Origin of the sequence: Paraburkholderia lebeckiae (genome assembly GCF_050436225.1) — a bacterium.
GTDB lineage: Bacteria > Pseudomonadota > Gammaproteobacteria > Burkholderiales > Burkholderiaceae > Paraburkholderia > Paraburkholderia tuberum.
The window spans coordinates 1,434,868-1,492,538 of sequence record NZ_JBNDLU010000002.1; the positions used below are offsets into that span (position 1 = coordinate 1,434,868).

General features: G+C 58.8%; 45 protein-coding genes and 4 pseudogenes (2 of these 49 only partly in view). 23 read left to right on the top strand and 26 right to left on the bottom strand.

Annotation, left to right across the window (positions count from 1 at the left end; translation table 11 throughout):
- Positions 1–501, bottom strand: partial view of a DEAD/DEAH box helicase gene (locus OKW45_RS21315; protein ID WP_429470900.1) — the 5' portion only. The gene continues 2,184 nt to the left of window position 1, outside the view; the window shows 501 of its 2,685 coding nt (coding positions 1–501); its start codon is at positions 499–501; its stop codon lies off the left edge, out of view.
- Between the two features lie 995 nt (positions 502–1,496).
- Here OKW45_RS21315 and OKW45_RS21320 point away from each other — a divergent pair.
- A complete protein-coding gene (locus OKW45_RS21320) occupies positions 1,497–1,886 on the top strand; it encodes a hypothetical protein (RefSeq protein ID WP_429470901.1) in 390 nt (129 codons plus the stop codon).
- Positions 1,887–2,282: 396 nt separating this feature from the next.
- Here OKW45_RS21320 and OKW45_RS21325 read toward each other — a convergent pair whose 3' ends face one another.
- Together OKW45_RS21325 and OKW45_RS21330 are read right to left on the bottom strand one after the other, a co-directional pair.
- Positions 2,283–2,675 carry a hypothetical protein gene (locus OKW45_RS21325; protein ID WP_162634008.1) on the bottom strand — a complete coding sequence of 131 codons (393 nt, stop codon included), beginning with the start codon at positions 2,673–2,675 and terminating at the stop codon, positions 2,283–2,285.
- Positions 2,676–3,076: 401 nt separating this feature from the next.
- Positions 3,077–3,383, bottom strand: a pseudogene (locus tag OKW45_RS21330) (DUF4148 domain-containing protein).
- A 100-nt stretch (positions 3,384–3,483) separates the two neighbouring features.
- Between OKW45_RS21330 and OKW45_RS21335 the strand changes: the two are divergent.
- Positions 3,484–4,338 (top strand): class I SAM-dependent methyltransferase, encoded by an 855-nt coding sequence (locus OKW45_RS21335; RefSeq protein ID WP_429470903.1) that lies wholly within the window; start codon positions 3,484–3,486, stop codon positions 4,336–4,338.
- An 827-nt stretch (positions 4,339–5,165) separates the two neighbouring features.
- Here the strand turns inward: OKW45_RS21335 and OKW45_RS21340 are convergent.
- From OKW45_RS21340 to OKW45_RS21360, 5 genes and pseudogenes are all read right to left on the bottom strand, one after another.
- A complete protein-coding gene (locus OKW45_RS21340; RefSeq protein WP_429470904.1) occupies positions 5,166–5,915 on the bottom strand; it encodes a glutathione S-transferase family protein in 750 nt (249 codons plus the stop codon).
- 1,003 nt (positions 5,916–6,918) lie between these two features.
- Positions 6,919–7,128: pseudogene (locus tag OKW45_RS21345) on the bottom strand (alanine racemase C-terminal domain-containing protein); the annotation flags it as partial.
- Between the two features lie 1,016 nt (positions 7,129–8,144).
- Positions 8,145–8,477 (bottom strand): hypothetical protein, encoded by a 333-nt coding sequence (locus OKW45_RS21350; protein ID WP_429470905.1) that lies wholly within the window; start codon positions 8,475–8,477, stop codon positions 8,145–8,147.
- Positions 8,478–8,990: 513 nt separating this feature from the next.
- A complete protein-coding gene (locus OKW45_RS21355; protein WP_429470907.1) occupies positions 8,991–11,495 on the bottom strand; it encodes a spermine/spermidine synthase domain-containing protein in 2,505 nt (834 codons plus the stop codon).
- Positions 11,496–11,591: 96 nt separating this feature from the next.
- A complete protein-coding gene (locus OKW45_RS21360) occupies positions 11,592–12,311 on the bottom strand; it encodes a protein-L-isoaspartate(D-aspartate) O-methyltransferase (protein ID WP_429470909.1) in 720 nt (239 codons plus the stop codon).
- A 1,329-nt stretch (positions 12,312–13,640) separates the two neighbouring features.
- On the opposite strand from OKW45_RS21360, the gene OKW45_RS21365 reads away from it, so the two are divergent.
- Positions 13,641–14,288: a hypothetical protein gene (locus OKW45_RS21365; protein WP_429470911.1), complete on the top strand. Its 648-nt coding sequence runs from the start codon at positions 13,641–13,643 to the stop codon at positions 14,286–14,288.
- 298 nt (positions 14,289–14,586) lie between these two features.
- Here the strand turns inward: OKW45_RS21365 and OKW45_RS21370 are convergent.
- From OKW45_RS21370 to OKW45_RS21390, 5 genes and pseudogenes are all read right to left on the bottom strand, one after another.
- Positions 14,587–14,763: pseudogene (locus OKW45_RS21370) on the bottom strand (sigma factor); the annotation flags it as partial.
- Positions 14,764–14,791: 28 nt separating this feature from the next.
- Positions 14,792–14,932 carry a hypothetical protein gene (locus OKW45_RS21375; RefSeq protein ID WP_429470913.1) on the bottom strand — a complete coding sequence of 47 codons (141 nt, stop codon included), beginning with the start codon at positions 14,930–14,932 and terminating at the stop codon, positions 14,792–14,794.
- Positions 14,933–15,683: 751 nt separating this feature from the next.
- The gene (locus OKW45_RS21380; RefSeq protein WP_018424319.1) at positions 15,684–16,010 is read right to left on the bottom strand and encodes a hypothetical protein; all 327 of its coding nucleotides are present in this window, start codon (positions 16,008–16,010) and stop codon (positions 15,684–15,686) included.
- Between the two features lie 738 nt (positions 16,011–16,748).
- Complete coding sequence (locus OKW45_RS21385; protein WP_429473338.1) at positions 16,749–17,537, bottom strand: hypothetical protein; 789 nt, start codon at positions 17,535–17,537, stop codon at positions 16,749–16,751.
- 10 nt (positions 17,538–17,547) lie between these two features.
- Positions 17,548–18,138, bottom strand: a complete 591-nt coding sequence (locus OKW45_RS21390) for a substrate-binding domain-containing protein (RefSeq protein ID WP_429470914.1) — start codon at positions 18,136–18,138, stop codon at positions 17,548–17,550.
- A gap of 500 nt (positions 18,139–18,638) precedes the next feature.
- On the opposite strand from OKW45_RS21390, the pseudogene OKW45_RS21395 reads away from it, so the two are divergent.
- From OKW45_RS21395 to OKW45_RS21435, 9 genes and pseudogenes are all read left to right on the top strand, one after another.
- Positions 18,639–19,076: pseudogene (locus tag OKW45_RS21395) on the top strand (IS110 family transposase); the annotation flags it as partial.
- A 606-nt stretch (positions 19,077–19,682) separates the two neighbouring features.
- Positions 19,683–20,975 (top strand): MFS transporter, encoded by a 1,293-nt coding sequence (locus tag OKW45_RS21400; protein WP_429470916.1) that lies wholly within the window; start codon positions 19,683–19,685, stop codon positions 20,973–20,975.
- 140 nt (positions 20,976–21,115) lie between these two features.
- Complete coding sequence (locus tag OKW45_RS21405; RefSeq protein ID WP_429470918.1) at positions 21,116–22,138, top strand: zinc-dependent alcohol dehydrogenase family protein; 1,023 nt, start codon at positions 21,116–21,118, stop codon at positions 22,136–22,138.
- 145 nt (positions 22,139–22,283) lie between these two features.
- On the top strand, positions 22,284–22,433 hold the full coding sequence (locus OKW45_RS21410; protein ID WP_244144776.1) for an aldehyde dehydrogenase family protein: 150 nt from the start codon (positions 22,284–22,286) through the stop codon (positions 22,431–22,433).
- Positions 22,434–22,943: 510 nt separating this feature from the next.
- Positions 22,944–24,326: an MmgE/PrpD family protein gene (locus OKW45_RS21415; RefSeq protein ID WP_429470920.1), complete on the top strand. Its 1,383-nt coding sequence runs from the start codon at positions 22,944–22,946 to the stop codon at positions 24,324–24,326.
- Positions 24,327–24,596: 270 nt separating this feature from the next.
- Positions 24,597–25,439 carry a hypothetical protein gene (locus OKW45_RS21420; protein ID WP_429470922.1) on the top strand — a complete coding sequence of 281 codons (843 nt, stop codon included), beginning with the start codon at positions 24,597–24,599 and terminating at the stop codon, positions 25,437–25,439.
- A gap of 89 nt (positions 25,440–25,528) precedes the next feature.
- Entirely contained in the window at positions 25,529–26,188 is a 660-nt protein-coding gene (locus tag OKW45_RS21425) for an aspartate/glutamate racemase family protein (protein WP_429470924.1), read from the top strand.
- A 218-nt stretch (positions 26,189–26,406) separates the two neighbouring features.
- Entirely contained in the window at positions 26,407–27,204 is a 798-nt protein-coding gene (locus tag OKW45_RS21430) for an HpcH/HpaI aldolase family protein (protein WP_429470926.1), read from the top strand.
- A 166-nt stretch (positions 27,205–27,370) separates the two neighbouring features.
- Positions 27,371–28,336 carry a 2-hydroxyacid dehydrogenase gene (locus tag OKW45_RS21435; RefSeq protein WP_429470928.1) on the top strand — a complete coding sequence of 322 codons (966 nt, stop codon included), beginning with the start codon at positions 27,371–27,373 and terminating at the stop codon, positions 28,334–28,336.
- A 118-nt stretch (positions 28,337–28,454) separates the two neighbouring features.
- On the opposite strand, the gene OKW45_RS21440 is transcribed toward OKW45_RS21435, so the two are convergent.
- Positions 28,455–29,384 (bottom strand): LysR substrate-binding domain-containing protein, encoded by a 930-nt coding sequence (locus tag OKW45_RS21440; protein ID WP_429470930.1) that lies wholly within the window; start codon positions 29,382–29,384, stop codon positions 28,455–28,457.
- An 831-nt stretch (positions 29,385–30,215) separates the two neighbouring features.
- Here OKW45_RS21440 and OKW45_RS21445 point away from each other — a divergent pair.
- A complete protein-coding gene (locus OKW45_RS21445) occupies positions 30,216–31,655 on the top strand; it encodes an aldehyde dehydrogenase family protein (protein WP_429470931.1) in 1,440 nt (479 codons plus the stop codon).
- A 258-nt stretch (positions 31,656–31,913) separates the two neighbouring features.
- Here the strand turns inward: OKW45_RS21445 and otnI are convergent, their stop codons facing one another.
- From otnI to OKW45_RS21495, 10 genes are all read right to left on the bottom strand, one after another.
- Positions 31,914–32,702 carry a 2-oxo-tetronate isomerase gene (otnI, locus tag OKW45_RS21450; protein ID WP_429470933.1) on the bottom strand — a complete coding sequence of 263 codons (789 nt, stop codon included), beginning with the start codon at positions 32,700–32,702 and terminating at the stop codon, positions 31,914–31,916.
- A 35-nt stretch (positions 32,703–32,737) separates the two neighbouring features.
- A complete protein-coding gene (otnC, locus tag OKW45_RS21455) occupies positions 32,738–33,379 on the bottom strand; it encodes a 3-oxo-tetronate 4-phosphate decarboxylase (protein ID WP_090812227.1) in 642 nt (213 codons plus the stop codon).
- Entirely contained in the window at positions 33,379–34,671 is a 1,293-nt protein-coding gene (otnK, locus tag OKW45_RS21460) for a 3-oxo-tetronate kinase (RefSeq protein ID WP_429470935.1), read from the bottom strand. Before otnK ends, otnC begins: the two co-directional genes overlap by 1 nt.
- Positions 34,672–35,140: 469 nt before the next feature.
- Positions 35,141–36,022 (bottom strand): NAD(P)-dependent oxidoreductase, encoded by an 882-nt coding sequence (locus OKW45_RS21465; protein ID WP_429470937.1) that lies wholly within the window; start codon positions 36,020–36,022, stop codon positions 35,141–35,143.
- Positions 36,019–36,936 (bottom strand): NAD(P)-dependent oxidoreductase, encoded by a 918-nt coding sequence (locus OKW45_RS21470; RefSeq protein WP_429470939.1) that lies wholly within the window; start codon positions 36,934–36,936, stop codon positions 36,019–36,021. Before OKW45_RS21470 ends, OKW45_RS21465 begins: the two co-directional genes overlap by 4 nt.
- Positions 36,937–37,325: 389 nt before the next feature.
- The gene (locus OKW45_RS21475; protein ID WP_429470941.1) at positions 37,326–38,807 is read right to left on the bottom strand and encodes an aldehyde dehydrogenase; all 1,482 of its coding nucleotides are present in this window, start codon (positions 38,805–38,807) and stop codon (positions 37,326–37,328) included.
- Between the two features lie 652 nt (positions 38,808–39,459).
- Positions 39,460–40,512 (bottom strand): NAD(P)-dependent alcohol dehydrogenase, encoded by a 1,053-nt coding sequence (locus tag OKW45_RS21480; RefSeq protein WP_429470943.1) that lies wholly within the window; start codon positions 40,510–40,512, stop codon positions 39,460–39,462.
- A gap of 416 nt (positions 40,513–40,928) precedes the next feature.
- Positions 40,929–41,705, bottom strand: a complete 777-nt coding sequence (locus OKW45_RS21485) for a glucose 1-dehydrogenase (protein ID WP_429470944.1) — start codon at positions 41,703–41,705, stop codon at positions 40,929–40,931.
- A gap of 218 nt (positions 41,706–41,923) precedes the next feature.
- Positions 41,924–42,754, bottom strand: a complete 831-nt coding sequence (locus OKW45_RS21490) for an SMP-30/gluconolactonase/LRE family protein (RefSeq protein ID WP_429470946.1) — start codon at positions 42,752–42,754, stop codon at positions 41,924–41,926.
- Between the two features lie 317 nt (positions 42,755–43,071).
- Positions 43,072–43,362, bottom strand: a complete 291-nt coding sequence (locus tag OKW45_RS21495; protein ID WP_429470948.1) for a putative quinol monooxygenase — start codon at positions 43,360–43,362, stop codon at positions 43,072–43,074.
- Between the two features lie 353 nt (positions 43,363–43,715).
- On the opposite strand from OKW45_RS21495, the gene OKW45_RS21500 reads away from it, so the two are divergent.
- The 8 genes from OKW45_RS21500 (at position 43,716) to OKW45_RS21535 (ending at position 53,789) form a co-directional block, all read left to right on the top strand.
- Complete coding sequence (locus OKW45_RS21500) at positions 43,716–45,389, top strand: GMC family oxidoreductase (protein WP_429470950.1); 1,674 nt, start codon at positions 43,716–43,718, stop codon at positions 45,387–45,389.
- Positions 45,390–45,481: 92 nt separating this feature from the next.
- Entirely contained in the window at positions 45,482–46,960 is a 1,479-nt protein-coding gene (locus tag OKW45_RS21505) for an NAD-dependent succinate-semialdehyde dehydrogenase (RefSeq protein ID WP_429470952.1), read from the top strand.
- A gap of 77 nt (positions 46,961–47,037) precedes the next feature.
- Positions 47,038–48,006 (top strand): sugar ABC transporter substrate-binding protein, encoded by a 969-nt coding sequence (locus OKW45_RS21510; protein WP_429470954.1) that lies wholly within the window; start codon positions 47,038–47,040, stop codon positions 48,004–48,006.
- A gap of 144 nt (positions 48,007–48,150) precedes the next feature.
- Positions 48,151–49,119 carry a sugar ABC transporter substrate-binding protein gene (locus OKW45_RS21515; protein ID WP_429470956.1) on the top strand — a complete coding sequence of 323 codons (969 nt, stop codon included), beginning with the start codon at positions 48,151–48,153 and terminating at the stop codon, positions 49,117–49,119.
- A gap of 39 nt (positions 49,120–49,158) precedes the next feature.
- On the top strand, positions 49,159–50,697 hold the full coding sequence (locus OKW45_RS21520) for a sugar ABC transporter ATP-binding protein (protein ID WP_429470958.1): 1,539 nt from the start codon (positions 49,159–49,161) through the stop codon (positions 50,695–50,697).
- Positions 50,698–50,708: 11 nt separating this feature from the next.
- Positions 50,709–51,950: an ABC transporter permease subunit gene (locus tag OKW45_RS21525; RefSeq protein WP_429470959.1), complete on the top strand. Its 1,242-nt coding sequence runs from the start codon at positions 50,709–50,711 to the stop codon at positions 51,948–51,950.
- 166 nt (positions 51,951–52,116) lie between these two features.
- Positions 52,117–52,320 carry a hypothetical protein gene (locus tag OKW45_RS21530; protein WP_429470961.1) on the top strand — a complete coding sequence of 68 codons (204 nt, stop codon included), beginning with the start codon at positions 52,117–52,119 and terminating at the stop codon, positions 52,318–52,320.
- A 143-nt stretch (positions 52,321–52,463) separates the two neighbouring features.
- Positions 52,464–53,789, top strand: coding sequence for an MFS transporter (locus tag OKW45_RS21535; RefSeq protein WP_429470963.1), 1,326 nt, complete (start codon positions 52,464–52,466; stop codon positions 53,787–53,789).
- A 133-nt stretch (positions 53,790–53,922) separates the two neighbouring features.
- Here the strand turns inward: OKW45_RS21535 and OKW45_RS21540 are convergent, their stop codons facing one another.
- Together OKW45_RS21540 and OKW45_RS21545 are read right to left on the bottom strand one after the other, a co-directional pair.
- On the bottom strand, positions 53,923–54,801 hold the full coding sequence (locus tag OKW45_RS21540; protein WP_429470964.1) for an amidohydrolase family protein: 879 nt from the start codon (positions 54,799–54,801) through the stop codon (positions 53,923–53,925).
- 252 nt (positions 54,802–55,053) lie between these two features.
- Positions 55,054–55,971, bottom strand: coding sequence for a LysR family transcriptional regulator (locus OKW45_RS21545; RefSeq protein WP_429470966.1), 918 nt, complete (start codon positions 55,969–55,971; stop codon positions 55,054–55,056).
- A 169-nt stretch (positions 55,972–56,140) separates the two neighbouring features.
- Here OKW45_RS21545 and OKW45_RS21550 point away from each other — a divergent pair, with 169 nt between their 5' ends.
- Both OKW45_RS21550 and OKW45_RS21555 read left to right on the top strand, forming a co-directional pair.
- A complete protein-coding gene (locus OKW45_RS21550; RefSeq protein ID WP_429470968.1) occupies positions 56,141–57,526 on the top strand; it encodes an MmgE/PrpD family protein in 1,386 nt (461 codons plus the stop codon).
- Between the two features lie 105 nt (positions 57,527–57,631).
- Positions 57,632–57,671 carry the 5' portion of an SDR family NAD(P)-dependent oxidoreductase gene (locus tag OKW45_RS21555; RefSeq protein ID WP_429470970.1) on the top strand. Its footprint extends 725 nt past the window's final position, so only the first 40 of its 765 coding nucleotides appear in the window; the start codon lies at positions 57,632–57,634; its stop codon lies beyond the right edge, outside the window.

The window sequence follows — 57,671 nt, forward strand, 5'->3', positions numbered from 1 at the left end:
GCGGTTCTCAGCGAGGTTGAAATGCACACGACCGACCAGATTCCAGGCCGGGTGGCGCAACTTGAGGAAATCCTGAAGCGAGACCATTGCGGTCGCCAGTTCCTGGTGCAAGGCTGTATCGATCTCGCCCCACAGCGTGGCTAGCACATCTGGCGTTAGATACTCCCCGCCCGTCATCGGCGGCGCATCGGCAATCAGGGCATCGAAGTCCTTGGCAGCGGGCGTGACGACCGCAATCTCGCCGCCCTCGGGTGTGGCGCACAAGGCGGTGACATAGCGCGCGGCAAAATCTCGCCACCAGGCCCAGGCGGGCGGCAAAATGCGGCCGATTTCCGCCGTTCCCAGATACAGCAGGCCATGTCCTGCGCCATGCGCAAAAGAACTGCCTAGCCGCGGTCGTATTTCATCCGCCAATAGTGGCGCGTCGTCCTCTGGAACCGCAAGCAGGTGACCACCGGGCGTCAGGTGTGGCGCGAGAATGTCGGTAGCAGTCACGGGCATACGTTCTCGTTGAGCTGTTGCAGCAAGCGCTTAGGTTGCGCGTTTACCCAGCGAGTAACTTCGGAATTGACCTGCATGCCTCCCGACCCAGCGCAAGCCACGCGAAGCTGTACTTGCAGCCGGACCGGTGAAATTACCGGCTGGACCGAGCGTAGGGGGTTTTGTGGCTCGCTGCAGCGTCGTGCATCTCTTGTGAATGGTCTTTCCATGTGCTGTAGGTCAATCTGATTGTTTCGCCCCAGCGCACAAAGTACGCCTGCGGCTCTGCCGGGGACCCGCCAACGTTTGACCTTTACGACGGTCCCGGAGAATTTCCGACTTCTGCCGGGAACGAAGATTCACGACGAGAGAGTACCGGAGCCTAAGTCATCAGAGATGGGATGGCAATGGCGCCAAGCCGCGCTGACACCGAGGTTGGCAGTTCGGCCAGCGGACGGTCGAGCTTCGGCGTCGATGTGCGATATGAGGTCCAGGTTCGGAGCGACGGCCCGTTCAGCGGCGTGTCAATCCGCGCGGCCGGTTGTTGCCGCCGGACCGACGACGATAATTCCGACATACCTGACCGCCGCAACGATGAGTCCGTCGTCATGACGTCACTTCAGGGCAGTGGAAATGGATATCCTCCTCCGGTGCGGCGACTGAATTAAAACGTGCGCTTGCCGCATTGCCCGCGATCAGTGTTGACACTCAGCCGCGTTTTCGCCGGTCATCGGTGAAATAATGCGCAAATCACCCACTGGCCTACGTCCCCCCATGCAGTCACGGCACGCTGTGCCCAGCTAATGTCATTGGCGGTCTGAATGCTCACTGCCGGCCTGCCTGATAGCATGAAAGGAAACTGCGGCCACCCGAAGCTCGCCAGGCGCAGTAACACGACGCGGCGGGTTCAACTCTTTGCTGTCGGGCGGACCGCCACGGGCGTGGAAAGTTGGTACGCTTTGCTTACGTGGACAGCGCGGCCCCGGTCACGCGGCAGGGCTGCACGAGGAGAGTTCATGACATTCAAGACTCAGTGGTACCGAGAGAAGTTCGCGAAAAAACGCGACAAAGGCTTCTGCGGCTACCCGGTGGCGACAGTCGCCTTCTATGGGCCGGACGACGCCCGCGCGACGAAACTCTCTGTAGGCATCGTCACCCACGAAGATGCTGACGCCGATCCTGTTGAGCGGTGGTTTTGCGAAACAACCGATGCGAGAATTGATCCAGACGTCATCGAAGCAATCGTTCGATTCATCGAACAGCATGGTGCCAAATCGGTGGCAGCCGTCGATCGCATCATCGGGTGTCCGCATGAGGAAGGGATTGACTATCCGGAAGGCGAAAATTGTCCGCAGTGCCCGTTCTGGGCCAACCGTGATCGTTGGAGCGGTGAAATCATTCAATGATGTTGCAGGTCCAGGCCCTTCCGTCGAGCTGACTCCTGTCTTGCCAGTCTCCTTCCGACAATATTCGTGTATGGAGAAGGTGCGACGGGATAGCGCGCAGATATCCGTCTAGTTGAATCCAGTTCAGGATGTGTATCCGCAACGCAGCACACTTTCGAGACGGGAAATAAGTTGCCCCTGGCAAGGCCAGCCCGTGGCGGACTTTCACGCTACCGTAACCGCGTGCTCCCCTCACTTCGACGACACCGGCGTCATGGCGGCGAATAACAAATGCCCAGCGGAGCCGGCCATCGACCAGGACGATACGATCCGCTCGTCGTGCTCGTGGTGTAGGGTACAAGGGCGAATCTGCAGCTGGCAAGGCTGGTTGTCGAAGCATACCGAGGGCGGTGAGATTCACAGCTGACACACGCGGGCAACACCATGGGTCTTTCTTGCCGAAGGTTTCTCATTGCGGGTGACGATACCGTCTGGCGGCTGTCGAGCGCCAGGTTCGACCGGATGCTCCGAGATCCGGCAAGCGACTGTTTGCCCGCCTTTGCGGGGCAACGAGCGCGAATGGCCGACGTGGTTGTCGAGCTCGTAGACAGAGAGCCGGTTCGCGTCGTTAGAAACGTGTTTTCCATTCTCACTTTCGATGCCGAAGGCCGCATTGACACAGGCAGATTCGAAAAGCAGCAATTTGCCTTGGCGGAAGCGGTCATTGCACCAGTCTTTGCCGTCTTCAATGATCACAGCAACGAAACGGTCGTCGACGCAACCTCCCGATTCGTTGCGCAGGGAGGCCAATGGGTTCCGTCACACGCTTTGGCGCGCGTCATAGATGAGGCTGCGTTGGGCCAACGACCGTGCCGACGCCTCTAGGCGGTCGCTCGGCGCCTGCTCTATGGCATCCAGTCTCAGATTCTCGAGTGCCCCGGATGGGGCGACACCGACCAGATCATACGATCTTCTCGTAAGCCGACACTCGCAAGCGATGATATTCGCACCTACCCAAACGGCGACGGCCGACAACGTGCTGGCCAATCTGACCGAGCGAATGGCCGTTGTACCTTGAAAGCTGCCGTCGAGGCGGCGCCGGGTCGAACAGCAGCAATGGGTCGACCAGAGGCGTTCTCAGCTCCGTGTCAGCGTTTCGCATGTCGGTGATCGGCCACAGGTCAACCGCAAACTCGACTCGGCTGTCCGCCTCAATTGGGCCGAGCCTGCGGGCATTCCGCCTGATACCAACGATCGACCTGACGCTGCGCAGCCTGTAGATTATTCGGATAGTGAGGATCGAACCTTTTTGGGTCGTACCCCGGCCTTCCTCAGCGCCGCCAGTTCACTCCGGTTGCGCTCGGGTGTGATGGGCGCATGGTGTTTGAGAGCGGCGAGATCGTGGCATTCCGTTGCGCTCTGATGCGTCGCGCCTTCCGCAATGCCTCCTGCGGCACTGCCAGCGAGGGAGATCGTCAACGCGGAAACCATCGGCCAGATCTTCGGCGAGTTCTTCATGTCACGTCCACCTTCAGTAAAGCAACGAGGTACGAACAATGACACTGCTGTACGCTCGGCGAAGCCGCAACGTGCTCACCCGCTCGGTAGGAGAACCCGGATGGCCTCGCCCGAAGAGATCACTGCCGACATGCTTGCCTTCTGGAACGGGAACGGCGGCGACATCCGGGTGGCTCGACAGGAGCACACCGACATCACGCTCGCGCCGGTGACCAACGCCTTGCTTGTCTTTGCCGCTCCGCGTGCCGGCGAACGGGTGGTGGATATTGGCTGTGGCTGTGGCGCGCCCACGCTGGAATTTGCGCGCGCCGCGGGTCCCTCCGGACGTGTGGCTGGGTTGGACATTTCCGGGCCAATGCTTGCTGAGGGTAAAAGGCGCGCGAGCGCCGCCGGCATCGCCAATGTCGATTGGCGGCAGGCCGATCCGGCAACGGCCGCGCTGGACGAATACGATTTGCTGATCTCCGCTTTCGGAGTGATGTTCTTCGGCGAGCGGGGGGCGGCGTTCGCCAATATGCGCCGCGCCGCCGCTCCGGGCGCGCGCATGGCGCTCGTGTGCTGGCGCTCGCTGGCTGAAAACCCGTGGATGGAAGTGCCGATGACCGCGGCCGCGTGGCGCCTGCCGCCGAGGCCGCAGCCGGCACCGAACGCTCCCGGAATGTTTGCCTTCGCCGATCGGGACCACGTGACCGAGGTTGTCACGGCGGCCGGTTGGGCGCCACCGCGCTTCGAGAAACTCGACATGGACCTCGATATCGTCGCCGGCCGCGGGCTGGATGAGGCGGTGGTTCAGTCAACCCAAATCGGCGCCGTAAACAGTTGGCTGCGCAACCAGCCAGCAGAGGTTGTCTCCGCCGCCACCGCCTCTGTTCACGGGGCGCTTGCGCCCTATGCGGACGGTGCAAGAGTGCGATTGCCCGCCGCGATGTGGTTAATCAGCAGCGCGCCTGCCTGAACGAGCCCCGCCACCCAATGGCTTTTTCGCCGAGCGTGAGTGCGCCTTTGACCCTTTATAGATAGTCCGGCGCCGCGCCAGTGGCCCGCACCGAAGCAAAAAAATACCCGCCACGCGGGCGGGTTGAATCCATATCAGGAAGAGACATGGAGGAGACGTGCTTAGTATAAACCCTTAGTCGGAAGCGGCGCAAGTAGCCCTTTTTTCCACGCCTCAGGCGCTTTTTCGGAGCGGTTCATCGCGTTTGTCTCCAGCCTACAGGCGATCGAGCTGCTCCGTCGTTCAGCCAGCGCGGCGAGCGGCGCTCCACACAGCTGCTGGTCGTAGCGAGTCAGGATCCGGGCAAAGGCTGCGAATCCGGTGGCGTCGAGGTTCCACTCGTTGGTCGACCGGCACCGAAGCATTCGCAGACCGTGGCGTCGGCTGTTCGGTACGCGGCGAGTTCGAGGTTGCCGTATCCGCGATCGACAAGAGACCCAACGAGAATCATTGCCTGAGAGTGTGTGCGTCGCACGGCCGACCGTGGTCGCGCCGCAGGAGGTCGAACGCGAGATGCGCCTCGAGTGCAAGCCGATCTCCAAGCGGACCGCAGTCGGCCATCTACGGCCGTTGGCTGGCGCCTTGATATGGACGCTCGAACGTCTCGTCCACCTTGGTAAGAGACATCCGGGCGTCGGAGACGATCGTCCCAACGTCGGCCGGAGGAGCCGATCGGGCCGCACTTGCGGCTGACCGCTTCAGGCTGACATGGAGCCGCCCTCCCTCACGAATTCGGCGCTTTCCTCGTTGGTCGTACCGATTCATTCGATCGTCCTCGAAACTGTGCCCTAGCTTGCGGACTGCGACGCCCACTCGCTGAAGCTGGGCCCACCATGAATGGTTTTACGTCTTGCCCATTCCACCTCGGCGGCAGTGGCATACGTCATCCCTGGCTCCCACCAAAGTGCGGCTTCCTGTTGGAGAGATGGCCGCCTTTCCATTCGCGCAACCAACGACGCGAGCTTGGGTCGATTCGGGGCGCGCCAGGACAATCGCAATGGGCGTGTTTCAATGAACTGACAGAAACAGGTGAGGAAGATATCCTGAGCGGAAATCACACCGGGGACGAAGGCGCCGTCAGTGCCGATGAGCTGACTCTCGAACCAATCGAGGAGATGCTGGTTGCGCATAGCGCAGCGCGCGGCATGGCCATTTTCTTCATGGCGGATCCCAGACCATTGCAGTTGCGACACCGTCGTCGTCGACACGCCGAAGGTTTGTAACGTGGCGAGAACGAGCTTATCGTGCCAGCTTTCCATCGCGCGCACGTAGTCGGATGTCAAAGGCTCCATGCCTTCCGGCGCAGGCGCGGCTGGATAGTTGGACATGAGGTAGTCGATGATCACGGTGGAGTCCCAAAGAGTCAGGTTACCGTCGACCAAGGTAGGAACCTGAAGGGTCGGCGCGACCTTCGCACGCTCTTCGACGCTGGGCGTCGTGAATGTCTCCACGCGTTCAAAATCGAGTCCCTTCTCGACAAGCACGATGCGGACGGCACGAGCGAAAGGCGATCCCGTCGTGAAGAACAGCTTGCGCATTTTGATCCCCTTGAATGACGGATCGCGTTGAGAACGATGGACTGATGTTTCGCTCGTCCAAACTTGCAGCACTGGCTGATTGTCTGCTCAGACCCATAAGTCTGAACCTCGCGACAACTGCGCACCAGCGGCAATTGATGCAAGTCGGACGGCAGGCGAACGGTCAAAGACCCTAAACGAGCGACTCGAACCGCGTGCCGGAAACCAACTTCCCTCTGAAAAACCTTGACTGACCACCTCAGGGCGTGTGAAACGGATAGTTCAGACTGCGGCAGAAAAGACCGTCGTCGTGGCAAACCACAGCTACCGTGCCAGCGGATTGATCAACCGCCGCTCCGCGAACGCCCGTGACACTGCGATGAACGCGTCTATGGGGTCACCGATCGAGTCGCTTGCTACGGATCTCGACAGTATGTTTAACAGCGCTTGCTTTCGCTGCTGACGTTGAGGCATGTGCTGGCATTCATCCGCGTGAGCATGATAAACCGGCGCGGGATTTGCCGGCGGGACGTTGCCTTCTTAAAGTTTGTGGCGGTTGCGTCGCAAGTGCCTGACCTCTGGCGCGATTGCATATCGTTAATCCGATCCAGCCGTTCTATTGCCCGACGCTGTACGGTGTCGCTCAAAAGCCGTGTACGCATTGCCACCGATTCTTCGTCACCGATGCCAAAAGACATCTTTCATGGCTCGGTCATGAATTGAAGTGAGGGCCAGATTTGGGAGGCGATTTATGATTCGATCACAGCTGTACAGATGCCCCTATACGCGAACCGAGGGAATGCGACGAACGTACGACGTGACATTCAATCTAACGCAACGTGAATCGGGTGTATTTGCCTACGCGGCCTGGGTGCACCACGGGGGTGTATTGGCAACGGCGCCACTCATCCGCTTATTTCGCGAACCGGTGCACAAGCTGCCGAAGAAGCACGTGCTCGCGTTGACGAGTACATCGAGCATCTCATTGGCGTAGCAGAAATGAATTGACATCAATCCGTCCGGATCAGCTGATGAAACTAGGCACCGTAACCGGCACGCGAAGCGCCAATGCGCACATGAGTTTGTATCCAATCGTGCCTGCAGCGGACGCGACATCGTCAATCTTCACCTGCTCACCCAGAGCTCGAATTTTCGAGCCAATTCCCACAGACGGGCAGGGCGTCAGTTCCACGGTTAGCATATGCATAGAGACGCGGGGCACGAGTTGATTCACGCGTGAGTTGCTCGGATGCCGATGACGCCGATCTCGCGTACGGGTGCCTGAGTACGCTCGTGGTGCGCACGGGTTCATTCGGGGATGTCAGAAACCAACCCCGACACCGACGCCTACGCCCCCGCCGAAGCTGCCGCCTCCCACGCCCACACCGATGCTGGTGCTAGGCGCGTAGTAGCCGGGACCATATCCATACCCCGGATAGCCGTACGGCTGGGCGATGACACACCCCGCGATGCCAGCCCCTAGAGCCAATATGCAGAAAAGCCTGACCATGGTTGTCTCCCGTGCATAAATCGATCAACGCAACATTCGGTCCCTGAGTCGGGCGGATCATCTGCCCCGTGGTCGGAAGGATATTCTTGCGAATGCCGTCTACATAACTAAAGCATAGCGAATGCGCGTGTTTTTCCCTATGCATCCGCAGATGGGCGTGGGCATAGGCGGTGGTCGTTGTTCCGTTGTCGGCCGATGGTGTTGAAAAACTCGGCGTAGACGTGGAGCGCAGCACTTCTCAGTTTGTGGTGCGGCGCGGTTGATCCTAGAGCATCCAGATGACGAGGACTTTCGCTCCTCTTTTCACTTTAGACCGCCATCATCGCTGCGTCGCGCGGAGCGAGCCTCCGGACCATTCGTCCAAAGTTTCTGGGCTGTTGCTGCCAACAGGCATTCGTCCTGCGCACACAGGCTTGATCAATCATGCACTCGCCAAGCGGTTAGCGCAACGCGACAGCCCCAGTCCTGCCTGATAATCTCCAGTCACGTCGCATACGCCCTACCCGTGAAGGGCTTTGTCACGTTAAATCGCTGACGGCGCAAAAGTGCAGTTCACGCGAGACTGCTCAGAAAGCAGACGGAGTTTGGGCCAACCCAGCAAAGCGATGCCACATGGCAAAGCGTTCGCCAAGTTGTTTGCGCTTGAGCGACATATGCTGCGCGCTTCGCTCTATAACGGAAGGCTCGAATGACGGGATTGGTCGAGTCGATGTCGGCGAATTCGGTTCGCCTTTGATCGCCTACCGCCTTTTCATGTATTTCCCCAGCACAAAGCCCGCCAGTAAGCCGGTCCCAAGAAGGACACTTCCTACCCACCACGTCGCCGGTAGCGGCATTGCGTCGGATTGGCACTTCGCGGCAACGACAGCGGCGATTTCGCGCGCAGTGATTTGCGTCATGTTCGAGATCTCGTTGATCCCATAGACGCAGATCTCGCCAGTCGGGAGCGCGCAGAACCGCTCAGCAGGGCATTGCGTCAGGATCTTCTGGGCGGCTCCCTCACCGCACACCGCACCCGCACCCTTCAGCACCCGGAGCGTCACGTCTGGATACCTGGTAATTTGTTCAGGCATCGAATCGGCTCCCTTAACCATTGCGTGATATAGGCATCGGCTCATTCACGGGCGGCACCAGACGCTCGCGGAACCTGAATTGAGCACTTCCGCTTCAGCGTGACGGTGGGCGAGAGATCCCGTCAGCCAGAATATCCGTCGCCAGTCTCGATTGAAAAACGGCTAACCAACGCGTTTCAGGCCTCGTCGGATTTTCCGCTGCAACGCGCGGCGTTGCCGTGGTGGGTGCCGGGCGTCGCGCTGAGCGATCACTCAACTTTTTGGCGCGAAGGCTTTCCGGCTGTGATGGTCACGGACACCGCGTACCTGCGCAACCCACACTACCATACCGCGCACGACGTCCCCGCGACGCTCGACTATGGCCGCATGGCTGCCGTGACGCTCGGGCTCGCAGCGAGCCGTCGCGTCGCTCACGCCCACGCCAGCCGGACCCGGCATGCGGTGAGTCCAATCCTGCTCGGGAGCACGCGGGCCCGTTGGAAACCACGCCGAATCAAACCGGATCATGCCGGATCAAGGATAGGCAGCCGCCGCGGCAAGATAGAGCAAGACCGCTATCACGACCACTGCGGTAAAGCCCAGATGAATTGCCAGTACCGTCGCCAGAACTGCAGCCATCACGGAAGTGCACGCGTTGACGCCCCAGGCCCACGGCACGAGCATTTCGGCGCCGGCAGCAACGCGGCTGAGCCCCAGCGGAAAGGGCATCCCCATCGCAAACGCGAGCGGCGCGACAAGCAGCACGGCGATCACGATCCTGGCCGGATCGGATAGCGGGATCAGCAACGGGAACAGAGCGGGGAGCACAAGCAGGTAGAAGGACGAGATGGCGGAGATCGCACCGATGGCCGTCGCCGCGACCGACCAGCGATTCGTGTTCCTGCACGGCTGCGGCGCGTAGCCGGCCAGGAGCGCCTCGCGGCCCTGCAGGTGCTGCGTGTACCGGCTTCCAAGTCCCGCGAACGAAAGGAACGCGCATAGCACGACGGCGACAGCGTAGAGCGGGTGACTCAGGAGCAGGATGAACTTCTGGATGAACGCGATTTCGATGAACATGAAGGCGAAGCCGATCGCGACGAAATATATTGCGACCCTACATCCGGATATCGCCGCCACCGAAGCAGCGGCGTTACCGCGGGAGGTAGCCTTTAAGCGCGGCGAACCATGCGCCGTGCGCTGGCGGCGCGTCATTACCCAGAGAGGAAAGAGGATCAATGCCATGGCCGTCAACGTGGCCTGAAGCAGCGTCGCGATCAGTACCGGATAGCCCCATTCCAGCAAGGGCAGGCCACCTCGCCCCTTCAACGCGAGAAACTCAGGCAGCGACCGCCATTTGACGAAGTGAAAGAAGTACGGCTTGTCGTCCGTGGCGGGGCGGACGTCGAACTTGTAGCGTGCCCAGAACGTGTCTCGCCCGGGGCTCAGCAGAGCGCGCGCGGCTTCGAAGAAGTAGGGTCTTTCAAGCACATTGTAGCGATTCGCTTCGTCGGCCTGCATCCCCGGGTAGTATCCGACGTCGAACGAACGGGCGCGGCAGAAGGTGCCCAGCGCGGCGATGTCCGCGTCATCGAACTCGCCGTTCTTGACCAGCAGCGTCGCGGTATTCCAGCCGCGGATCAGCACGAGCCGACGAAACGGTTGCGTCACGCCGGTGCTCTCCATCGCCAGGACGCCCGTCGCAAACAGCTTCAGGACGTCGCGCGGGGGCAGCGTGACCCAGCGCGTGATCGCCAGCATGCCACCCGGGTTGAGATGGCGCAGATAGTCCTGAAACGCCTGCACGGTGTACAGGTAGCTCTCGGAAAGTGCGTAAAGGCCGGCCGAGGAGGCGCTGAACGAATCCAGCAAAGCGACCTGGATGAGATCGTAGCGCTCGCTGCTCGCGGCGACGAAACCCCGCGCTTCGCCGATCAACATGCGAACGTTGGGTGCGCTGTAAGGCTTGCCGGAAAAATCGGCGAAGCGGCGCTGCACCGCGTCGACTATCTGCGGATTCAGTTCTACCGCGTCGATCGCGCTCGCTTCGTGGTACAGCGCCTGCAATATGTCGACTCCAGCGCCGCTGCCAAGCACGAGGACTTTGGGCCGCCGCAGCAAATGATAAGGAAGCGCGGAGGTCAGATAGTCAAGGTAACCGAGAGGTTCCCGCCGTCCGTCATAGCGATTGAGCGCGGACAGTCCGTCGCCGTCGGTAAACACGCCGAGTTGCGGCGGCGGCTCCATCGTCGCGTTGAGGCTCAGCCCGGGCGCATGCCGGAAAGGAATCAAGGGGCTCTCCACCACCGTGACGAGACCCAGCGGGCTCGAGCTTTCGGCGACCACGTGCGCGTCCTTGATGCGCAGGGCCTGGCTCAATTCCTTGTACTCCGACGGCCGCAATGCGAGCCAGTCGCGCGGCAGGCCGACGGCCAACACGGTCGCGGCGCTGAGCAACAGGGCCGGCAACCACGGCCGGTGCCAGCGGCATTCGACACATGCCAGCGCCGCTGCCGCAATGCCCGCAGCACCCAGTAACCGTAGCGCATCCAGTGGCCGGAGCGCGAATAGCACGCCAATGATTGCGATGCTGCCCAAGCCCGCCCCGCCGATGTCGAAACTGTAAATGCGGGGAATCTGATCGTTGAACCGCGTGAACGTGAGACAGACGCTGGTCGCGGCGCAAAAGAAAGGAACGAAGAGGAGCAGATAGATCAGGAGCAGGCGCAAAGGTTCGCGCGGATCCCACAGAATCTCCAGCGGGTTGAACGCGACACGCTGAGCGAAAGCGAACGAGGCAACCGAAAGAACGCCGAACAGAAATGCGCTGCCGACGAACACGGCTGCGAACCGGGGCGCGAGCCAGCGTTGCGCCAGCGCAACCATCGCGCCGGCTGCTCCGTAACCCAGCAGGGCGACGCTGATCATCATGTACGCGAAGTGATGCCATTGAATGATCGAAAAGAGCCGCATCAACAGGAGCTCGTAACCAAGCACTGCGGCCGAGAGCAGGGAGAGGGCGAACAACGGCGCGGCGGGCATGATTGCGTGTACCTGATGGGAGGGAGGACGGGGACGCTTAGCCCATGCTGATGGGGGGCGCGTTGTCCCTTTGCGTCGCCTGATTCCCGCGCCGAATCAGTGCCCGACGAGCGGCACGAAGCTGACGGGCAGAATCTGTCGGGTGGAGACGGTCCCGTCGTTCGCCTTCGTGATCAGCAGCAGATACTGTGTCAGAAACGGCGCGCCTACCGGAATGACAATCCTGCCGCCCGGCTTCAACTGCCGCACGAGAGGAGGAGGGACATGGCTCGCGGCGGCCGTGACGATGATGGCGTCGTAGGGTGCGTGGGCTTCCCACCCGTAATAGCCGTCTCCCACCGTGGTGTTCACCCGCTTGTACGCGAGCCGCTGCAGGCGCTCCTGTGCCACCTTGCCCAAAGGCTCGATGATTTCGATCGTATATACTACTCGCGCGAGTGTCGAGAGGATCGCCGCCTGGTACCCGGAGCCGGTGCCGACCTCCAGCACGACATCAGTGGGCTTGATCCTCATCAGGTCGGTCATCAGCGCGACAATGTACGGCTGCGAAATGGTCTGGCCATAGCCGATGGGAAGCGGCCGGTTCTCGTAGGCGTCGCGCTCCTCGCCAGGCCGGACGAACTGGTGGCGGGGCACCTGGTCCATCGCGTCGAGCACGCGCGGATCGATGGCGGGTCTGCCGGTTTCGGCCGTGAGATCCGCGATGTCGTTGATCATTTTCGCACGAAGGGGCGCAAAATCGTCGGCCGCGTGAATGCCGCAAGACATCCACACCAGAGCAATTGCTGGAATCAGGGTACGCAGCCAGCGCAGCATGACTGGTTTCACCGTGCCGCCCCTGTTGCCTGACGTGCTGCAATTCTACGCCCGCGCACGCGCGGTCGGACAGGGCGCGCCCGGCCCGCCGCGTGTCAGTCGCAGCCCCCGAGCTCGTCGCCCAATGGCGGCGGCATGCGCTGATACAGCTGACTGACGTCTGAATGAGGATGCCCGGCTCGGGCCACTTCACCGCATGGAAGTGGCTACCAGCGCGCGTCGCATTAACCGTCGCATTAACGATGCAATGGCCTTGATTCCGGAATGCGCGAGCGCATCGCTTCACAACAAAAAACTTCGACACCCGTGAGTGCCGGAGTGTAGCGCTTGCCGCGTGTCAGACATCATCGCTGCGAGCTCTGCGCAACTTTCGACGTCAAGAAAGACCCGCCGGTCTAACAGAAGAGATCTGTTGTAACACTCAAAGCGCCGAACGACTATTGGACCTCGCATGGGATTCGCCCAATGCCGAGCAAACAGGAAACCGAATGGCCGGAGAGCCGTTGAGAGCGGTCTTTGATCTCCCGCAACCGCATACGTCCGTTCCGGGTCGATCACGGCCTTCGGCATCGGGCAGTAGTCGGTCATGAGCGCTCGTCCGGACAGGTGCCACGATCGCCAATAACATGTAACCTCGGCTAGCCCACCTACACTGCCAAGGAGTTGCTGGGCTCGGTGCGGACATACGGGCGCAGATCACTTCATAAAACAGTTGCGGAACACCTCGGTCGTCGTGCAGGCGGATCCACCGCGCGCGTTACGCGTCTGTTGCGCATCACTCGCTGACTGTGCGCAGTGAAGGCGAGGAGTGGCAGATGGATTTCGCCAGCGAAATTGACGACCTTGCCAAGGCGCTGGAACGGCTCGGGATCGATACAGGCCAGGGGCTCATTACTCCGATGAAACGAGACGATGAAGACGACGAATGATGCTCTTGACGTGTCGCCTGTGGCGCTTCCGGATGTCCATGATGGGCTCACCAAGGGACTGTTCAAACGTACAGTAGCGGGCGCTTCACGTAACGGCCTAGACTTGACACGTGGACAAGAACGCGGAGTGAGTTATGGTCACCAGGACTGTCCGACGGACACTTTCCGGTCTGACTTCAGCGATTGCGCAAGCGCCGAAGAGTAAGCATCGGATCGAACATACCGTGAAATCGGCTCAGCAAATGGCCGACGAGGCCTGGAGACGGACGACTCACGGACTGCGCAACTCCCTGATGCGTAAGGATCCGAAAGGGTGATTTTCGCAAGCCAGACGCAAGACTGAGCTCGCCGGGTTGGACGCATATGCTGTTTCTCCCAGAACCGGATGCGGAGGCACACTATGTCGAGCAAAAGCGATAGGGACAACAGATCCAATCAATTGAATCCCAACAATCCAGCGTACGCGAGTTCTCGCGCGGGCAACTTCCGCGATGATGATGACGATTGGGAACCCGTCTCTTATGTCGATCGATACTTTTATACTCCGCCTCGCGCGACCACGTTTCAGGCGATAGGGCAGTACGGAGTTGGGGTGGTTTCGCAAGAAGGGGAAGCGAGGTTCGTTACATTTCGTCTGGAAGCCACCACTAGCGCGACCCTCCTTTATACCCACGCAAGCTTGCAGTCGCGCGTAGAGGACTATTTCGAGCGTTTCGCGATCCATGTACATGGGCTGTTCCACACGCACTTCAAAGCTCCGCCGGTCTTGTATGTCCAGTTTGATGGAACATCTGGCCGGCTACCGTGGCACGTTCCGCTCAACCTGGAACAACCCGAGACGATGCAGACGTTTCTGATGTCGCACAAGCCGCACATGAACTGTGCACCCGCTCCGGATGCAGTTATCGAACTGTTATGTGACCGCCTCAGTGAACCAAGCGAGGATTGGGGTACTTTCGAAGCCCTGGATCGAGACACTTGGGATCTGACATTCTTCTACGCCAGGCGCTGCAACGCTGAGATTCAGAGAAATTCCAAAGGATTGTGACAAAGCAGCAGGTGCGCTCAATCGGACTAATGCCCTACATCCTGTCGCGCGATGCACCGTGCGCTTCTAGCCGGAACCCGGGATCGGTCGTCTTCTGTCGAGTGCGGTCGGGCCGATTGACAGCCGCCGTCGTCGGTTCAGGATCCGACCGTGTGCGGCCACCTACGGTCGTTCGCCCTTGCGCTTAGATGGTCATTCAACCGGCTGCTCTGCTCAAGAAGCGGCCCGAAAGCCAGATTCGTCCCAGAAGAAGATGTCGGCATTTTCCTCACGAGCCTGTCAGACAATGTGTCGCAGGGATCTTCAGCAGCCACGCACGCAGATTGCAGTCGGGCCAAAAGCCTTTCCAGCGCGCGAGCGCCCGCTCGGCCGTATCGTGAACCAGATGGTCAGCCCGGACTGAGTCGCCCGTCAGCGCACGCGCATAGCGCCGCGGCTGCGGGAGCCGCGATATCACTTCCGCTTCGAAGTTCACGCGCCGCTGACGGCCGCGCGAGCGCGCATCAATAGCCGCTGCTGCTGCTGGTGCCGCTGCTGCCCGACGAGCTCGTGTCGCCCGTGGACTGGCACGCGGCCAACGACAACGATGCGACTCCTAGCGCGATGATCACGAATACGGCCGATAGCAGTCTTGATACTTTCATGTAGAACTCTCCTGCACGGCCAACTCAACTGACTTGGCGGGCGGCCGCGCGTTGAGCCGGCGAGTCGCGGATCGCTCGCGGCAAGTGCCGCGACGCCGGTGAACGTTTACAAAAAGGACAGACAAACCCCCTGCAAAACGGGGACGCAACCACTGTGCGCGGCCGACAATTCCGTTTCGCGGCTTCGCGGTTTTGCACGCGACGCCTAATCTACAAACGCCCACGGCGCGGCATTATTCCACCGCATTGATTATTTATGACACGTATCGCCTCGGGACGATGCACGCTCGACGCGGCACGGACTTTGCGCAAGCTCCGCGACGGTTGGCTGGCATAGCCCCGCATCGCTAGAACGGTGTTCGCGCGTTGCCGACGATACCTTGTTCGTGAAGCGCGGCGGATGTCCGAAGCCCCAGGAAGCGGCCGATGGTATCGCAGTATCGCAACCCCATGACCGGCTAATGCGGGTCGTTCAGCGCCCGTCGACGGCGATAGTGTGGAAGCTGAGACCGCGGCACGGCCATTGGAGCACCGGACGTTCATTCCTTGTGGCGCCACCGGAGGGCATCAGGCTTCGAAAGCCTATACGCAAGTAAGGCATTCCGCTCGCACCAGCCAAACGTCGCGATCGGCATCGTGTTCGACGCGGGTAAGAACTGCGTGAAATATTGGCGGCGGGGCCGATCAGCGTGAATGTCCCCGCCGCAGGTCGCTCACGCACGCGGCGACCGCTCACATGACGTGAATGAGATTAATGTAGCTGTTTCTTTAGATCGCTCAGTTCGGCGTGAACCGAACTGACTGCTTTCTTGATCCTGGCATTGACATTCGCAGCGCGTTCGCACGCTTTTTCTGCGCTGTCGCCGATCCGCTCAAGATCGTCCACCCATTGGCGCATGCGATCCTGATCGTTCGAAGCCATCACTTTCTTTGCCGACGCGGATTGTTGATCTAGCTCATCAACGCACTCGATGAGGTCCTTGGGGAGGGTGGAGTCGGCATGACAGGTTTGCGAAGCCTGTTCGATGGATTGCTGTAGATGCGTGAAACGCTTCTGGATTTCGCTGGCTTGCATCATGGTGACACTCCTTTGTGAAAGCGTGTCCGAAACTCTAAAACGAGGCTGGCGCGATTGCGGTTTACCACCCTGGCGCCTATGTTGCCACCCCCGTGCGCTTGGGCCGGCCGGCATCGTGCAGCGTCGGTGCTCCGGAGCCGATCGAAGGGTGGCATGACTTTGAGTATAGGCGTTGCCACTGCTCGCGCAGGCACGGCGCCGAACGTCCGCTCCAGCCAACGATCTGACGACCGACCCCACGTGTTATTTAAGTGGCCGTAGCACCTTGCAAGCGGCCGTTGAGTTCAGGTGGGGTCGAAGGGCGGCTGTGGGTCGGCTACGGAAGTTCGACGCGGCGGTGGGGCCGACGATCACCGGAGGTACCAGTGACGCTTCGAGGAGCACCCTGCTGGACTGTAAGGAAGTCGGCATTTCCGAGCAGATCAGTCTGAGTCCGATCACTTTCGAACGAGAGAAGGTGTAGCGACGCGTTGCCCGCCTCAATTAACCGTAGCAAAGGGTCCACAGCTTACGCGCGACCATCACGGCGCCGCGATCCAGCTCCGTGCGAGCAGACAGAGTATGTCAGATGTCACTGCGCTGTCTCACGCTAACGTTTAATGCCACTATTCCAGCTAGCGGCGTCTCCCGCGCACAATCCGGCTTGGCGACACCCAGAAGCTGCGGCTTCCTCTGTCTGATTCGAAACCGGCACCCCGAGAGAGGTTGTGTCGAAAAACAATCCAGTTTTGTACTTCTTTACTTCGACAGATGCAGCTTCTTCGATAGCACGATACCCCGCTGCGGGCTCACCAGCCAGATGGCGTGAATGTTGGTGTACAGCGTCGAGGTTCTTGTTGTGATGTCTGTGGGCTCGTCGTTGCTGGGATCGCTATGTTCGCGTCGGTCGGTCAGGTAAGGCGGCGCCATGCTACACCTCAGCACAATCGCGAAGTCTCCATTCGCTTCGTAGAACGCCGACTGCGAGAGTGTCACGCGTCCGTGAACCCTGGTTTTGCTCCGTTCGCCGGACTTGAGCTCAATCAGATCGATATCTTGGATGTACCCCTTGGCCTTCGCCTCCGGCGCCACCACAAGCCCTCGACCGCGTGGTCCGGTTATGGTCTTCTTGAGCAGGATCACTCCCGGATTGTCGTCCTCGGATAGATCTACATTAACCGTCAACAGGTGCGTCTTTGACTGATATCGTATTCCGTAGGGCGCCGGTACGACGAAAGCCAGGTCGCGGTCGAGACTGGCTTTCGGCAAGTCGAGATCGCTTGGCGCCTTAAGGACAGGGACGTGGATCAGGTTCCTGATGCGATCGCTCAACGAAGGCGAGTTGGCACTGAAGCTCTGGTCCGCCAAGGCGTCCCTGATGGCAACCGGGTCGTCGCCCACGAAAGGCCGAGTCGACAGGACATCTGCAGAGGCAGAAATTTCAGGCTCATTCGCATGGGTAACAGTGGCTGAGTCTGCCGACGTCCCGGCGTGCGCCAGCAGCGACATGCAAATCAGGGCGCAAGCGGCGTTCGAACGGACCAACATGGTTTTAAGATCAGCCACGACAAACCCCTTTAGGATCAAGGCAGTCTATCGCAAAGCCTTGCACGGTCAACTCGACCGCGCGACAGCGGCCGTAGGCACCGGCTTGATCGTTCTTCGTCAGCTCAGCAGTCCCAACGGCAGCTATAAAGGCCGAGAACTTCCCGGCCAAGACGGCTGCTCGAATGGCTGTTCCACTTTGGAAGCTGCCGTAGACGTCCTTGATCGGCCGATTCTGAGGATCACCGATCTCCGTTGCGACAGAGACGAACGGAATATTACGGGCGGTAACGCGATCGACCCAGCCTTGTGCAACCAGGCCGTCAATAGGCAGGACCGCGATGCCGTCGACTTTTTGCGCAATCAGATCGTCGATGGCATTGCCTTGCCGCTCAACGCTTGTCTTTCCGTCGAGAATAATTGTCTTCACCCCCGCCTCCTTGGCGGCGGCCTGAAAGCCCTTTACGACCGCTACATTGAACGGAAATTGCATTCCGGCGGCCACGTAGCCAAAAGTGATCTCCTTCGCGCCGACCGTGGCCGCCATAAATGACAACGCACTGGCGAATCCGGCAACACGAAGCGCCTTAACGATGGGTGGCATGGAACGTCTCCTAACAATTGTTGTTTATGTTGAATTGCCGGCATCGCTTATCTCGTTCCGGTTGCCGGCATGTCGGATCGAGGAATTCTCTTGCACATACAGATCTCTGCGGAGCGTCTTCGTGAGCACGTGCGTGACTGATCTTGGTAAGTCGGTCCAACACGGGCGACCAGTTATCACTGATCCCAAAGACGACCTATCGCCGTAAAGCGACTGGAATCCGTTGATTGAAAGAAGACGGCACCGCTGTTCCCGGCGATTAGCTCGCCGTCTTCGAATTTGTCGGGAAGGAACTTGGGTATCCAGAACAATCGTCCGGAGGGTCATGAAATTTCCGACGTCAGACCAGACTTATTTCAGCGCAATGTAGTAGTAAGCAGGGGTCAACTAGCCGTCTTTTTTTGGAAGAAGCGTCACCGTCTGTCGTAAGATTATTTCCGCAGCCGATGTTAGGTCCAGTTGGTTTTTCTGCCTCCGATGGTAAGTTGCTCTGAACCTTTGACGAACCCATCATCGCAGAAGCTGCCCGCTCGATGCCGCATACACCGCGCGCGCTTCTACTGGCTGACGAACCGCACGACGAGCTCGCCATGTCGTGCGGCTTCGACGACGATTTTGCCGCACAGATCATGCAGACCAGCAATCGCACTGCTCACGCAAATCCATGCGGGATCGGAACGGGTGCTGGGACCGCGCTTCGACCATCCAGCCGTGCTGGACCTGCTTGAGCGCGACACGTCGCCCGCGGTGTTCGCCGCAACCGGCGAGAAAACCGTCGCCAACCGACGCGTCAACTTGTCCTAAGCATGGGCAAAAGCATTGCCGCCCAGGTCGTTCAGGCTCAGCGAAGAGGCAGTGGTCGTAGCCGGAACACAGGCGCAACCCTCGTCATGCCGCGTCTGGCACAGCGAGGGTTTTTACTCATTTCAAAGGAGGATTTGCTGACGCTAGGGGCCCAAGACTCGGTCAGATCAGCTTACCTCAAAAGAAGAAAAATCGACTGTACGGGGTAGGGTCGACGTTGCAAACTAGATCCATAAGATGGCCATTAGCCGAACAAGTACGGAGACGACCTACTACCAACAAGTCCGCCGCAATCTTCGCAATGCTGCAGGGTGTGCGACTGTCCACTGTGACCCGCAAACAGCACTACGAACATCGCTTTCGGCCGACAATCTGATTGCTCCCGCGGAGCGGAGCATCAAATAAGGCCCAGTAGATCCCACCAATCTGCGCCGGATAGAGTTAGTCGCTTCAATCGCCACCAGTTGGCGAGATCCTACTTATTCCTGATGCGAGCATCGACCGCCGCGAAGGCAGCGGTGTCGGCTTATCTTTTCGTCGACGTGCATCGTGCGTCCTGCTAAAGGAGGTTGCTATCGCGACTCCGTGGCAAGATCTCGATGACCACCGACGCTAGTGATTGGTGTGATGGTTTTTTCAGGGGACTTCGGATGAATAATAGGGTAAATGCCGGCGCGCGGCTCGATCGCCTCCCAGTCGGACCTTTCCATACGCGCGTGCTATGGCTAGTCGGATTGGGTATGTTTTTCGATTCCTTTGACAATACTTTATCAAGCTCGGTGCTTGCGACGATGCTTCATAGCGGCTGGTCAACGTTGCAGCTGAATTCGATTTTCATGTCTGCGACGTTCGTCGGACTAACGATCGGTGCGGGCGTTGCCGGTTGGTTGAGCGACCGTTTCGGTCGGCGGTTTGCGTATCAGTTCAATCTGGCCATCTTCGGTGGGATGGCACTCGTCTCTGCCTTAGCACCATCTATGCCTTGGCTCATCGCCTTTCGCTTCGTGATGGGCTTGGGAATGGGGGCCGAATACGTGATGGGCTACGGTCTGATTATCGAATTCGTGCCTCCAACCCATCGGGGGCGTTACCTGGGCCTGCTCGCGCTAATCGGAGGGTCCGGCGTATTCGTCACGTCGGTGGTTGCGGCGCTCATCATTCCTTGGCTGGGCTGGCGACCGATGTTCGTGATTGGGGGCATTGGCACGCTGTGGGTCTGGTGGATGCGCCGTCATCTGCCGGAATCGCCGCGCTGGTTGGAGCGCGTCGGGCGAACTGCGGAGGCGGAGGACGTTGTCCAGGCCATCGAGAAAGAGGCTGGTGTCACTGCGCCGCTGCCTTCCAATCAGCAAAGGCCCGCAAGGGAACCTCACTGGGTACCATTCTCAACGCTTTTTTCCCGTCCAGTAATCCGACGCACGTTGCTCGCCATCGTGATCAACGTGATTTGTTTGTTCGGTTCGTACAGCCTCACCGGGTGGATGCCAACGTTCTTCGTGAAGCAGGGCATGAGCGTGACGCACTCGCTTGGCTTTAACGCCGCGATGATGGGTGGCTGGATTGCAGGACCGTTGTTTCTCTCATATATCTCTGATCGACTTGGACGTCGGGCGGCAATCATGTTGTTTGCTGCCGCGTGCGCGAGTTTGGGTGCCATCTATCCCTTCCTTACCTCGTCGATCGCAATTGTTCTTTGTGGTTTCCTGCTCGTGTCAGCTGTCGCCATCTTCCTGACGCTTGGCTTGGGAATGACGCCAGAACTGTTCCCCACCGAGTATCGGTTCCGTGGGGGCGGTGTTGCCCAGATGTTTGGGCGGCTGGGTCTGATTGGGTCGCCCTTCGTCGTGCTCAGTCTCTTTAACCGGTTCGGCATTACGGGCGTAGTCGGCGCTATCTCGGGCGCGTATGTCTTTATCGCATTGCTCATCATGGTGGCCGGAATCGAGACCAATCAGCAGTCGTTGGAAGCTCTTGAACCAGAGGAGGAGCCTGAGGCGTCCGACGCGTTCCCTCAAACGGCAACTCGACGATAGGCTTTGGACGGTATGTAGCTTCGGTGGGCGATGACCTATGACGAGCGCCCCTCGAGGCGCTCGTACCCTTTGATGAGTGCACACCGGGTCGACGCCTGCGTGGCGTATCCCGCAGATCAACTCAGAAGAGGAAATCAAGCATGCGCGGCATTGGCTTTCGTGGTGACTGCACATTGGAACTCGTGACGTTCCCCGACCCGACGCCGGGCGTCGGTGAAGCTGTCCTGGAGATCAAGGCTTCTGGCATGTGCGGAAGCGATCTTCATTTTTACCGTCGACCGGGTAGCTCACCGCCGCCGTCAATTATTGCTGGCCATGAGCCATGTGGTGTCGTCGTTGCCGTCGGTCCCGGCGCGATCGGACCTCACGCCCGCATTGGCGCGCGCGTTATGGTCCATCACTACAGCGGCTGTATGGGATGTCCGGACTGCCGTTCGGGATGGCCGCAGATGTGCAGAACAACGACTATAACGGTCTACGGCACGGACGCCCACGGCGCACATGCACCGTATATGAAAGTGCCGGCCGACACGCTGGTCCCGCTCGATGAGCGGCTAAGCTTCGAGGCGGGCGCCGCGATCTCATGCGGAACAGGAACCGCATGGGGTGCGTTTGAGCGGATTGGTATCACGGGCCGAGACACCGTGGCGGTATTCGGTCAAGGACCGGTGGGTCTTTCCGCCACGCTTCTCGCAAAGGCGCAAGGAGCCCGTGTCATTGCACTCGATATTGACGAAAGCAGACGCAACACTGCGAAAGCGTTTGGTGCGAACGCGGTTATCGATCCTCGCGACGGCCGGGTTGCCGACGCCATTCGTGAAATCTCACGCGGTAAAGGCGCAAGCGTCGCGCTTGAGACGTCCGGCGCGGCGGCGGCGAACCGGGATGCTCTCGATTCGGTAAGCCCCTGGGGCACGGTGTGCCTCGTCGGAATCGGCTGCGAATTCACTTTCTCATTGGCTAAGTATTTGCGGACTCAATTGCGCATCCTGACATCGTGGACCATGTCGATTCAGGGGCAGCGAGCTTGTGCCGACTTCGTTGTGGACCGGGGAATTAATCTGGACGCGCTGTTCACAGACCGCTGGCGATTAGACCAGGCGGAAGAGGCCTACCAAGCCTTTAACCAACAAAGCGGCGGCAAGGGCGTGTTCTTGATGTAGTGCGTGACCGCGCCCGAAGCTAGGAGTCGTTGCTGAAAGAACAGGATAGAAGGAAACACATGAGTACTGCGCCTATAGAAGCGGTCAAACGCTAACCGAAGTTGGGCCAGCTTATTGCAGGTCAGATGAAATACGATGGCGGTCGATCGACCATGGAGCGCTCGCCGCGGCGAGCGCGGGCTTTGATAACTGGCGTAAAACTTCGGCTTTCGAGCGCAGCAAACTCTTGCGCAGGGTCGCGGAGCGCATGCGCGAGAAAGCTGACGAACTCGCTGAATTGTTGGTCTTTGCATAGGCGTTGCAGTGGCTGCCACGTCGCTGCAACTGGCGCACTGGCGTCTACGCGCCGAATCCCGCCGCCCTCACATACGGCCGCGCGAGGTTGCGTGCCGGTGTTTCGGCTGGACGAAACCCGCTCGAGTCCCGGTCGGGGAAATGTACCGTAGTGTCGCGTGGCTCTATCTCGGGTCAATTGCGAGGCGTAGCGAGACGTCCAGGCAGATCAACGCACCGTACGTCTTTCCCGAATCTCTGACGACCATTTTGCCGGATATTGAGCTGCGGTACGTTAGCGAAACTTACCATCCTGTAGATGAAAACGAACTGTACTTAAGCGGGCCCCACGCGCAAAATTAATAACACGTAAGGATGCAGGGAGAGGGAAGGCTGGGCAACAGGCCGGCAAGCAGAGCTCGCTTTCAGTCCCACTTCCGGCTCTTTCTAGCTGTGAGCGATACCCCAACTGATGGCCGCACACCGACTTTAAAGCATATTTGCTGCATCGATTCTTTCCGAGCAATTCTTTATGAACGACGACGTGGACCTCTGCCATCACTTTGCTAGGTTTGTAGCCAATACTCGCTATGAGGATCTGTCCGAAGACGCTATCGAGGGCGCAAAAAAGACGATTCTCGATACCTTGGGCGTGACGTTGGCTGCCAGCGGCATGGAGCCGGCAGTGCGCGCGTTGGTCGAGTTGCTGCAGCAAAGCGGTGGAACCGAAGAGAGCACGGTCCTCGGTTTCGGCGGCAAGTTGCCGGCGATCTCAGCAGCTTTCGCTAACGGCTCCATGGCTCACTGCCTGGACTTTGACGACCAGACTCCGTGGGGCGCCCACGCGGCCAGTTCAATTGTCCCGTCCGTCTTTGCAATCGCCGAGCGCATGGGTGGGGTGTCGGGGCGCAGGCTCATCACGGCGGTAGCCATTGGCCAGGACCTCTTTGCGCGGCTGCGTTGCAATGTTGGCTGGAACCAGAACTGGAATCTGTCGTCGATGGTCGGCGCATTTTCCGCAACGGCATCTGCGGCCTACATCCTTGAACTATCCGCCGAGCAGACTGCTCACGCGCTCGGTATTGCGAGCCAGCAGTCGTGCGGAACGATGGAAGTCATCTTTGCCACGGGCAGTGACCTGCGGGGAATGTACGCCGGGTTCACTGCGAAAGGTGCCGTGATTGCAGCTCTGCTCGCGCAGAAGGGTATCACTGGCATCAACACGCTGTTCGAAGGAAAGGCCGGGATCTTCAATGTCTATTTTGGCGGAAAGTACGACCGCGAGAAGATGCTTGATGGTTTGGGCGAGCGGTTCCTGGGAGGCACGACGCTGTATAAGGCATGGCCGGCAGTCGGGAATTCTCATACCTATATCCACGCGACCATCGAGTTGATGAAGGAAAAGGGGATCGTGGCGAAGGACATCGAGACGATCCGAACCTTCGTTGGGGATTTCACGTACACCATGTGCACGCCGCTCGAAGTTCGCCGCGCGCCAAGCACGCTTGTCGACGCAAAGATGAGCTTGCCATTCATCGTTGGCATCGCCGCTAGCAAGGGAAAGATGGGCATCGCGGATTTCAGTGAAACGGCCCTGAAGGATCCCGACGTGCTGGCAATGGCGGCGAAGGTTGTGCCAATGCGAGACCCGGATCAGAACTGGACGTTCAAGCTGCCCGACGGTCGAATCGAGATCGCTACACGAGATGGCCGGGTGTTTGAACGGCTTGGGGACAAGGTTCCCGGTAGCTCCGAGGCGCCGCTTACCTGGGAACAGCTCTCCGAGAAGTTCGTCAGTTGCGCTTCCGTTGCGAAAGTTCCGCGGTCCAAGGCCGGCATCAGGAAGGCTCAGGAGTTGGTGCGGCAATTAGAGAATGTCGGTGATGCCACCGACGTACTTCGAGCACTTAGTTAGGAGATTGGGTGGACTGCCCCGCAGAACGACTGCCTGTGGGCAGAACACTAAAGCGAAGGTGACGTGAGATGTGATGCATCGCTGCGAAAAGCGCTCGTCGAGTGAGCTGATGTGATCGCTTCAATGCAAGTATCAGTCAACGAAATCGCAAGATATCTTTCCCAAACATATAGGATGGCGAACGACGTTCGCCTATGGATTGTTTTATATAGCGCCGGTGGGCGCATCCCGCAATAAAGCGCGGACAGATAGTGATCTAAGGAGAGTCAAATGCGAGTTTCAGAGGCTTCGTCGACGGATTTTGGCAGAATTGGCAGCAACATGCGAGAAGGTGTTCTCGAACAAAAATTTCTTTTGCAGGGCAAGCGCGGTTCTCCGAATAATTACCTCATAAACGTGGGTCGCACGGGTGCAGGCGGCTGGACGGCGCCGAGTCACCGCCACAATTTTGATCAGGTTCGGTACGTGATCAAAGGCAGCTTTCCCTACGGGGAAGGAAAGAGCATGCCCGAAGGTTGGGTCGGCTACTTCCCCGAGAGCGTGTACTACGGACCGCAACACCGCCCCGAAGGGCTGGAGATGATGGTCTGCCAGTTTGGTGGTGCGGCCGGCTACGGCTTCGCAAGCGTGGAAGAGCGTGAGGCGGCAAACCAGGCACTGAAGAGCAAAGGTGAATTCAAGGATGGCATCTTCACCTGGTACGACGAGTCGGGCAAGAAACATAACCAGGACGGCTTTGAGGCTTGTTTCGAAGCAGTGATGGGGCGCAAGCTGGAATACGCCAAGCCTCGCTACGCTGATCTCATACTTATGAACCCGGCCAACTACGCCTGGATTCCCGAAGATACGCCGGGAGTTTTTTCAAAATGGCTCGGCTCGTTCACGGAACGCAACACACGGATCGGCTTCGTGAAGATTGAAGCCGGAGCGTCGTTCCCCGCCGGGATGCAGTCGTCGATTGAACTGCTTTTCCTGAGCAAGGGGAAGATCGACTTCGAAGGCAACGCTTACGGCCTTCACAGTGCATTCGAATTCGAGGCGAACGAAGGTCCGGTGCCGCTCAAAGCGGTGGAGGAGACCGAGTTCTTCCGTCTGGTGCTTCCGAAGTTCTGATGCCGATCCTGGGCGCGCGGCTGGGCCGCACGCTCAACAGAAACTCGTGTTGTTGCCAATATCCTCCCTTATACCCAGAGTCGAAAGCTATGACTACGATTGCGGTGATTCATACTGGACCGGTCACGGTCCAGCCGATTAAAGAGCAAATCAGCGAGCAAATTCCTGATGCGCGTGTTATCAACATCATGGACGATAGCCTGCTCAACGATGTCCGCGCAGCTGGGCATCTCACGCCTGAAGTTGCGAGCAGGATCCATTCGTACATGGCCAATGCGCAAGCGATGCGCGTTGACATCATCCTGAACGCCTGTTCTTCCGTGGGTGAAGCTGTGGACTCGGTTCGCGACTTCGTCAGTACGCCGATCGTGAAGATCGATGAAGCGATGGCAGAAGAGGCAAGTTCGATCGGTCGTCGCGTGGGTGTCGTGGCAACTGTCTCGACGACGCTCGAACCCACTGTTCGGCTGATTAAACAAAAGGCGGTAGAGCTCGGCCGCACGGTGGAGGTCACCGAGCGGATTGCGGAGGGCGCCTTCGAGGCTTTGCTCAGCGGAAACGCCGCGCAACACGATGAGATCGTCAGGAGCACTATCTCGAACCTGGCAGAGCAGGTCGACGTAGTCGTTCTGGCTCAAGTTTCGATGGCGCGACTCGTTCCGTTATTGAAGGGCGTACGGGTTCCGGTGCTTGCCAGCCCACGCAGCGGGGTTGCAGCTCTGAAACGTGCGCTCGGCAAAGCGCGTTAATTGCGAGCACGGAAGATACTCGGAAGTAGTCGATTCGTATCTGTTTAGAGCCAGTCCTACGTTTCAAATGGCTGGAGTTCTGACCGAACGCAGTTGGTGTTATCGGGCACACTGAAAGGCGACGGCGGATAGCGAGCGTTTGATGCAGTTCTCCGCTCCATTAAGTGCGAACTGGTTTTGTAGTCGATTTTTTTTGTGTCAGAGAATGAGGAGACGAAATGAAAGTAGCCGCGCGGGATTTGGTTCGCAACGTCGTTAAGGAAAAGCTGGCGCGCGATGAAGTAGCTCTTTCCATGACCGTTAGATTGGTCAGAACGGCCGAGATTGTCACCATCGCAAAGACGGCAGGGTTCGATACGTTTTACATCGACCTGGAGCACAGCTCCCTGTCGATCGAGACCGCCAGTCAAATTTGCATGGCGGCGATGAACGCGGGCATCGCACCGTTTGTTCGGTTGCCGAATCTCGCTTCGGACGTCATCGCCCGGATCCTGGACGGTGGCGCGCTCGGCGTGATTGCGCCGCATGTTGAGTCTGCTGAGCAAGCGAAGCATGTCGTCCGTGCGGCGAAATTCCCGCCGTTGGGCGAACGCTCGCATGGTGGTGTGCTGCCGCATATGGGTTTCCGTTCCTTCCCGACTTTTGAAGTCGGCGAAGCCGTGAATGCGGCGACCATGGTTGTCATCATGATCGAGACGAAGGAGGCGCTTGCCGCAGTCGACGAGATTGCCGCGATTGACGGCGTCGACCTTCTTTTCATCGGGACCAATGACCTGTGCGCATCGCTGGGCATCCCAGGTCAGTTTGAGCACGAGATGGTCCGCGACGCGTACGCGAAAGGCATGGCTGCCTGCCGTAAGTATGGCAAGCATCTCGGTGTCGGCGGTCTCAATGCCCATCCGAAACTCGTCGCCGAGTTCGTTGAAATGGGTGCTCGATACGTCTCCACCGGCACGGACATTTCGTTCCTGGTGAGCGGAGCGAGCGCCAAGGCAGCGGTGATGCGCGACCTCTGAGCGCCGATCCTCACGGCCGCGAGACGGAAGGCCGGCGAGCGGTCGTGCTTGCAAGTGGTTCCGGCCGCGTCTCGTGCCCTTTAGATCGAGTCTGTCTACGAGCGCACGCATGCGTTTTCGTTGGTCGCGCAACCTGCAGCGCTGCCACATCTTGAGGATATTTCAAATGAAGAAAGTCGTAGTTTACAAGCCGCTGGCCGAGGAAACGATTGAGTACCTGCGCTTTCACGCAGAAGTCACGATCGTCGACCCGAAGCAGCCGGGCGTGCTGATTGAAGCGCTCAAAGACGCGGATGGGGCGATCGGAACCGGCGTAAAGATGAACGCCGAAACTCTCGATGGTGCCCCCCGTCTCAAGGTGCTCTCGACCGTATCGGTTGGCTTCGATGCCTTCGACGTCAATTATTTGAATGGACGTGGGATCCTGCTGACCAATACCCCGGATGTTCTCACCGAATCCACCGCCGATACGGCATTTTCGCTGGTTCTTCTTACGGCGCGGCGCCTTGCGGAACTCGCGGCCTATGTGAAGGCCGGCAAGTGGACGAAGAAGATCGGTGAGGACCTGTTTGGCGTGGACGTGCACCATAAGACGCTGGGCATTGTCGGACTCGGCCGTATCGGAACATCGGTGGCTCGACGCGCTTCTTTGGGCTTTCAGATGAACGTCCTGTACGTCGATCAAGGCGTCAACGATCGCGCCGAGCGCGAGTATGGGGCGAAGAAGGTCGGCTTGGACGAACTTCTCAAAACGTCCGACTTCGTTCTGCTGCAGGCGCCGTTGACCAAAGAGACGCGCAATCTGATCAGCACCCCCCAACTGAAGGCGATGAAACGCAGCGCATTCCTCATCAATGCGTCGCGCGGACCGATCGTCGACGAACCGGCGCTCGTTGAGGCGCTGAAAGACGGCACGATCGCGGGCGCTGGACTTGATGTGTACGTGGACGAGCCACTGTCGGTTGATTCGCCGCTGCTGAAGATGGATAACGTCGTGACGTTGCCTCACATTGGTTCGGCGACACACGAAACCCGGCATGCGATGAACAGAAATGCTGCCGAAAATCTTATCGGTGCGCTGAACGGCACCTTGAAAGCGAATATGGTGAACCCGGAAGTATTGAAGCGCTGACGCACCGAACGTTCGCCGGGCCAGGCAGGTATTTGCCCGTCCCGGCGAACATCGACGCAGCAGCGAAAAGTTGCTGCCTCTGAGACGTCAGCCGCCCCTCGGAGGTCCGTCAGTCGGACTACTTTGACAGGTTCTTTACGATGTCTATCATCTTGTCGAGGACAGGATCGTTCTGTCTGCTTAGCCACCCGAAGATGAACTGGGTCGAATAGTTGAGATTTGCTAGCGGGACAATCGTCAAATCCCTCGGATATGCGAAGTTCTTGCCCATGACTGCGAGTCCGATGCCCATGCCAACCGAGATGAGGTTGAGCTGGGACGCGATGGTGCTGACCTCTTGCACGATATTCGGCTCAAATCCCGCTGCCTGACAGAAGGAATAAAGTTGTCCGTAGCTGAGACTGCTGCTGGACTTAGGCACCACGACAAACCACTCGCCGGCCAGATCTTCCAGCGTGACTGATTTCCTGCGCGCCAATCGGTGATCGTTCGGAACGGCGACACCCAGATGGCCAGTTTGAATGCATATCGAATCCAGAACGATGCCTTCGCGCTCCATGTTGATTTCGGTGCGCCGCTTTCCTGGATGCGGACTTGGTCCCAGGTGCAAGAAGCCGGCATCAATCTTTCCCTCAGCGAGAGCTTTCGGCTGTAGCGAGGTCGACATTTCAACGAGTGAAAGGCTGACTTCTGGGTAGGTCTCGCGGAACTGTTTGACCGCCGCCCGGAAGATTGAATGCATCAAAGTCAGAGAACCATAGCCGATTCGGAGTGTTCCGGTCATGCCGTGTCCCACACGTTTGGTAAGGACTATCGCTTCGTTCAAATCGTCCATGACGCGTACGAGTTGAGGTAGCAGCGTGCGTCCAGCGGCCGTAAGCTTGACTGTATGCGAGACCCGTTCAAAAAGCAGTGTTCCGAGCTCTCCTTCGAGATCGGCGATGATCTGCGATATCGCCGGGCGGGTGATGTGCAGACGCACAGCCGCGCGGCCGAAATGCTCCTCCTCCGCCGCAGCGATGAAGTAGCGAAGATGTCGAAGTTCCATCCTTCAGGTGTCTCCTCTCAACAGCTGCCGAACGCGTAAGCTGTCCGGCCTATGGCGTATTCCGACGCTAATTTGTCTATCATTGTATCGTCGGTTAGCGCCGCTTACCAATTCACCATAATAGCTGACTTGACCCAACGGCGGTGCGATTTCAAACTTCTATCATCGTCGCTACCGATGCTAGAAGACGAAACTGGATCCTTCGGGGCGACCGAAAATGTTTTTCGTTGGCGTCCCGTGCCGGCTTCGATCAACGGACGACAGCGTTGTAAGGATATTCACGAATTCTGAACCGGATAGGGCGGCGCCTATCAAGCGGTTGTAACTCGTCGCGCGGGAGACATCAGTGAGCCTTTCAGGAAGATCGTTGCGCACCCTTGTTGATAGATGGATTGGAGCGACCGACGGCATACGCGTTACGCAGTTTAGCCATGGCCGCGGCGAGCAATACAGGTTTGTGCGTGTCGAAGGTGCGTCGGCCGAGTCCCTCATAGCGCTGATCTTCTTTCGCCACGATGACGGCAACTGGTGTGTCTTTCCACCCGAGCGCAGGCGGCCTGCGATGAATCTAGGCGTCTGAGCGCGAATAGCGCGCTCAATCAATCGGAAGAGGCACAGGAGACCCCGTCGACGGTTGCGCAGCGGCGCGGGCGCACGGGGCGACTGAGCAGGTTGATGGCGCGAAGGAACCGTGACAGCCCTCGTCAGTACCGGTGAAAAAGACGTCGAACGCGCGGTCCGCTCGGACGCGCGGCGGCAAACAGATTTTGTTTTCGGTCAAATAGAAGCGTTGAGCGAAATATGGGCCGATTGAATTAACAGGAGACTGATATGCGATCGTACGAAAAGTGTTACATAAACGGAGAATGGGTTTCTCCTCTTAGTCGCAAGGATTGGACGTTGGTCAACCCGGCTACCGAGGAGCCGTTCGCGACCGTTGCGCTGGCAGGAGCCGACGACGTCGACCTGGCTGTAAAGGCTGCACGGGCTGCCTTCAAGTCTTTCAGCAAAACGTCGCGGGCAGAGCGCATCGATTTGCTGGAACGGATCATTGACCGCTTTGTTAGCCGTGAAAACGAGCTCGCAGAAGTCGTAACGCTCGAACTAGGCACACCTGTCTCGCAGAAGATTCATGTCCCCGCAGCGCTTGGATCCTTCAAGCAGGCGTTGGCCACCCTCAGGGAATACGAGTTCGAGTACCGCCTCGGACCCAACACTGTTCGTCGCGAGCCGATCGGTGTTTGCGGACTCATCACTGCGTGGAACTGGCCGCTTCAGCTTCTTGCAACCAAGCTCGCTTATGCACTGGCGGCCGGTTGCACGGTGGTCCTGAAGCCGAGCGAATTCACGCCCCTCAGTGCGATTCACCTCACAGAGGTGCTTCATGACGCGGGCGTGCCCAAGGGTGTCTTCAACCTGGTGCTGGGTGACGGTCCGATTGTGGGCAACGCGATCAGCAAGCATATGGACATCGATATGGTCTCGTTCACTGGTTCGACGAGAGCCGGTGTGTTGATCGCTGAGGCGGCAGCTCCGTCGGTCAAGCGCGTTGCTCAGGAGTTGGGCGGGAAGTCCGCGAACGTGATTCTTGATGACGCGGACCTCAAGGCCGCAGCGAAATGGAACGTGGCTCGCGCTTTTTCGAACAGCGGTCAATCTTGCCACGCGCCGACGCGGATCCTGGTACATGAGAGCCAGGTCGAAGAAGTGTTGGCATTGCTCGAGCAGGAAGCGAAGGCGGTCAAAGTGGGGAACCCGCTCGACGCGCAGGTGACCATGGGCCCCGTGGTCAACAAGCTGCAGTTCGACCGAGTGCAGGAATACATTGAGATCGGCATTGGAGAGGGTGCCACCGTCCGCGTTGGCGGCGTCGGTCGACCGCAAGGACTGGAGCGTGGCTACTTCGTCAAGCCGACCATCTTCTCTAACGTGACGCCGAACATGCGCATCGCACAGGAAGAGATTTTCGGTCCAGTGCTCGCCGTTATTCCGTATCGCACCGAAGAAGAAGCCATTGAAATTGCAAATGGAACGCCTTACGGTTTGGGCGCATATGTCTTCTCGTCGAACCGGGAACGAGGCGTATCTGTGGGTTCCCAGCTTCAGGCAGGCCGTGTCTTCCTGAACGGTGCTGTGAGCAACACTGAGGCGCCGATGGGCGGTTACAAGCGCTCGGGAAATGGGCGCGAGATGGGTATCTTCGGCTTGGAGGAATACCTGGAGACGAAGGCGATGATTGGCTTTGATGAGGAGAAAGCGACTGCGGGGTGATTTGCGTTTCCAGCCGGCTAAGCTGCTTACCGTTGAGCGGGCCGGCTGTTCATCCAGGCTGTCGCCCTGTGCTGAAACACGCGGTATTTCGCCACCGTGGCTCCGTCGCACTGCTTGTGAGCGCGACCGGTCTAGCACCAACTTTGCCCAAATGTTTGTGTTGCATGCGTTAGGTCCACTTCGGTAATTTCGTGCCGTCTCGGGGGCGACGCGCAAACCGCCCCTGAATCCGGCTGTTCATGCGGCTGGCTACGTGCGTTACAGGTACGGCTTGAGCCAGTCGAGCCCTTCGGACGTGGCCGCCTTCGGCCGATATTCGCAGCCGATCCAGCCGTCGTAACCGAGCGAATCAATCAGGTCGAACAGATACGGATAGTTCAGCTCGCCGATATCAGGCTCGTGCCGCTCCGGCACGCCTGCAATCTGAATGTGTCCGATGCCCGCGTTCGGGCGCTTCATGTCGCGCTTCAGCTTGACCGCGACATCGCCTTCAACAACCTGGCAGTGGTAGATATCAAACTGCACCTTCAGATTCGGCGCGCCGATTTCATCGCAGATGGTCTGGGCGTCGTCCTGACGGTTCAGGAAGAACCCGGGAATATCGCGGGTGTTGATTGGTTCTATCACGACGGTGATGCCCGCGCCTTGCGCTTTCTTGGCAGCGTATTCGAGGTTTCTCAGATAGACGGCGCGATGCGCGTCCCTTGATTGGTCGGGCGCGATGAGGCCGGCCATCACGTGCAACTTGTTGTTGCCCAGGATAGCGGCGTACTCGAGCGCCTTTTGCACGCTTTGCCTGAATTCTTCCTCGCGGCCTGGCAGAGAGGCGATGCCGCGCTCGCCCGCTGCCCAATCGCCGGGCGGGGCGTTGAAAAGCGCTTGGACCAACCCGTTGTCGGTCAGTCGTTCTTTGATGTCTTTGGCTGCAAAGTCGTACGGAAAAAGGAATTCGACCGCTTTGAAGCCGTCTTTTGCAGCGGCGGCAAAGCGGTCCAAGAACGGGTGTGCCGTGTACATCATCGTCAGATTGGCGGCAAAGCGTGGCATGACCATTTTCTCCTTTGAGGCGTTCTGCCGCGTGCTTACCAGCGCGCGCCGAATGTCTTGCGTAAGTCATCTATCGCCTCGTCCGGCAAAGGCTCGGGCCTCGGCATCGTCGAGAGATAGAGTTGCGCCGTCTCTTCGAGTTCTTCCAGCGCATAGCTCGCCTGCGATACCGTCTTTTCCCACACTACCGGTCCGAGCCGTTCCAGCAGCACGGCGCGCACCTTCGACGCCAGTGCCGCCACTTCCTCCGCGACGGCGGGATCGCCCGGTCGGCGATAGCGGATCAGCGGCACATGGCCGACCTTCATCACGTAGTACGGCGTGATAGGCGGCAGCACGTCGCTGCTCTTCCACGCGCCAGCAAGCGTCAGCGCGACGAGATGCGTCGAATGGGTATGCACGACGCCGTGCGCATCCGGGTCGTTCTCGTAGATGCGCCGGTGCAGCGCAAGCGTCTTTGACGGGCGTCCGCCCGACACGTGGTTGCCCGGCAGGTCGACCTTCGCGATGTCATTCGGGTCGAGACGGCCCAGGCACGTGTCGGTCGGCGTGATGAGCCAGCCGTCGTTGAGCCGCGCGCTGATGTTGCCCGCGCTGCCGACCGTACACCGGCGCTCGTAAAGGTTCTTGCCAATGACACAAATCTCCTCGCGGATCCGGCTTTCGTGCCACGCCATTACTTCCCCCCGTTAAGCGCCTTCAGCGCCTTGGCGAAGAAATCGACCGTTCCGAAATTGCCGGACTTCAGCGCCAGTCCAAGCGGAAATCCGTCCTCGGCGCCGATAGATTGCGTCGCCGGTACGCCGGGGTCTATCTGCGGCCCGATGCGCAGCGAGCGCACATTGAGCGCCTGCACGACGGCGCCTGACGTCTCGCCGCCAGCAACGACGAATTTGCGCACGCCGACATCGCGCAGGTTGCGTGCGATAGAGGCGAGTGCGTCCTCCACGAGGTGTCCCGCTTTCTCAGCGCCCAGTTCCTTCTGCACTGCCTTCACCTCGTCGGGCGACGACGTGGCGTAAATCAGCACGGTTCGATCGTGGCTGCGCGCGAATTCAACGGCGTTCTCGACGACCGGTTCGCCGCGAGACAACGCAATCGGGTCGATGCGGAAGCTCGGCCTTGAGGCGCGCCACTCTGTCACCTGTGCGTTGGTGGCCTTGGACGCGCTGCCCGCTAGCACGACCGCCTTGCCCTCGATTTTCGGCAGGTCGTCGGCGTGTCCCGCGTACACGAGCAGATCCGCCGAGTGGAAGTTCTGCGGCAGACCGAGCGCGATGCCCGAGCCGCCTGTGACCAGCGTGAGATCGCGGCACGCTTTACCCAGCGTGTACAGATCGGCGTCGGACATGGCGTCGGCGATGGCAAGCCGTACGCCACCTTCCTTCAATTCCTCGATGCGTGCGCGGATTGCATCGGCGCCCTTGGCGATGGTGTCGTAGCGGATCAAGCCGACCTTCGATTTCGTCTGACGCTGCAGCACGCTCACGAGGTTGGGATCGGTCATTGGCGTGAGCGGATGGTTCTCCATGCCCGATTTGTTCAGCAGCACGTCACCGACGAACAGGTTGCCGCGAAAGATCGTACGGCCGTTCTCGGGAAACGCAGGGCAGGCGATTGCGAAATCGTCCTCGCGTCTGGAAGATAAGGCGTCGAGCAGCGCATCCGCGACCGGGCCGATGTTGCCTTTGTCCGTGGAATCGAACGTCGAGCAATACTTGAAGAAGAACTGGCGGCAGCCCTGCGCACGTAGCCATTCAAGCGCCTTCAGCGACTGGCGCACAGCGTCATCGGCGGGAATCGTGCGTGACTTCAGCGCGACGACGAGCGCATCGGCGTCGATGGACGTGCCCGCAGCGGGCACGCCGATGGTCTGAACCGTGCGCATGCCGCCGCGCACGAGCATGCTGGCGAGATCGGTCGCGCCGGTGAAATCGTCTGCAATGCAGCCGAGGAGTGCCTGCGCCATTACTTCGCTCCCTTCGGGACCTTATTCCCGGAAAAATTTATAGACCGCACAGCTGCGCCGGCCGCCGCGGCCAGCGGCGAGCTTGCATCACGAATAGCTGATGCGCCGCTGCTGACAGCAGCAATCGTGTCGTGACCCGCGAGCTAGCTGAAGCACGCGCCCTGCGTTTCGCTCGAGCGCGTACATCCGGTTCGCACAGCACGCGGGAGGGCTCGCAACGCCGGCTTTGACGGCGTGAGAGTTCGAGATAGGGTTCGCAGGCAGCTTTGGCACGATCCGTCTTGTTTGCCACGCGATGTTCTCGTTCGGATAACAAATTCAGAGGTGTGGTGCTACCGGACGGTCGCGGCGACGTCTTAAAGTGTCTCGTTGACACAGGAGCCGGTGTCACAATCTGTGTGACCGCGCGAGGTTCGGAGCGTGCGCGCAGCCGGTTTTCTCTACTAGGTTGCCGATGTCGACTGCATCATTAACGCGCACCCGGTGCCGGCAAACCCGAATCAATCTCCCAGATCTCGGCCAGTCTATCGACAGTGACCGACTCGCCAAGCCGATTCGAAGCAGCATCCAGGGTGGAGCGCGCCATTGTTGCGATGAGCATCGGTGCTCCATAACGCATAGCTACCACCGATGCCTTCGTCAGGTCGTTTGCCCAGCTGCCTAGGGTGACATTGGCCGTTCGCTCGTTCGCTGCGAGAGCCGGAAGAACCCGTGCGGACGCGCTGTTGTAACCGGAACTCTTGTTCAATACAATCGCCATGTCAGCGATCGTGAGCCCGTTCCTGGCACCCATCGCAGCGCATTCATAGGTAATGAGACGGTTACATGCAGCAATTGCCGCAACGACCAGGCGCATGGCGTGACCGCTACCTGCGTCGCCGCAGGGGATGACTTTCGGGCAGACCGCTTCAAGAATGCTTCGCACCGAATCGAGGACGGTTGCCGACCCTCCGAAGAAGATGGCCGATGCCTCCGAAACTGCTGCGGTGTCTTCCGTGTGTAGAGGCGCATCGACGAGAGTGATTCCGACTTCACTCAACTGCTTGGCGAGCGACCTGGTATCGTCGGGATCGCCTTGGCTCATGTCGATAAGAATTCTATTTACTGCGGAGCCTGCCTTGAGCCAATCCGGGCTTCGAAGCAATGCCTCTCTCACCTCGTCGGAGTCTATGCACAGGACGACGAGGTCCGCGCCTTTCGCCAGACTGGTAGTGTTGTCTACCTGTTCTGCGCCGTCGCAACGCAGAGAACCGTTGTCGGTGTCGAGAATGCGAACAGAGTGCGATTTCGCCAATTGGCGAGCTACAAACGAGGCGGTCTCACCGCTTCCTGCCAGTCCAATCATAGTCATTCTGCCTCCCGGAACCCTGCGTTCGTCGCCGCATCGACAAACTTTGTGTCGGCCATCGACTCGATGACGCCAATCATTTGCTCGAGTTGCGCGTCCTTACCTAGCGAATTCAGTCCAATCTGCAGGATCGACCGCGCCGCGCCCCCGATCGGCATTGGGACCCGCTGCTCTGCGGCCAATCCGATTGCTTGATGGATGTCTTTGACCTGGAGGGCGAGCCAGAACTTAGTGGACTGGCGACCTTGAGCGATCGCGGGCAACATGCCCTGCGAGGTGTAATTTCGTGCCGTCGTGGCGTTGATCGCCTCCGTCATAACTTCGAGGGGAAGACCGAATTTCCGTCCCATCGCGACAACTTCAAGTGTTGCGAGACGGCAGCTGACATTCATCATGTTGTTCACGGTCTTCATCGTCTGACCGTTGCCGACGCGTCCTCCGCAATGGAAGACGTTGGGACTGATTGACTGCAAGATCGGCAAAGCCTTCTGAAAAGCTTCCTGGGGACCGGATGCAATGATTGAGATGGTCCCGGCAATGGCCGTGGCCATCGCCCCGGAGACAGGAGCATCAAACAGTGGAACGCCCATCTCTTCAAGCCGTCGGGCGAACCCCCTCGTCTCCGCTGGAACGCCGCTAGTTTGGTCGACGACTATCTTGCCGGAAGAAAGCCCCTGCGCCACACCGTTCGGGCCGAAGAGTACCGCTTCAACGTCCGAGCTTCTGGGCAGACAAAGCAACACCACGTCGCTGTTACGCGCGAGCTCCGCAGGTGTCACCGCCGCTGTCGCGCCGAGTTCGACGAAGGCATCCACAGCCTTTTGATTCAGGTCGAACACGCTCAATGGAAACTTGCCGATCAGATGACGGGCGAGCGCGCCACCCATGGCGCCCAACCCGATATACCCGACTCGCATGTATCTCCTCCTTGCTTCTACTGCCGATGCTGTCCTCGGCGGACTGTCGCACTAAAAAGCGACGTTACGCTATCGTGCGCTTTGCAGCGGTGTACGTCGAGTCGCATTTTCTCCGCATACCGGTAAGCCGCACTTACCAGGGCAGCGTGCAGGGCCCTTTGTCGAGATTGGCGCCGCCTTCTAAAGGCGTCCGAGTCGCGTGAGCGCAGCGGCAGGAGTCTGGCGCCCGTTGCAACCTGTCGCTGTTCTGGGCGTGACGGGAGGCATAGTTGCCATATAACGCGTCGGACAGGTGCCATACAGGGGGCAGAAAAAAGCCCGCAGAACTGCGGGACAACCTGGAGACGGGACGATTCATCGATGATGGTCGGCTCTCAGACGTTAGCCTTCTAACGCTGGAGAAATGGATTGACTGGCGGCTTTTCGGACGTCGAAAGAAAGACACTTTTCGTTTCGAGAAACTCGTGAACGGCTTCTACCCCGTTCTCACGGCCGAGGCCCGACATTTTCATCCCGCCGAACGGCATCATGAAGCTGTATGCCCGATATGTATTGACCCAGACGGTTCCGGCTTTGAGTGCCTTCGTCATGCGCATCGCTCGACCGATGCTCCCAGTCCAGACGCCAGCGACAAGACCGTATATGACGCCATTGCCTAATTCGACAGCGTGTTGCTCGTCGTCAAAGCCGATGATAGAGAGCACGGGACCAAAGACTTCCTCTTGCGCGATGCGCATGGCATTAGTCACATCAGTGAAGATAGTGGGCTCAACGAATTGGCCGCCCGTTAGTCCGGGGCCAACAGCCGGCTTGCCGCCGAGGATACAACGAGCGCCGTCGGCTGTTGCGATTTCAATGTAGTCCAGCACTTTGGCGTATTGCGAGGGCGTAGTGATTGGGCCCACGTTCGTCGTCGGCTGCATCGGGTCGCCAAGCCGCACGTCTCGCGCAAGGGCGACCAGTCGCTCAGTGAAGTTCTCCTTGATTGAGTTCTGCACGAGAAGCCGGGAGCCGGCAATGCACATCTGGCCTGCGGCCCCAAAAATTCCTGATACGACGCCGACCGCTGCAGAGTCAAGATCCGCATCCTCGAAAACGATATTCGGCGACTTGCCTCCCAATTCCATCGCGACGCGCTTCATCCCCCGCGCTGCAGTTTCATAAATTCGTGCGCCGGTAACGTCTGACCCGGTGAAGGTGATTTTGGCGACGTCCTTGTGCTCGACCAGCGCAGCGCCGACTTCGTTGCCATAGCCCGTGACGACATTCAAAACCCCGTCGGGGAGTCCCGCTTCCCTAGTGAGAGCCGCAAATTCGAGCGAGCTTGCTGACGCGAACTCCGAAGGCTTGACAACGACCGCGCACCCGGCTGCCAGCGCGGGAGCGCACTTCAGAGACAGGAATTGAAGTGGGGAATTCCACGCTGTCAGCGCTGCTACCACGCCCACCGGCTCATGCGTGGTGAAAGCGAAGACGTCCGCTTTTTCCACCGGCATGACCGCGCCTTCAATCTTGTCGGCCAGTCCGCCGTAGTAGTACCAGTACTCAGGGATCGTCTTGAGTTGACCCTGCATTTCCGTGAGGACTTTGCCGTTGTCCCGGGTCTCTATCTCGGCCAGGTTGCTGGCATTCTGAACGACGAGGTCGCCGATGCGCCGCATCACCTTGCCGCGCTCGGTGGCAGTCATCTTGCCCCACGGACCATCGTCCATTGCGCGCTTGGCAGCCTCGACTGCGCGCGCCGAATCTTCGGCGGTACTGCGGGGAATTCGTGCCCACGACTCGCCGGTGTACGGATTGACGGTGTCGATCCACTCGCCTTTCGCCGGGTCTTCGGGTTTCCCGTCGATCCAGAGTTGATACTTCTTCATCCGTCTATCTCCACGGGTCAGCTTTCGCATCAGACGCCGCTTCACCTGGTCACAGCGCGGACGGAACTCATGGAGTTCGGTGGGTACGCGGCGAACTGGTCTTGCTGGGCGTCGGATGTACGAGTTTGGCGATGCACGTATGAACGTGCTTTGTGAGGAACGCGTCGCTATTGGGATTTTCTATAGGACTTGCGTCAGAGTCGAGTCGGATTTGCTTCTCGAAAGGAAAGTTGGGCTAACCGATATCGGGACGCTGCGGAAAGAACTAAGTATCAGTACCGCGCGGCTCGCTGCCCAATGCCGCGAGGCGACGTTGAGGCATTCCTGCTGCAATCTACTGCGCTTTTCTCACCCGCGAGGCTGAAGCCGTCTGCCGCTACTTGTCAGCATAGCGGAGAGAACGAGACGAGCGGCGCAGCCGATAAATCCCGCCCCGATAGAGTAGCGGCCGGGCCGCGTACTGACTGGCTCAGCTCCCACCATTGGATAGCTGAATCGACGCAACCATCAAGCTGCCGTTGCCCTCCGGCTTGTCCGTTACACCGTTCGAAAGCCAGGTTGGCCGCCATTGCACGGGAGCGCATCGTTGTTTCCCCCCGTGGGACAGGAATGACGTTCGGGTTCTGCCCCGATACTTCCGAGCAATGGAAGCCTACGCCGGCACTTTGAGTGAAGCCATGTCAATCACGAAGCGATAGCGCACATCGGCTCGCTCCATCCGTTCCCATGCTTCGTTAATCTGGTCCATGCGAATCATCTCGCAGTCCGGGAGGATGTTCTTGCGCCCGCAGAAGTCGAGCATCTCCTGAGTTTCCGGGATGCCCCCAATTGGCGAGCCAGCGATGCGTCGACGACCGACAATGAGCGGAACCGTGGTCGGTTCGGCAAGCGGGCCCACCTGACCGACCAGAACGATAGTGCCGTCTACGTCGAGCAGCGGCAGGTACGGATTCAGGTCATGACGAACCGGAATTGTGTCGATGATAAGGTCGAAACTGGATGCGGCTTTTTCCATTGCTGCGTTGTCGGTGGAGAGCAAAAGCGCGTCGGCTCCAAGTTTCCTGGCATCGGCGGCCTTGTCAGGCGTGCGGCTCACGACCGTCACGGTCGCACCGAGAGCCGACGCGAGCTTGACCGCCATATGTCCGAGGCCGCCCAGACCGATGACGCCGACCCGGCTGCCGGGACCCACCGTCCATGTGCGCAAGGGGGAGTACGTAGTGATGCCCGCGCAGAGCAGTGGGGCGACGCGGGATAGATCAAGACTATCAGGCACGCGAAGCACGAAGTCCTCGCGGACCACGACATGTTTCGAATAACCTCCCTTCGTCGGCTCATTCGTAACGCGATCGAATCCGCAGTACGTTTGCGTATTTCCTTCACGACACAGCTGCTCCAATCCCTTGCGGCATTGGTCACAAGTCATGCAGCTATCCACCATACAGCCGACCGCGACGTGGTCACCAACCTTGTAGCGCTTGGCCTGCGGCGCCACATCAATGACGCGGCCTACAATCTCGTGACCTGGCACCAGCGGATAGTTGGACCAGCCCCAGTCGTTACGAGCCTGATGCAGGTCCGAGTGACAGACTCCACAGTAGAGGATCTCAATAGCAACATCGTTGAAGCGCAGTTCGCGTCGTTCGAAGTCGTAGGGTTCGAGAGGCGATTTCGGGGTTTGAACAGCGTAGCCTCGGGTCTTCATCTTGAATCCTCTTGAGAAGAATGAGAGAAAGTAGAATCGTGCAGCAATTGGCTTGCGTGCGGATATGGACGTCTAGCACTTCGAGGACCTGGCGTCGTTCGCGGACGTCGACCGTTCGAATGCCGGAATAGCAGATTGTATGAAATGACCAGAGGAATTAGGCGGCACCTGGCGCATAGTCCTATGTCCTGTGCTCACGAGTCCCATGCAACCCACGAGATAGCGCTGAACAGCAAGCCGCTCTCCCTTGGGCGCCGGCCTCTCGGGCCGCCAGTGATGAGAACTCGAGACAAAGAGCGCAGCATAGCGGATTGACGCATCAGCGCGTTTTGTCCCGTGGCGACGTAGGTGGCCGCGCACGCCAAGTGAGGCATCGTTCCCGCAGGACGTCGATGGCGCGCGCGGTGGTCTGACGCTTATAGGCCCGCTGTCTGTCCGCCATCGACCACGACAGCGTGGCCAATTGCAAATCCGGCTACGTCGGAGCACAGCCAGAGGACCGTGTTGGCAATCTCCTCCGGCCGGCCGAGGCGACCAATCGGCTCTTGCGCGATCATCCGCTTGCGGTTTTCTTCGGTACCTTGGGTGAAACGACCGATCATCGGCGTATCGATGATGCCCGGACACACAGCATTGATGCGGACGCCGTCCTTCGCGTACTCAAGAGCGGCGGACTTCGTCAGGCCGATAACGCCATGCTTAGCGGCACAGTAGGCACCCTGACCACGGATGCCAACAACGCCCGCGCCAGAGGACGTGTTCACGATTGAACCACCGCCGTTCTTGAGCATAATCGGAATCTGATACTTCATGCAGTAAAAGACGCCGCCGAGATTGACGCGCAGATTGCGTTCGAACACCTCGTCACTAATGTCGGCTGTGTAGGCGAGCGATTGCTCGATGCCCGCGTTGTTGAAAGCGAAGTCGAGTCGACCGAACTTATCGATGGTCGCGGCAAGAGCCGCCTGAACATCTTCCGGCTTCGAGACGTCGCATCTCACAGGAAGTGCGCGCACGCCTTGCTGCTCGACCATCCGTGCAGTCGCGTTGGCACCTTCTTCCGACAGGTCCACCACGACGACATCCGCACCCTCCTGCGCAAAAGCTAACGCCGTTGCTTGCCCGATCCCGTTTGCTGCGCCGGTAACGAAAGCCACTTTGCCTTCATAGTTCCACTTGCGATGAGTCGTCATTGATTCCTATCTCCATTAAGTTGCGCGCCTGGAAGGGCAGGCAATGTTCTCCATAACTTGTGCTAAATGAGCTGTCGCGTTGCGCCGACAGGTTCGGCCGAGAGGGACTGAGACTGGTGCTCAATGCGAACCCGGAAACGTGGCGGTTGTTCACGGCGCTGGTTGAGGCGCTGAGCGAATGGCTATATTTTCCAAAGTTTGTGCCCGCGCGCTGTACTCTAGGCGGCTAATTCGGCCTTGTAGATAGCACTGCATGGCTGTCGCGCTTGCAGTTGTTCATCTGTTCCAAGGTACACGCAGCAAAACAGCATGTTTCCGTTACTCCCGCCGATTGCGCACGAAACGGCATTCCCTTCGAATTTAATGCGGTCTGTGATCTCGCCGCCCTCGAGTACACGGATGAACTCACCCGTGTTATAGCAACCTGTCCAGATGGCTCCGTGCTTGTCCACGCAGATTCCATCAGGCTGCCTGCCGTCCAGATCGGCGAAAAGGCGGCGATTAGATAACTCGCCATTTACGGACCTGTCATAGGCGGTTAGCTTCCCGCGCCATGTCTCAGCTACGACCAGCGTGCGTCCGTCATCCTTGATTACCGTTCCGTTGGGGAATTCAAGTCCAGCGGCGGCCACCCGAATAGAACCGTCGGGCTCAACGACGTGCATCTCGGTCACTTCTATCGGCGCTCCGCCGAAGAGGTCATACCCGAAGTTGCCTACATAAACTCGACCCACGTCATCTACGACGAGGTCGTTGAGGTCGCCAGCTGCCACATCAGTCAGGTCTGCGTAGACAGATAAGGCGCCCTCGGACACCTTCATCAGTTTTTTCTCGGCGCAGGACACGACAATGGGAGTTTTGTCCGGCAGAAAGCCGATTCCGGCTGGCCGGCCGGGCACGTTGCAGACCACGCTACGGATGCCGTCTTCAGAAACGGTATAGAGCGTGAAATCAAAGACGTCCGAGACCCAAAGGCGATTGTCGTGCCACCGAGGCGCCTCCAAGAAAACGAAGCCGTCAGCGACGAGCGTCGCCTGATGCTCTTTCATGAATATTCTCTTGTAATGGAAATGACGCTGTGAAGTGTCTCCTTCCCAATTAGCTTATTGCTTGGACCGTCGTTAGGTCTAGTTCGTTTTTGTTGCCGCGACGGTAAGCTAGGCTGACAACGGCCTCGAGGGAAGATCGGGAGTTCTGCCGATGGAAGCCAAAAAACTTATCTAAGTAGCTCACGGGATGGCTTTGACCGCATCAAGACCAGCAATCAATAGGTCAGAACCGGGAAGGCCGCGACCGCTTTCGTAATACGCCGACCTGTCGACCGGTTTCGTATGTGCCTTCGCCGCGCTCGATAGCCCGCGCGACGCTATTTTCCCTTCTTTAAAACGTGAATCTTGTTGCTCTCTACCCAACCGTCAGTCTTCTCGAGGTAAGCGGCCACGTGCGCGGAGTTGCAGTGCGCGTTAAAAGTTTCCTCATTCTCCCACCGCTCGATGAAGACGAAGCAACGGGGTTCCTGGATATCGCAAAACATATCGTATTGAAGCATTCCCTTCTCTTTGTGGGTGGGTTCAAGCAAGCCGTGAAGTGCCTCTGCCAGTTTCTTCTGACACCCGGGCTTTGCAACCGAGATGGCAATTGCGGATACCTCGGCCATACTGTTCTCCTATCGATATGAAAAAAGAAAGGCGAGGATATACGCGGGAGCTTGATAAAGAAAGGGTTCTTGACCAGCCCGTGTCAGACGACGCGGCATGCCGAGCGGAAAAGGTAGGGTCCCAGGATTGGGTTTTACCCTTAAGTGGGACGTGTCTCAAACGGCCCGCCAACCCACTGCCGGCGGCCAGAAGGCGCTGTGAAGGGCCACTACAGGCAGTTCCAGAGAAAAGCGGATGCGCGTTTAGAGTTGCTTACCTTTAAGACCAGAAAAACCAACTAGCCTAACCGTCGACACCGAAATAACCTTGAACAAACGGAGACACCCACTTCCTGGATCAGTAGCTCATCGGCATGGACATCTACGATTACATCATCATCGGAGCCGGATCGGCCGGCTGCGCACTCGCTCGGGGCCTCAGCGACAACCCTGATAACAAGGTGTTGCTGTTGGAAGCTGGGCCGCCCGCTGACAAATTCTGGGTCAATACTCCTGCCGGTATGGCAAAGCTGTACTTCCACAAAGAACTGAACTGGAATTACTTCACGGACCCGATGCCCGCACTTCGCAATCGGAAGATGTACTGGCCTCGCGGCAAGACCCTGGGCGGCTCCAGTTCGATCAATGGGATGATTTTCATTCGCGGCCACCGCAACGATTTCGATAGCTGGAGAGACCTCGGGAACCCTGGCTGGGGCTATGACGATCTCTTGCCGTACTTCAAGAAGATGGAGCACAACGAACGGGGTGCAGACGATTATCGTGGCACTGGTGGTCCGTTGTGGGTCAGCGATCCGGTACCGAAAGTCCACAGCTCGCATGATTTCATCAAAGCTACAGAGCGTTTGGGCATTCCTCGCACGGAAGATGTCAACGGCGCGGTACACGACGGCGTCGGGTTCATGCAGCACACGATTCGTGGGGGACGCCGCTGCTCCGCCTACACCGCATTCGTCGAACCGATTCGCAACCGACCGAACCTTACCGTTATGACCGGTGCTGCAGTGCAGCGCATCGTGTTGAAGGGCAACGTTGCAACAGGCGTAGAAGTTCTCATCAACGGAGAACGTCGGACCTTTGATGCAGCCAGGGAAGTAATCTTGTCGGCCGGATCGCTCAATTCTCCGCAAGTGCTCATGCTCTCCGGCATTGGACCGGGCGACGAACTGCAACGGCACGGCATCAGGACTCTTGTTGAACTGCCAGGAGTAGGGCTCAATCTGCAAGATCATTTCTACGTGCATGGAAGCTATCGCTCCACCCCAGATAGTTCCTACAACCAGGAGTTGGGGGGCATCCGGAAGTATCTCGAAGGGGCGCGTTATCTGTTGACCCACAAGGGTTATCTGGCGCTCGGCTCGTCTCAGGTTGGGGCCTTCGTGAAAAGCCGTGCGGAAGAACCTTACGCAGATCTGCAGATCAGTTTCAGGCCGATGACCTTCACTTACCACCCAGGCGGTGAGTGCGAAGTTGAACGCGAACCTGGCATGGGCGTCTCCGTTTATCTTTTGCGTCCGCGTGCCACGGGGACCGTGACGTTACGTTCTTCGAATCCGGCAGACCCGGCAGTCTTCAAACCGAACTTCCTCACTAACGACGATGACAATCGGGCAATGATTGCGGGCGTGAAGCTGATCCGGCAAATCATGTCGACAGAGCCCATTGCGTCGCGCGTCATCGAAGAACAAATTCCTGGTCCTCTGGTGGAGACGGACCAGCAGATTTTCGACTGGATGGAGATGACTGGGAATTCAGCGCACCACCAGGCCGGCACCTGCAAAATGGGACGCGACAAGCTCTCGGTAGTGGATGAGCGTTTGCGCGTGCGAGGTGTCGAGCGTTTGCGCGTGGCTGACGCTTCCATCATGCCACATCTCACATCCGGCAACACGAATGCTCCGACGATCATGATCGGCGTGAAGGCGGCGGACATGATTTTGAACGACGCGGTCCCTCGTCGCGTCACCGGTGAGGCGGCAGCGCCCGCCCGGTGTGCCACGAACAAGAGCGTGTCCGTGGGCAACTAAATGAGCGTCGGCTGACGGTAGATAGATAACATTGCGGCCGCGAGCATGCGCGCGGTGCGCTTGGTCAACTTAAGCGAACAGGGATGTCATTGATGTCAACTGCAAGTCATCAGAGCGCTGAAAACAAGGTGCAAGCGGAATACTCTCGCGTTGGCCTTTACATTGACGGTGAGTGGATCTACGACCGGGAAACGGCAGTCGAAGTGAGAAACCCGGCCACCGAAGAAGTATTGGGTAAAGTGCCGAAGGCGACCAGCGACGACCTCGCGCGTGCTTTGGACGCAGCGGCGCGAGGGTTCATGGCTTGGCGTGATACACCGCCTCAGCAACGCGTCAAGGTCATTCAGAAAGCCACGGCGCTGATGCGCGAGCGACTGGAACTTATCGCTACGACGATCACGCTGGAAAATGGAAAGCTCTATTCCGACGCATATGCGGAGGCCGACCGCTCGATGAATTTCTTCGAGTGGAACGCGGCTCAGTCACTGCGTGATTACGGGTTGATCATTCCCGGCGAATCGCAAATGCAGAAGTTCATTCTGCGACAGCCGATTGGCCCGGTGGCAGCCTTCACACCGTGGAACGTGCCTATCAGTTCTGCAGCGCGCAAGGTAAGTGCGGCGCTATCGGCGGGGTGCTCCGTCATCCTGAAAGCAGCGGAGGAAACGCCTGCTACCGCGTGCCTCCTCGTGAAGGCCTTTGAGGACGCAGGTCTTCCGCCCGGCGTGTTGAATCTCGTGTTTGGCAACCCAGCGGAAATCTCGTCGACGCTCATTGCTTCTCCTGTGATTCGGCTGGTGACGTTCACCGGCTCAGTTGGGGTCGGAAAGCATCTGACGCAATTGGCGGCGGCGGCGATGAAGCCCGTCCTCATGGAGTTGGGCGGACATGCTCCGGTACTCGTGTGCGAAGGCGTAGACGGTGCTGCCGTCGGACGATTGGCTGCGCGAGGCAAGACGAACGCCAGCGGCCAGATCTGCGCATCTCCCTCCCGATTTATCGTTCATAGCAGTGTGTACGACGATTTCGTGGCCGCATTCGCTGGTGCGGTGGGAGAGGTGCGAGTTGGCGACGGGTTCAGCAAGACCGCGCAAATGGGTCCTGTTGCAAGTGCGCGCCGACTTTCCGCTATGCAGGCGCTTGTCGCAGACGCCAGGCAGCGCGGCGCCCGAGTTGCCGCCGGGGGCGCCCGTATCGGAGATCGGGGCTATTTCTTCGAACCGACGGTACTGGCTGACGTACCCGTTGACGCTGATGCGATGACTGTCGAGCCTTTCGGTCCTCTCGCCGCATGCGTGCGAGTAGACGACCTGGGCGAGGCTATTGCGCTTGCAAACAGCCTGTCGGTCGGCCTGTCGGCGTACGCATTCACCAACTCCTTGCAGGACGCTGAGCAAATCAGCCGCGAGCTCGAGTGTGGCGTCTTGTCCATCAACCACTTCGGCACGCCTGACGCGGATACGCCTTTCGGCGGAGTCAAGGACAGTGGAATCGGACGGGAAGGGGGGCCGTGGACGTTGGACGCATACATGGTCACAAAGACGGTGTTGCAAAAGACGGTACGTATCTGACGCAGCTTTAAAAAAGACTCGTTCAAAACGAGCACAAAACTGCTGGACCAGCTAAAAAACATATTGGAGACGAAGCGATGAACGCGTTTAGACGGCATCTTCTGGGCTTGGGAGCGGCAGGCCTGTTAATAGCGTCGGCCGGCGTGGCGGGAGCGAAGGAAATCACGGTCGGTTACGTCGCGGCAGGCCTTCAGTACCCGTTTAATGTGGCTGTCGCAAAAGGATTCGAGGATGCCGCTAAAGCGGCGGGCGCGAAGGCCATTATCCTCGACCCGAAAACCAGCGTCGAAAAGCAGGGGAACGCAATTGACGACCTGATCTCGCAGAAAGTGGATGGAATTGCGTTCCTTCCGCTCGATGGTGTCGTCGCGCAAAGTTGGGCAGATCGCGTTGCCGCGCACGGAATCCCGATCGTCTCCGTTGCAACTGAGCTGGGTGACCCTCAGAAACGTGCAATCAAGGATGTCTACCCGAAGCTCACTGCGCTTGTCGCAAGCGATGAGGTGCATACCGGCTATAACGCTGGGGAAATAGCTGCGAAGCTGCTTCCCAAGGGCCGTGTTGCCAACATTGCAATCGTGGAAGGGGCACCCGGCTACCCACAGGTCTGGCAGCGCACAAAGGGCTTCGAGGAGGGCTTGGATAAAGCAGGAGCGAAGTATCGCATCGTCGCCTCGCAGCCTACGGACTGGACCGCCGAAAAGGGCGAGGCCGTCTGTCAAAACATCCTGAGCGCTCATCCGGATGTCGACCTCTTCTACAACCAGGCCGACGACATGGTCATCGGTTGCGCCCGCGCCGTACATGCAGCTGGCTCGAACGCAAAACTCGTCGGTTGGGGCGGCTCGCGGCTTGGAATCAACGCGATCAAAACGGGTGACGTCGACGGCACGGTCTGTGTCGCACCCGAGAAAATGGGCCAGCAAGCATTCAAGGCACTCTACGCTGCTGTGACGAACCCGCAGACGCCAAAGGGCAAGTTCATCGCGATCGACACACCTGGCGTAACAAAAGGAAACATATCAAGTTGCATCCCCCAGTGGTGAGAGTGACTCCGGCATCTTAACCATCGCCTTCGGGCGGTCGGTTCGAGAAAAACAGCGGGGCACACAGAGACCCGGCCGCATGACTCGTACAAGCAAGCTTGGACAGATCTGCGGCCAACAATGAAACTAAATATGGAGACAGTCATGAAGAAGTGTTTCAGGAAACTGGCATTGGTTGGCGTGGCCGCCGCTGTGGCGCTTGTGACAGATGCCGCCATGGCCAAGGACATCACGCTCGGCTACGTCGCCGCAGGCATGCAGTATCCCTTCAATGTCGCGGCAGCGAAAGGGTTTGAGGCGGCGGCGAAGGCGGCGGGCGTCAAAACGATTGTGCTTGACGCTAAAACGAGTGTCGAAAGACAGGGAAATGCCGTTGACGACCTCATCGCTCAGAAGGTCGACGGGATCGCGGTTCTGCCAATTGACGCGGTGGTTGCCCAATCTTGGGTTGACCGTGCCGCGTCACACAACATCCCGTTTGTAGCAGTCGCGACCCAGATCGGTGATCCGCAAAAGCATGCAATCAAAGACGTTTACCCGAAGCTAAGCGCACTAGTCGCAAGCGATGAGGTTCACGCCGGATACGACGCGGCTCAGATCGCAGCAACCTTGCTTCCCAAGGATCGCACCGCGAATATCGCGATTGTCGAGGGAGCGCCTGGCTATCCGACGGTCTGGCAGGTGACAAAAGGTTTCAAGGAAGGCCTTGATAAGGCGGGCATCAAGTATCGAATCGTCGCCTCGCAACCCACCGACTGGACTCCTGAGAAAGGGGAGTCTGTGTGCCAGAACATTCTGTCTGCGCACCCGGACGTTGATCTTTTCTTCAATCAGGCCGACGACATGGTCATCGGCTGCGCTCGAGCGGTGCGCGCGGCGGGTTCCCACGCAAAACTCGTCAGCCGAGGCGGGTCGCGGCTTGGCATAAACGCCATTAAGGCCGGCGACGTCGATGGTACGGTCTGCATCCAACCCGGAAAAATGGGCGCGCTGGCCTTCAAGGCGCTGTATGCGGCGGTGACTAACCCCGGCGCGCCCAAAGCACAGTTCGTCGATGTTGACACTCCTCAAGTCACGAAAGTCAGCCTGTCCCAATGCGTGCCTGAGTGGTAAGCAAGGCTGAGGTCAACTGAAGTAGGAGGAGGCAGCCAAATGGAAAATGGAATCCCGCTCTTGCAGCTGCAGGGCGTGACAAAAACGTTCCCGAATGGTCTGACCGCGCTGCGCGGGGTCAACCTGAACGTCTCGCGCGGCACGGTTCATGGGCTGCTCGGCGCGAACGGAGCTGGCAAATCGACGCTAATCAAGATCCTTTCGGGCTCACTTCCGGCTACCGGCGGACGAATTGTCTGGAAGGGGTCTGCAGTCGAATACTCGAGTCCGAAAGCGGCGAACGACATGGGGATTGCTACGATTCATCAGCATATTCCCCTGGTGCCGACGCTTTCCATACTCGAGAACGTATTCCTGGGCGAGGAAAGCCGGTGGCGCCGTAGCACGACCATTCGGAAGCGGTTCTCCGATCTATGTGGGCGAGTCGGGTATTGGCTCCATCCAGACGGGCTCGTGAGCGACCTGTCCATTGGCCAACGCCAGATGGTCGCGATTCTGCAGGCGCTTGGCACGGGAGCCGACCTGATTGTGATGGACGAGCCGACGGCGTCCCTCGCGGCAAGTGAACGCGAGGTTGTCTATCAGATCGTCCGGCACCTTTCGCGCGTTGAGGATAAAGCAATTCTGTTCGTGTCGCACTTTCTGGACGAGGTCATGGCGCTCACAGACCGAGTCACCATCCTGCGTGATGGGCAAGCAGTCGTTGATGCAGAGACCAGTGAACTCGACGAGTCGCGTCTCGCAGAAGCTATCGTTGGCCGGCAGATCGTCGCACTTGAACGAGCGACAACGCAGCCGGTCGATTTGAGTGCCCCTGTATTGCTGGAGCTCAAAGACGTCGCGTCTCCCGGCAAACTCGAAACTATCTCGTTGAAAGTACGTGCGGGCGAGGTCGTTGGAATCGCGGGGCTGCTTGGGTCGGGTCGTAGTGAGCTTCTGCATGCGATTTTTGGTGCCGACCCAGATGCCACGGGTGACGTTCTAGTCGAGGGCCGACCGATTCGGAGGTCGACGGCTGCAGCCGTGAAGGCAGGACTCGGTTTGGTTCCTGAAGACCGTATGAAACAAGGTCTCGTCCCCGGGTTCGAAATTTGGCGCAACACAACCCTTCCGGCCCTGGACAGCGTCTCGCGAGGCCGCTGGCTGCCGGACCCGGCGCGAGAGCGCCAGCGTGGCGCCGAGGCCATCCGTCACCTGTCGATCAAGGCGAATTCGCCGGACATCCTCGTGACCGAGCTCAGCGGCGGCAATGCGCAGAAGGTAACCATTGCCAAGTGGCTTTTCAGCGATGTGAAGGTGTTCTTGTTAGACGAGCCGACCGCCGGCATCGACATCGGAGCGAAGACGGACGTTCTGCTGCTCGTGCGCGAGTTGGCTGCAGCGGGCAAGGCGGTCATCATCGTTTCGTCCGAATTCGAGGAGATCCTCGCAGTGAGCAGTCGAATCCTGGTTATGCGCGACGGCTGTTGCATCGCTGAGCGCGCTGGCCACGAGACGTCCGAGCATGAACTGGTGTTGTTGACGGGCGGCAAGAGTGCGAACCCGGCTAGCGAGCAACACGCAGGCGCGCAATCTTGAAAGAGAGAGTAATGATGAACCTGACGACTTCAACCCATTCCGGACCGTCTAGTGGCGGCAATGAATCCCCGGGCGGCCCGACGGACGGCGTTTCTCAAATGCCACAGGGACAAATGACTGATTGGCGGCGATTGCTTAGTCTTCGCGAGATGGGCGTTTACTATGCGCTTATCTTGCTGGTACTGATTATCTCCGGTGTCACAGCCTTTACCGGCAGGCCCAGTTACCTGAGCGCGGTGAACATTTCGAACGTCCTCTATCAGTCGTCACTGGTCGCCATCATCGCGGTCGCGATGACAGTGATCCTGATTACTGGCAACTTCGACCTTTCGGTCGCGTCCGTGGCGGCTCTTTCGGCAGCGGTGCTCGTGGGTCTGGCAGATTCGCTCGGGTTCTGGCCGGCAGCGCTCGTTGCGATGCTTGTCTCGATCCTGGCTGGCCTGTTGAACGGCGCGATCGTCCAGTACCTGGGAATCAATGCGTTCATTGTTACGTTGGGAACGTTGACCGCGATCCGTGGCGTGGTTCAGATCTACACCGATGGCCGGTCTTTGTCGGTTGATACGCCCGAGGCGTTGCAGGCTATGCGGACGTTCGAATCGGGCCGCCTGCCAGTCGCCATTCCGCTCATCCTCATTGGCGCGGCGCTGTTGCTGGCGGGTTGCTGGTTTCTGCTGCGAGCACGTCGCGAAGCACGCAATATCCCTGCGACATCTCTTGGCATGATCGTCGGCGGTGTCTGCTGCTTCGCTCTTGTGGGGGCGGGCGGGCTGTCATTGGCGATGCCGAAACCCGTCGTGTATATGGCGGTTTTTACGATGATTGTCTGGTTTGTCTTGAGCTTGACGACCATCGGTCGGCGCGTCTACGCGGTAGGCGGCAATCCCGAGGCGGCCCGCTTGTCCGGGATCAACGTGAAGCGATACAAGATGGCCGGCTTCATCCTGTGTAGTGCGGCAGCGGGTTTTGGCGGAATCCTGTTCGGCAGTCGACTTGGTGCCGTCAATCCTACTGCAATGCAAGGCGCGGAACTTACCGTTATCGCCTCGGCGATTCTCGGCGGGACTTCGCTGTTTGGCGGCGCTGGTTCCGTTATCAAAACCCTTGCAGGCGCGCTGCTCCTGTTCACGCTGACGAACGGGTTCAACATCCTCAATCTGGGTGCGAACTATCAGGGCGTCATCGAGGGAACGGTTGTTGTCACGGCGGCCGCCATCTATACAGTCGGCGGATCACGCCGGCGTAAGCGCTAACATTTACATGATAGGACGATGCGGTGTGGTTTGACCGCAAAGGTCGACAGACGGCACGTCGAGTTCTCGAGTACTGGAAGTCAGGGAATGTGCGGACCCAGCTCACATCGACGCGTATCAACCCGATCGAACCCGTCCTGCATCGCGCCCTGTTCAGGAGAGGCTCATGGCCAGTCATGATTTCAGCGGACCCGGTGTCCTGACGGCAGCTGACAGGGAAATCATTTCACAGGGGCTCAACGCGCTGTTACGCGAACGGTCCCTGGCCTACGAAATCGCAGTGAAAGTGGCGCTTTCCCGTGGCCACGCTCACCCCGACGTGGGTGACTTCGGGCTACCTCACATCCTTCGTCTGAGTCGAATGATTTAGCGGGGCGCCGGTGCGGAGCCCGGCTTACGTGGCGGTTCTCAGTGAATTGCTGCGCCTCGGCGTGTGGCCGGCGGGTTTTCGCACTGTGCAGGCAATGGCTTGCTGCTGGTTGTGCCAATACAAAGCTTGTATGGAGGAGTGACGTGGCAAAGCAAAGTACGGTTCGAACGCTCTCAGCCGGTTCCATCGGCAATTTTGGAGAAATCTACGACTTCGCAGTTTTCGGATTCTCCGTGCCGATTCTTGCGGCCCATTTCTTCCCTGGTAGCGACCGTACCGCAGCGCTTCTAAGTACCTTCGCTGTCTACGCCGTAGCTTTCTTCGCCCGGCCGGTGGGGGGATTGATGTTTGGCGTGATCGCGGACAAAATCGGGCGCGTAAAGGTCATGGCGACGACTGTCTGGCTGATGGCGCTTGGGACCGCCGTAATCGGCCTTCTGCCGACTTACGGCAGGATTGGAATTGCCGCCCCCGTTCTTCTCGTCGTGTGCCGGATTGCTCAAGGCCTTGCGCTTGGTGGTGAGACGACGGGCACCACCAGCTTCATCCTCGAGTCAGCACCGGATGACCGTAGAGGCGGCTGGATTGGTTTGACCTTGATCTTTTCGCATCTACCCAATGCTCTGGTCGCTGGACTCCTGATTGGCCTTCAGCTTGCGGCAGGTGAGACCGCGTATGCCGACTGGGTCTGGCGCGTCCCATTCCTTGCCGGTGGACTTATCGGTATCGTTGGCTTCTGGCTGCGGCGCAATCTCGACGAGCCGGATGAATTCAAGCAGGCAACCCGCAAGACGCATTCGAAGAATCCCCTTCGTACAGCGATCCGGGAAGGGGGTCTGAAGGGCATGCTGAACGTAGCGATGATTCAGCCGATTCAGACCGTGGGCTCGTATCTGCTGCTGGGATTCATGTACACGTTTCTCGTTCGTGTGGCGAAGCTCGACCCGACATCCGCGCTTTTCACGAACGCCGCCTCGGTCGTTGTGCTGTCGTTCATGATTCCGCTCGGAGGAATGTTGAGCGACCGGTTCGGTCGTAAGCCGATACTCACTTTCGGGGCAGGATGGTTGGCTTTTGCTGCCTATCCTGGCGTTTATCTGGCGGCAACGGGTACGATTACGGGCGCGCTTCTTGGCCAACTCCTGCTGGTTGTTGGAGTCGGGCTGTATGGAGGTGCATGCTTCGTCGCCGCGCCCGAGTTTTTCCCGACGTCATTCCGCGCGACGGGACACGCGATTTCCTATCAAGTAACCGTGGCAGTGTTCGGAGGGACGACGCCTCTGATCGGGACACTTCTGGTCCAGGCGTTTGGGTCGCCGCTTGCCCCTGCTTATTACGTTGCGGCAGTCGCGGTTGCTTGTCTCATCTTGACTCAGTTCGTGCCCGAGACGAAAGGCGTGAGTTTGCGTACCGCCACCAGTTCGACGTCCGGTGAGCGCTCCACTGGCGCCGTACATGAAGCGAGATAAATTCCGTCCGGCACGCGCTTCGCTCGAAGTGAAGCGGGCTCCGGCCCATCCCGGATTTTGGCGTTTTCCACGTCTATCGGCGGCAGAGCTGGAGCCAGTTCGACTGCGCGTGGACAGCGTTTTCGAGCAGCGTTTAAGCGTCGAGACGGTAGACTCTGATGGCATTGTCGCGAAAGATTTTGCGCCGGTCAGCATTCGGAAGTAGCTGAGTCGCATGGTCGACAACGTCGACCCATTCCCGGTAGCTCGCGGCCAGTTCAAGCACCGGCCAGTCTCCGCCGAAAAGCACGCGGTCGACACCGAAGTATTCGATGACGTGGTGAATGAACGGTAGCACCTGTTCGGCATTCCAGGTCGCATGGTCTGCCTGCGTCAGCAAGCCGGAGACCTTGCACACAACGTTCGGCAACGCTGCCAACTGCCGAATCTGTCTGCGCCAGAAATCTAGCCGGCAACTATCTTTGATCTCCGGTTTGCCCATGTGATCCAGAACGAACGAGACCGAAGGGCATCGTTCGACCATCTCGATGGTATGGTCGAACTGGTGCGGATCAATGCAGATATCAAAGGAAAGGTCGTACTTCGGCAGCAGGTTGATGGCATCCAGAAAGTCGCGATGCAAGATGGTTGCTGAGTCTTGCATGTTCTGAATGAGGCGTCTCACGCCGCGTACTCGATGCAGGCTTGCAATCCGAGCCATTTCAGGCTCGATGGCGAGTCCTTTCTCGAGCGGCAGGCTGGCGACACACGCCATGATTCGAGAGTCGTTCTCCGCACTCGACGCTACCCATTCTGCCTCATCGACATACTGCGGCATGTCGACATCCGCTTCGATGAAGACGAATCCCTGAACGTGATAAGGCGTGGAGTAGGTTGACAGGTCGTCTACCGTCCAATTGCGTTGGAGTTTCGTCGCGCCGGTCGCCCACGAAGAGCCGCTAGACCAGGAGTAGCCGAAACGCTGGCGATCGAGCAGATGAATATGGGAGTCGATGATAGGGAAATTAATCATTTGAACACTCGTCCCGATGAAGGCAGCCGCGCCGTGCCACTACTCAGCAGTGAGCAGGTCGCGCATCCCGCGTACGAAAGCGTAGCAGAGGCTACGAGCGGGATTGATTAATAAATATGAACCACTCTCAACATCTGTTGAGCTAAGGACTGTCGTCACCGCTTTTTGCAGCGCGCACTGGCGGCTTGGTCGTGTTCTCTGAAACGCACCTGGTCAAGAATCATGGACCGCTGTCGAGTGTAAAAAATCGCCTCACTGACCGAGATCGTCTTTACCTGCCAGCCAGGCAATCAAATGCTCACGGAAACCCTGGGCGGCTGGGGATACAGTGCGGGCCGAGGAGTGATAGAAGCAGACCTGGCGCGTCACCGCGGGTTGAACAATCGGACGCATCACGAGGCCGAACCGCCGCCCAAGGAGACCGACATAGGCAGGTGCAATCACCAACCCGAGCCCCTCTGCAGCCATGCCGAGTGCGGTGCTGATGTTGTCGACGATGTCGACAGGCGTAATCCGGTCGTTCTCGTGATATTCGCCGTGCGTCAGCGATATCGTGCGTTCGTAATCCCGCCCGGCAACAACCAGTGGGCAGTGTCTCAGTTCAGCCCATGAAATCTCTCTGCGTTCGACCATGGGGTGAGTCGGATCGAACCATACAACCCATGGGCTTTTGAAAAGGTCCAAACGCGTGACGCCTTCGCTTACTGTCTGATCGGGACCAACAGCCAGGTCCACTGCGGCGCTGTTGACCATATCAATGAGACTTTCTACTGACGTGTCCCGGATACGGACGAGAACCTTGGGTTGGCGGTTTGTGTACGCCTTCACTGCGGCAGGCAGAACCGTACTCGCCAGAACGAGAGGTGCTGCAACGCGGACGATACCGGCCGCGCGATTGCGAATGTCGTCTACTGCTGCTTGCGCAAGCTCCATGTGCGTCAGCACGCTCCTGGCAGAAGGATGAAATTCCCGTCCAGCTGGCGATAGGGAAACGCTGCGCGTCGTACGGTCGAAGAGCCGAAATCCGATTGAAGACTCCAATTCACTGACGAGTTGACTCACCGCCGACGCAGACAGACTTAGCCGCTCTCCTGCTTTGGCGAAACTTCTGACATCAGCAACCGCAATGAAGGCGCACAGTTGTCTTGGCGTAAATCGTGGAGATGGCATGGTGCAATCGATGCGTTGGCGATTACTAAGCGATTCTTAAGAATACTTCACGATTGATCGCTTGTTCATCCGTGTATCTACTATCAGACTGATACTCAGTTGAATTTTCCTGAGACGCCAATCACACGCAGTTCCAGCACCCTCCTTAACTTTGTATTCAATCTTAACCATGCCGACTAGCCCCGACCTTTGCCAATTATTTGCCAACCACGTCGCCGAGACTCGCTTCGAAGATCTGTCCAAAGAAGCAGTTGAAGCAGCGGAGAAATCGATCCTCGACATAATCGGTGTGACGCTCGCCGGCAGTGGCATGGAGCCCGCAGTACGAGGGGTGGCCGACGTTGTGCTGGATGCAGGTGGACGACAGGAAGCCTCCGTGCTCGGTTTCGCCGGGAAGGTGCCGGCACAGTCGGCGGCATTCCTGAACGGAGTCATGGCTCATTGCCTCGATTTCGACGATCAAACGCCTTGGGGTGCGCATCCGGACAGCTCCGTCGTTCCGGCCGTTCTTGCACTCGCCGAACGCAGGGGGAAGGTCTCCGGGCGAGAGCTGATTACCAGCGTAGCGTTGGGACAGGATCTTTTCGTGCGTTTGCGCTGCAACGTAGTTTGGCGCCAGGACTGGAATCTGTCTTCAGTCGTCGGAGCGTTTTCTGGGGCTGCTGCGGCAGCCTGTATCCAGGGACTGAGCCGCGACCAGATTGCGCATGCACTTGGAATCGCCAGCATGCAGTCAAGCGGGACAATGCAGGTCATCTTTGGTATAGGCAGCGACCTGCGCGGGATGTACGCCGGATTCACAGCGCAAGGCGCTGTCATGTCAGTGCTTCTGGCGCAAAAGGGCATAACAGGTATCGCAGAACTGTTTGAGGGAAAAGCTGGCATCTTCAACGTCTACTTCGGTGGGAAGTACGAGCGGGACAAGGTGGTGGAGGGTTTGGGGAAAGAGTACCTGGGCGCCTCGATGTTGTACAAGGCCTGGCCGGCGGTTGGGAACGTACATACCTACATCCACGCCACGATCGAATTGATGAAAGAGCACGGATTGAAAGCGAGTGACATCGAGCAGATCAAGGTCTTCGTGGGAGATTTTCACCAGCGCATGTGCTATCCGCTGGATCTGCGTCGCGCACCGGCGACGCTGGTCGATGCGAAGTTCAGTCTTCCGTTCTGTGTGGCACTGGCCGCCACGCGTGGACAGATTCGCATCTCTGATTTCAGTGCCGCAGTTCTCCACGATCGGGAGGTCCTTGGCATTGCGCAAAAGGTGGTACCGGTGGAGGACAGTAGTCTTGACTGGAAGGTGAAGATTCCTGACGGCCGCATGGAGATCACGACTCGCGATGGTCGCAGCTTCGCCCGTGTTGGAAACAACGTACCCGGCAGCCCCGAGGCGCCGATGTCATGGGACGCGATTGTTACGAAGTTCCGCGACTGTGCGTCGGTCGCGGCGGTTCCCGTGTCGTCTGACAGGATCACCAAGGCGGTGGACCTAGCACGTAATCTCGAGGCACTTGAGGATGCAACCGTCCTTCTGAAGACTTTGACCTCGTGAGGATCTGGTCTCCCAGCGCCCGGAGAATTGACGACAATTGGTGTTCAAGGTTTGACCGGTAGGCGCACGCTTTTATATACGGTCTTTATCACGAGGTACACAACCATGAATCGCTTCGAAGGAAAGGCAGTTTTGATCACGGGCG

Bases quoted from the DNA above. Each gene is read 5' to 3' on its own strand.
- OKW45_RS21385 (WP_429473338.1), bottom strand. From the start codon at position 17,537: ATGTTGGTCCGTTCGAACGCCGCTTGCGCCCTGATTTGCATGTCGCTG.
- OKW45_RS21510 (WP_429470954.1), top strand. From the start codon at position 47,038: ATGAACGCGTTTAGACGGCATCTTCTGGGCTTGGGAGCGGCAGGCCTG.
- OKW45_RS21405 (WP_429470918.1), top strand. From the start codon at position 21,116: ATGCGCGGCATTGGCTTTCGTGGTGACTGCACATTGGAACTCGTGACG.
- OKW45_RS21420 (WP_429470922.1), top strand. From the start codon at position 24,597: ATGCGAGTTTCAGAGGCTTCGTCGACGGATTTTGGCAGAATTGGCAGC.
- OKW45_RS21340 (WP_429470904.1), bottom strand. From the start codon at position 5,915: ATGCGCAAGCTGTTCTTCACGACGGGATCGCCTTTCGCTCGTGCCGTC.
- OKW45_RS21355 (WP_429470907.1), bottom strand. From the start codon at position 11,495: ATGCCCGCCGCGCCGTTGTTCGCCCTCTCCCTGCTCTCGGCCGCAGTG.
- OKW45_RS21505 (WP_429470952.1), top strand. From the start codon at position 45,482: ATGTCAACTGCAAGTCATCAGAGCGCTGAAAACAAGGTGCAAGCGGAA.
- otnC (WP_090812227.1), bottom strand. From the start codon at position 33,379: ATGGCGTGGCACGAAAGCCGGATCCGCGAGGAGATTTGTGTCATTGGC.
- OKW45_RS21375 (WP_429470913.1), bottom strand. From the start codon at position 14,932: ATGAAAGTATCAAGACTGCTATCGGCCGTATTCGTGATCATCGCGCTA.
- OKW45_RS21320 (WP_429470901.1), top strand. From the start codon at position 1,497: ATGACATTCAAGACTCAGTGGTACCGAGAGAAGTTCGCGAAAAAACGC.
- OKW45_RS21470 (WP_429470939.1), bottom strand. From the start codon at position 36,936: ATGCGAGTCGGGTATATCGGGTTGGGCGCCATGGGTGGCGCGCTCGCC.
- OKW45_RS21365 (WP_429470911.1), top strand. From the start codon at position 13,641: ATGTCGAGCAAAAGCGATAGGGACAACAGATCCAATCAATTGAATCCC.
- OKW45_RS21415 (WP_429470920.1), top strand. From the start codon at position 22,944: ATGAACGACGACGTGGACCTCTGCCATCACTTTGCTAGGTTTGTAGCC.
- OKW45_RS21500 (WP_429470950.1), top strand. From the start codon at position 43,716: ATGGACATCTACGATTACATCATCATCGGAGCCGGATCGGCCGGCTGC.
- OKW45_RS21495 (WP_429470948.1), bottom strand. From the start codon at position 43,362: ATGGCCGAGGTATCCGCAATTGCCATCTCGGTTGCAAAGCCCGGGTGT.
- otnI (WP_429470933.1), bottom strand. From the start codon at position 32,702: ATGCCACGCTTTGCCGCCAATCTGACGATGATGTACACGGCACACCCG.
- OKW45_RS21360 (WP_429470909.1), bottom strand. From the start codon at position 12,311: ATGCTGCGCTGGCTGCGTACCCTGATTCCAGCAATTGCTCTGGTGTGG.
- OKW45_RS21440 (WP_429470930.1), bottom strand. From the start codon at position 29,384: ATGGAACTTCGACATCTTCGCTACTTCATCGCTGCGGCGGAGGAGGAG.
- OKW45_RS21380 (WP_018424319.1), bottom strand. From the start codon at position 16,010: ATGATGCAAGCCAGCGAAATCCAGAAGCGTTTCACGCATCTACAGCAA.
- OKW45_RS21430 (WP_429470926.1), top strand. From the start codon at position 26,407: ATGAAAGTAGCCGCGCGGGATTTGGTTCGCAACGTCGTTAAGGAAAAG.
- OKW45_RS21490 (WP_429470946.1), bottom strand. From the start codon at position 42,754: ATGAAAGAGCATCAGGCGACGCTCGTCGCTGACGGCTTCGTTTTCTTG.
- OKW45_RS21550 (WP_429470968.1), top strand. From the start codon at position 56,141: ATGCCGACTAGCCCCGACCTTTGCCAATTATTTGCCAACCACGTCGCC.
- OKW45_RS21480 (WP_429470943.1), bottom strand. From the start codon at position 40,512: ATGAAGACCCGAGGCTACGCTGTTCAAACCCCGAAATCGCCTCTCGAA.
- OKW45_RS21485 (WP_429470944.1), bottom strand. From the start codon at position 41,705: ATGACGACTCATCGCAAGTGGAACTATGAAGGCAAAGTGGCTTTCGTT.
- otnK (WP_429470935.1), bottom strand. From the start codon at position 34,671: ATGGCGCAGGCACTCCTCGGCTGCATTGCAGACGATTTCACCGGCGCG.
- OKW45_RS21515 (WP_429470956.1), top strand. From the start codon at position 48,151: ATGAAGAAGTGTTTCAGGAAACTGGCATTGGTTGGCGTGGCCGCCGCT.
- OKW45_RS21540 (WP_429470964.1), bottom strand. From the start codon at position 54,801: ATGATTAATTTCCCTATCATCGACTCCCATATTCATCTGCTCGATCGC.
- OKW45_RS21530 (WP_429470961.1), top strand. From the start codon at position 52,117: ATGGCCAGTCATGATTTCAGCGGACCCGGTGTCCTGACGGCAGCTGAC.
- OKW45_RS21465 (WP_429470937.1), bottom strand. From the start codon at position 36,022: ATGACTATGATTGGACTGGCAGGAAGCGGTGAGACCGCCTCGTTTGTA.
- OKW45_RS21445 (WP_429470931.1), top strand. From the start codon at position 30,216: ATGCGATCGTACGAAAAGTGTTACATAAACGGAGAATGGGTTTCTCCT.
- OKW45_RS21545 (WP_429470966.1), bottom strand. From the start codon at position 55,971: ATGCCATCTCCACGATTTACGCCAAGACAACTGTGCGCCTTCATTGCG.
- OKW45_RS21520 (WP_429470958.1), top strand. From the start codon at position 49,159: ATGGAAAATGGAATCCCGCTCTTGCAGCTGCAGGGCGTGACAAAAACG.
- OKW45_RS21350 (WP_429470905.1), bottom strand. From the start codon at position 8,477: ATGCCTGAACAAATTACCAGGTATCCAGACGTGACGCTCCGGGTGCTG.
- OKW45_RS21425 (WP_429470924.1), top strand. From the start codon at position 25,529: ATGACTACGATTGCGGTGATTCATACTGGACCGGTCACGGTCCAGCCG.
- OKW45_RS21525 (WP_429470959.1), top strand. From the start codon at position 50,709: ATGATGAACCTGACGACTTCAACCCATTCCGGACCGTCTAGTGGCGGC.
- OKW45_RS21335 (WP_429470903.1), top strand. From the start codon at position 3,484: ATGGCCTCGCCCGAAGAGATCACTGCCGACATGCTTGCCTTCTGGAAC.
- OKW45_RS21475 (WP_429470941.1), bottom strand. From the start codon at position 38,807: ATGAAGAAGTATCAACTCTGGATCGACGGGAAACCCGAAGACCCGGCG.
- OKW45_RS21390 (WP_429470914.1), bottom strand. From the start codon at position 18,138: ATGCCACCCATCGTTAAGGCGCTTCGTGTTGCCGGATTCGCCAGTGCG.
- OKW45_RS21400 (WP_429470916.1), top strand. From the start codon at position 19,683: ATGTTTTTCGATTCCTTTGACAATACTTTATCAAGCTCGGTGCTTGCG.
- OKW45_RS21435 (WP_429470928.1), top strand. From the start codon at position 27,371: ATGAAGAAAGTCGTAGTTTACAAGCCGCTGGCCGAGGAAACGATTGAG.